This window comes from Neobacillus sp. 19, from assembly GCF_049463095.1.
GTDB lineage: Bacteria > Bacillota > Bacilli > Bacillales > Cytobacillaceae > Neobacillus.
On record NZ_JBMPZU010000070.1, the window covers coordinates 115,343 to 170,311 of the forward strand.

At 42.4% G+C, this 54,969-nt stretch carries 46 protein-coding genes and 1 riboswitch; of the genes, 21 read left to right on the forward strand and 25 right to left on the reverse strand.

Going from position 1 to position 54,969, the window contains the following annotated elements:
* Positions 1-352: 352 nt before the first annotated feature.
* From ACO1D1_RS22575 to ACO1D1_RS22585, 3 genes are read right to left on the reverse strand one after another with little or no spacing between them, the layout of a single operon-like run.
* The gene (locus tag ACO1D1_RS22575) at positions 353-790 is read right to left on the reverse strand and encodes a flavodoxin domain-containing protein (protein WP_423337197.1); all 438 of its coding nucleotides are present in this window, start codon (positions 788-790) and stop codon (positions 353-355) included.
* Positions 787-1,833, reverse strand: a complete 1,047-nt coding sequence (locus tag ACO1D1_RS22580; RefSeq protein WP_423337198.1) for a ribonucleotide-diphosphate reductase subunit beta — start codon at positions 1,831-1,833, stop codon at positions 787-789. Before ACO1D1_RS22580 ends, ACO1D1_RS22575 begins: the two co-directional genes overlap by 4 nt.
* A gap of 40 nt (positions 1,834-1,873) precedes the next feature.
* Complete coding sequence (locus tag ACO1D1_RS22585) at positions 1,874-4,159, reverse strand: ribonucleoside-diphosphate reductase subunit alpha (RefSeq protein ID WP_423337199.1); 2,286 nt, start codon at positions 4,157-4,159, stop codon at positions 1,874-1,876.
* A 127-nt stretch (positions 4,160-4,286) separates the two neighbouring features.
* A riboswitch (cobalamin riboswitch) is annotated at positions 4,287-4,486 on the reverse strand.
* A 295-nt stretch (positions 4,487-4,781) separates the two neighbouring features.
* On the opposite strand from ACO1D1_RS22585, the gene ACO1D1_RS22590 reads away from it, so the two are divergent.
* The 3 genes from ACO1D1_RS22590 (at position 4,782) to ACO1D1_RS22600 (ending at position 7,652) form a co-directional block, all read left to right on the forward strand.
* Positions 4,782-5,585 (forward strand): LysM peptidoglycan-binding domain-containing protein, encoded by an 804-nt coding sequence (locus ACO1D1_RS22590; protein ID WP_423337200.1) that lies wholly within the window; start codon positions 4,782-4,784, stop codon positions 5,583-5,585.
* Positions 5,586-5,761: 176 nt separating this feature from the next.
* Positions 5,762-6,187, forward strand: a complete 426-nt coding sequence (locus tag ACO1D1_RS22595) for an OsmC family protein (protein WP_423337243.1) — start codon at positions 5,762-5,764, stop codon at positions 6,185-6,187.
* A 223-nt stretch (positions 6,188-6,410) separates the two neighbouring features.
* Positions 6,411-7,652, forward strand: coding sequence for an ATP-binding protein (locus ACO1D1_RS22600; protein ID WP_423337201.1), 1,242 nt, complete (start codon positions 6,411-6,413; stop codon positions 7,650-7,652).
* 37 nt (positions 7,653-7,689) lie between these two features.
* Here ACO1D1_RS22600 and guaD read toward each other — a convergent pair whose 3' ends face one another.
* Positions 7,690-9,054: a guanine deaminase gene (guaD, locus tag ACO1D1_RS22605; RefSeq protein WP_423337202.1), complete on the reverse strand. Its 1,365-nt coding sequence runs from the start codon at positions 9,052-9,054 to the stop codon at positions 7,690-7,692.
* Positions 9,055-9,170: 116 nt separating this feature from the next.
* Positions 9,171-9,314, reverse strand: coding sequence for a hypothetical protein (locus ACO1D1_RS22610; RefSeq protein ID WP_423337203.1), 144 nt, complete (start codon positions 9,312-9,314; stop codon positions 9,171-9,173).
* Positions 9,315-9,484: 170 nt separating this feature from the next.
* Here ACO1D1_RS22610 and ACO1D1_RS22615 point away from each other — a divergent pair, with 170 nt between their 5' ends.
* The 3 genes from ACO1D1_RS22615 (at position 9,485) to ACO1D1_RS22625 (ending at position 12,767) form a co-directional block, all read left to right on the forward strand.
* Positions 9,485-10,471, forward strand: coding sequence for a hypothetical protein (locus tag ACO1D1_RS22615; RefSeq protein ID WP_423337204.1), 987 nt, complete (start codon positions 9,485-9,487; stop codon positions 10,469-10,471).
* A gap of 39 nt (positions 10,472-10,510) precedes the next feature.
* Positions 10,511-11,935, forward strand: coding sequence for a hypothetical protein (locus ACO1D1_RS22620; protein ID WP_423337205.1), 1,425 nt, complete (start codon positions 10,511-10,513; stop codon positions 11,933-11,935).
* A gap of 199 nt (positions 11,936-12,134) precedes the next feature.
* Positions 12,135-12,767, forward strand: a complete 633-nt coding sequence (locus ACO1D1_RS22625; protein ID WP_423337206.1) for an FMN-dependent NADH-azoreductase — start codon at positions 12,135-12,137, stop codon at positions 12,765-12,767.
* Between the two features lie 186 nt (positions 12,768-12,953).
* Here ACO1D1_RS22625 and ACO1D1_RS22630 read toward each other — a convergent pair whose 3' ends face one another.
* Positions 12,954-14,276: a cytosine permease gene (locus ACO1D1_RS22630; protein ID WP_423337207.1), complete on the reverse strand. Its 1,323-nt coding sequence runs from the start codon at positions 14,274-14,276 to the stop codon at positions 12,954-12,956.
* A gap of 320 nt (positions 14,277-14,596) precedes the next feature.
* On the opposite strand from ACO1D1_RS22630, the gene ACO1D1_RS22635 reads away from it, so the two are divergent.
* The 4 genes from ACO1D1_RS22635 to ACO1D1_RS22650 all read left to right on the forward strand — a co-directional run bounded on the left by ACO1D1_RS22635 (position 14,597) and on the right by ACO1D1_RS22650 (position 17,319).
* Entirely contained in the window at positions 14,597-15,223 is a 627-nt protein-coding gene (locus ACO1D1_RS22635; protein ID WP_149871776.1) for a metal-dependent hydrolase, read from the forward strand.
* A gap of 136 nt (positions 15,224-15,359) precedes the next feature.
* Positions 15,360-15,791 carry a MarR family winged helix-turn-helix transcriptional regulator gene (locus ACO1D1_RS22640; protein ID WP_423337208.1) on the forward strand — a complete coding sequence of 144 codons (432 nt, stop codon included), beginning with the start codon at positions 15,360-15,362 and terminating at the stop codon, positions 15,789-15,791.
* 61 nt (positions 15,792-15,852) lie between these two features.
* On the forward strand, positions 15,853-16,395 hold the full coding sequence (locus ACO1D1_RS22645; RefSeq protein ID WP_423337209.1) for an NADPH-dependent FMN reductase: 543 nt from the start codon (positions 15,853-15,855) through the stop codon (positions 16,393-16,395).
* Between the two features lie 291 nt (positions 16,396-16,686).
* The gene (locus ACO1D1_RS22650; RefSeq protein ID WP_423337210.1) at positions 16,687-17,319 is read left to right on the forward strand and encodes an AmiS/UreI family transporter; all 633 of its coding nucleotides are present in this window, start codon (positions 16,687-16,689) and stop codon (positions 17,317-17,319) included.
* A 414-nt stretch (positions 17,320-17,733) separates the two neighbouring features.
* Here the strand turns inward: ACO1D1_RS22650 and ACO1D1_RS22655 are convergent, their stop codons facing one another.
* The 9 genes from ACO1D1_RS22655 to ACO1D1_RS22695 form a co-directional block, all read right to left on the reverse strand.
* Entirely contained in the window at positions 17,734-18,657 is a 924-nt protein-coding gene (locus ACO1D1_RS22655) for a LytR family transcriptional regulator (RefSeq protein WP_423337211.1), read from the reverse strand.
* Positions 18,658-18,763: 106 nt separating this feature from the next.
* On the reverse strand, positions 18,764-19,414 hold the full coding sequence (locus ACO1D1_RS22660; protein WP_423337212.1) for a GGDEF domain-containing protein: 651 nt from the start codon (positions 19,412-19,414) through the stop codon (positions 18,764-18,766).
* Between the two features lie 16 nt (positions 19,415-19,430).
* On the reverse strand, positions 19,431-20,393 hold the full coding sequence (locus ACO1D1_RS22665; RefSeq protein WP_423337213.1) for an HD-GYP domain-containing protein: 963 nt from the start codon (positions 20,391-20,393) through the stop codon (positions 19,431-19,433).
* A 204-nt stretch (positions 20,394-20,597) separates the two neighbouring features.
* Positions 20,598-21,035 (reverse strand): DUF5085 family protein, encoded by a 438-nt coding sequence (locus ACO1D1_RS22670; protein WP_149871756.1) that lies wholly within the window; start codon positions 21,033-21,035, stop codon positions 20,598-20,600.
* Positions 21,032-21,487: a DUF5085 family protein gene (locus tag ACO1D1_RS22675; protein ID WP_423337214.1), complete on the reverse strand. Its 456-nt coding sequence runs from the start codon at positions 21,485-21,487 to the stop codon at positions 21,032-21,034. The genes ACO1D1_RS22670 and ACO1D1_RS22675 overlap by 4 nt, the downstream gene beginning before the upstream one ends.
* The gene (locus tag ACO1D1_RS22680; RefSeq protein WP_149871754.1) at positions 21,484-22,236 is read right to left on the reverse strand and encodes a hypothetical protein; all 753 of its coding nucleotides are present in this window, start codon (positions 22,234-22,236) and stop codon (positions 21,484-21,486) included. Before ACO1D1_RS22680 ends, ACO1D1_RS22675 begins: the two co-directional genes overlap by 4 nt.
* 9 nt (positions 22,237-22,245) lie before the next feature.
* Entirely contained in the window at positions 22,246-23,373 is a 1,128-nt protein-coding gene (locus ACO1D1_RS22685) for a hypothetical protein (RefSeq protein ID WP_149871753.1), read from the reverse strand.
* 33 nt (positions 23,374-23,406) lie between these two features.
* Positions 23,407-23,757 carry a hypothetical protein gene (locus ACO1D1_RS22690; protein ID WP_423337215.1) on the reverse strand — a complete coding sequence of 117 codons (351 nt, stop codon included), beginning with the start codon at positions 23,755-23,757 and terminating at the stop codon, positions 23,407-23,409.
* A gap of 136 nt (positions 23,758-23,893) precedes the next feature.
* The gene (locus ACO1D1_RS22695) at positions 23,894-24,802 is read right to left on the reverse strand and encodes a DMT family transporter (protein WP_423337216.1); all 909 of its coding nucleotides are present in this window, start codon (positions 24,800-24,802) and stop codon (positions 23,894-23,896) included.
* A 252-nt stretch (positions 24,803-25,054) separates the two neighbouring features.
* Here ACO1D1_RS22695 and ACO1D1_RS22700 point away from each other — a divergent pair, with 252 nt between their 5' ends.
* On the forward strand, positions 25,055-25,564 hold the full coding sequence (locus ACO1D1_RS22700) for a VanZ family protein (protein ID WP_423337217.1): 510 nt from the start codon (positions 25,055-25,057) through the stop codon (positions 25,562-25,564).
* A gap of 78 nt (positions 25,565-25,642) precedes the next feature.
* On the opposite strand, the gene ACO1D1_RS22705 is transcribed toward ACO1D1_RS22700, so the two are convergent.
* Together ACO1D1_RS22705 and ACO1D1_RS22710 are read right to left on the reverse strand one after the other, a co-directional pair.
* On the reverse strand, positions 25,643-26,125 hold the full coding sequence (locus ACO1D1_RS22705) for a hypothetical protein (RefSeq protein WP_423337218.1): 483 nt from the start codon (positions 26,123-26,125) through the stop codon (positions 25,643-25,645).
* Positions 26,125-26,595 carry a hypothetical protein gene (locus ACO1D1_RS22710; RefSeq protein ID WP_423337219.1) on the reverse strand — a complete coding sequence of 157 codons (471 nt, stop codon included), beginning with the start codon at positions 26,593-26,595 and terminating at the stop codon, positions 26,125-26,127. Before ACO1D1_RS22710 ends, ACO1D1_RS22705 begins: the two co-directional genes overlap by 1 nt.
* A 190-nt stretch (positions 26,596-26,785) precedes the next feature.
* Between ACO1D1_RS22710 and galE the strand changes: the two genes are divergently transcribed.
* Entirely contained in the window at positions 26,786-27,799 is a 1,014-nt protein-coding gene (gene galE, locus ACO1D1_RS22715; protein WP_423337220.1) for a UDP-glucose 4-epimerase GalE, read from the forward strand.
* A gap of 30 nt (positions 27,800-27,829) precedes the next feature.
* Positions 27,830-28,519 (forward strand): hypothetical protein, encoded by a 690-nt coding sequence (locus ACO1D1_RS22720; RefSeq protein ID WP_423337221.1) that lies wholly within the window; start codon positions 27,830-27,832, stop codon positions 28,517-28,519.
* A gap of 74 nt (positions 28,520-28,593) precedes the next feature.
* Here the strand turns inward: ACO1D1_RS22720 and ACO1D1_RS22725 are convergent, their stop codons facing one another.
* From ACO1D1_RS22725 to glcD, 5 genes are all read right to left on the reverse strand, one after another.
* Complete coding sequence (locus ACO1D1_RS22725) at positions 28,594-29,088, reverse strand: protease inhibitor I9 family protein (protein ID WP_423337222.1); 495 nt, start codon at positions 29,086-29,088, stop codon at positions 28,594-28,596.
* A gap of 126 nt (positions 29,089-29,214) precedes the next feature.
* A complete protein-coding gene (locus ACO1D1_RS22730) occupies positions 29,215-30,426 on the reverse strand; it encodes an aminotransferase (protein ID WP_423337223.1) in 1,212 nt (403 codons plus the stop codon).
* On the reverse strand, positions 30,423-30,929 hold the full coding sequence (locus ACO1D1_RS22735) for an Lrp/AsnC family transcriptional regulator (protein WP_423337224.1): 507 nt from the start codon (positions 30,927-30,929) through the stop codon (positions 30,423-30,425). The genes ACO1D1_RS22730 and ACO1D1_RS22735 overlap by 4 nt, the downstream gene beginning before the upstream one ends.
* A gap of 370 nt (positions 30,930-31,299) precedes the next feature.
* The gene (locus tag ACO1D1_RS22740) at positions 31,300-32,622 is read right to left on the reverse strand and encodes a (Fe-S)-binding protein (protein WP_423337225.1); all 1,323 of its coding nucleotides are present in this window, start codon (positions 32,620-32,622) and stop codon (positions 31,300-31,302) included.
* Complete coding sequence (gene glcD / locus ACO1D1_RS22745; RefSeq protein ID WP_423337226.1) at positions 32,619-34,031, reverse strand: glycolate oxidase subunit GlcD; 1,413 nt, start codon at positions 34,029-34,031, stop codon at positions 32,619-32,621. Before glcD ends, ACO1D1_RS22740 begins: the two co-directional genes overlap by 4 nt.
* A gap of 110 nt (positions 34,032-34,141) precedes the next feature.
* Between glcD and ACO1D1_RS22750 the strand changes: the two genes are divergently transcribed.
* From ACO1D1_RS22750 to ACO1D1_RS22775, 6 genes are all read left to right on the forward strand, one after another.
* Positions 34,142-35,008, forward strand: coding sequence for a Cof-type HAD-IIB family hydrolase (locus ACO1D1_RS22750; protein ID WP_423337227.1), 867 nt, complete (start codon positions 34,142-34,144; stop codon positions 35,006-35,008).
* Positions 35,009-35,143: 135 nt separating this feature from the next.
* Complete coding sequence (murQ, locus tag ACO1D1_RS22755; protein WP_423337228.1) at positions 35,144-36,052, forward strand: N-acetylmuramic acid 6-phosphate etherase; 909 nt, start codon at positions 35,144-35,146, stop codon at positions 36,050-36,052.
* A gap of 25 nt (positions 36,053-36,077) precedes the next feature.
* Positions 36,078-36,932 (forward strand): MurR/RpiR family transcriptional regulator, encoded by an 855-nt coding sequence (locus ACO1D1_RS22760; protein ID WP_149872807.1) that lies wholly within the window; start codon positions 36,078-36,080, stop codon positions 36,930-36,932.
* Positions 36,933-37,009: 77 nt separating this feature from the next.
* Positions 37,010-38,371: a PTS transporter subunit EIIC gene (locus ACO1D1_RS22765; protein ID WP_423337229.1), complete on the forward strand. Its 1,362-nt coding sequence runs from the start codon at positions 37,010-37,012 to the stop codon at positions 38,369-38,371.
* A complete protein-coding gene (locus ACO1D1_RS22770) occupies positions 38,368-39,375 on the forward strand; it encodes a MupG family TIM beta-alpha barrel fold protein (RefSeq protein WP_423337230.1) in 1,008 nt (335 codons plus the stop codon). The genes ACO1D1_RS22765 and ACO1D1_RS22770 overlap by 4 nt, the downstream gene beginning before the upstream one ends.
* Before the next feature lie 139 nt (positions 39,376-39,514).
* Positions 39,515-41,497 (forward strand): S9 family peptidase, encoded by a 1,983-nt coding sequence (locus tag ACO1D1_RS22775; RefSeq protein WP_423337231.1) that lies wholly within the window; start codon positions 39,515-39,517, stop codon positions 41,495-41,497.
* 85 nt (positions 41,498-41,582) lie between these two features.
* Here ACO1D1_RS22775 and ilvB read toward each other — a convergent pair whose 3' ends face one another.
* The gene (gene ilvB / locus ACO1D1_RS22780; RefSeq protein WP_423337232.1) at positions 41,583-43,268 is read right to left on the reverse strand and encodes a biosynthetic-type acetolactate synthase large subunit; all 1,686 of its coding nucleotides are present in this window, start codon (positions 43,266-43,268) and stop codon (positions 41,583-41,585) included.
* A 431-nt stretch (positions 43,269-43,699) separates the two neighbouring features.
* On the opposite strand from ilvB, the gene ACO1D1_RS22785 reads away from it, so the two are divergent.
* Positions 43,700-48,670 (forward strand): 5'-nucleotidase C-terminal domain-containing protein, encoded by a 4,971-nt coding sequence (locus tag ACO1D1_RS22785; protein WP_423337233.1) that lies wholly within the window; start codon positions 43,700-43,702, stop codon positions 48,668-48,670.
* Between the two features lie 93 nt (positions 48,671-48,763).
* Positions 48,764-53,509: a chitobiase/beta-hexosaminidase C-terminal domain-containing protein gene (locus tag ACO1D1_RS22790; protein WP_423337234.1), complete on the forward strand. Its 4,746-nt coding sequence runs from the start codon at positions 48,764-48,766 to the stop codon at positions 53,507-53,509.
* 59 nt (positions 53,510-53,568) lie between these two features.
* On the opposite strand, the gene ACO1D1_RS22795 is transcribed toward ACO1D1_RS22790, so the two are convergent.
* Both ACO1D1_RS22795 and ACO1D1_RS22800 read right to left on the reverse strand, forming a co-directional pair.
* The gene (locus ACO1D1_RS22795) at positions 53,569-54,525 is read right to left on the reverse strand and encodes an IS3 family transposase (protein WP_423337244.1); all 957 of its coding nucleotides are present in this window, start codon (positions 54,523-54,525) and stop codon (positions 53,569-53,571) included.
* Positions 54,408-54,920, reverse strand: a complete 513-nt coding sequence (locus ACO1D1_RS22800) for a helix-turn-helix domain-containing protein (protein ID WP_423337235.1) — start codon at positions 54,918-54,920, stop codon at positions 54,408-54,410. The genes ACO1D1_RS22795 and ACO1D1_RS22800 overlap by 118 nt, the downstream gene beginning before the upstream one ends.
* Between the last annotated feature and the right edge of the window lie 49 nt (positions 54,921-54,969).

Genomic DNA, 54,969 nt, shown 5'->3' on the forward strand with positions numbered 1-54,969 from the left:
GATTTTTATCAAAAATGAATCCAATAGCCCTTATTGGATGCATTTCGTTCAGGACTTTTATCAAAAATGAATCCAATAGCCCTTATTGGATGCATTTTGTTCAGGATTTTTATCAAAAATGAATCCAATAGCCCTTATTGGATGCATTTCGTTCAGGACTTTTATCAAAAATGAATCCAATCCCCCTTATTGGATGCATTTTGTTCAGGACTTTTATCAAAAATGAATCCAATCCCCCTTATTGGATGCATTTCGTTCAGGACTTTTATCAAAAATGAATCCAAACCCAATTATGGTTGCATACTTTCGCACTTCCCTCCCAATTCGTCAAGTTGCCATCAAAAGGGTAATACTATTTATTTAAGCTTTTCCACAATTTATCCACAAATCCCCGGCAGCGTTCATAGTCTTTCGATTGCAGTGCGACTTCAATCTTCAGTGTGGCGGATAAATGACTCTGAACGTAAAGCATGTCCCGAAAACCGTCTACTGCGCCGCAAAAGTGAGGGTAACAGCTGTCACCTGTACCTACAACACCGGTGACAATATGCTTGACATCCGCGGTTTCGAAAGCGCGATACAGCGCGAGCATTTCAACTGGAATCTCCCCATCTCTCCATGTGTACGTACCGATAATGACCGCATCAAATGCGGGTAAATCCTGCAAGGGGAACTGTTCGACCCTGAACAGACAAACCTCTATTTTTTTCCTCAAAAATAAATCTCTTAAAACAAAAACGAGCTCTTCCGTATTCCCCGTTTTTGAGGTATAGATGATGGCAACCTTCATAGTTCATCGAAACCATTCGATTGCGACACCTTCGCATAGGTCCGCGACTTTTGTTCAAAGAAGTCGGATTTCGTGCCGTTCATCATTTCATCGCTGAACACATGGATCCATGGCATCGGATTGCTGCGGTCCTCATATAGATTTGCTAAGCCCAACTGGCGAAAGCGTTTATTGGCCAGGTATTCCGTGTAGCCATCGTACTCGTCCAAATCAATTCCTGTAATATCTCTAAGGATGTAGCCGGCCCATTCCTTTTCCAACTGGACGGCTTGATCAATCGTTTGATAAACATACTCGATATTTCCCTGATGATTCAATTCGGGATGTTCGGTTAACAGAATCCGAATAAACTGGGCGATAAAATAAGCGTGCTGCATTTCATCTCGTTGGATATAGCTAATCATCGTGCTCGTTTTGAGCATTTTTTGCTGGCGGGCCAAGTGATAGAAGAAAGCAAATCCTGCATAAAAATAAATTCCCTCAAGATTGATCGAGTTCACTGCTAATTGAAATAAATGCTGCGGCGTCGGGTTCTCACGAAAGCACTCATAAGCATCTAAAATCAGCTGGTTCCGTTTTTGGACGATGGGGTCGCTTTTTGCCTGATTGAACCGGGCATTCTGCTCGCTTAACGGGACAAGTGAACTCAAAATATATGAATACGATTCAGTATGAACCGCTTCCTGCTGGGCAATGACGGCATAGATTGACTTAAAACTGGAATCGGTCACATAATCCATTACCTGCGTCATTGTCGGTGTCTGAAGGCTATCGAGCGAGGCCAGCTGGGTATTGATCCGCAAGAAAACATCCTTCTCAACGTCGCTGAGCATGTCCCACTGTTTAATATCATCCTGCATATTGATTTCCTGTGCTTTCCAAAAGTTCCCCAATAAGGTCTGATACAAATCATACATCTGCGGGTAGGCGATATCATTCCAGTTCAACAGGCCGGAAGACTGGCCGTTAATGATCCCAGTGGATTTATTAGGAAACTCTGGGTTTAATAGTTTTATTTTTGCCAATGGGGCATGAATATCCATTTTAAAAAACCTCCTGCTCTATTAAATGGCAAATCCCGTGCTAGCTCTGGCAAGCTTCACATTCGGCTATTTCTGCCTGAGATGTACTTCTGACGTAATACGTCGTTTTTAGTCCGTGCTCCCATGCTTCCATATGGAGGTTTAACAAATCCTTCGCCTTAATATCATGTCGGACGTATAGGTTAAAGCTAATCCCTTGATCAATATGGCGCTGGCGGGCTGCGTTTTGCTTAATACTCCAAACTTGATCCAATTCATGTCGTGCCCGGCGGTAATAGGGATAGGTATGATGGGTTAAATTCGGCGCTGTGACCTTAAATTTAAAATTTTTCTTCTCCTCGGCATATTCAATGGAATAGATCGGATCAATCCCATCCGTCGAGCCGCCAATTTTCGCTGTTGACGAGTTGGGCGCAACCGCCATTAACCAGCCGTTACGGATACCGTGTTCCACGATCTCCGCCGCTAGATCCAGCCATCGATCAGAGCGGTAATTTTTCCGCTTGAAATATGTGCCCGTTTGCCACTCAGAACCTTGAAACTCAAGATACGCTCCTTTTTCGTTGGCCAATTCTTTAGAGGTACGGATGGTGTAGTAAGCAATGTCCTCATACAGCTGGTCGGCCCATTCCACCGCGGCTTCTGATTCCCAGTGTATGCCTTTCAAGGCAAGGAGATGATGCCAGCCGAACGTTCCCAGTCCGATCGCGCGGAACTTCTGATTAGTGATCTGAGCCTGCCCCACCGATATCGTATTTAAATCTATCACGTTATCCAACATTCTTACTTGTATGCGGATCAACCGCTCCAGTACCCCAGCCGGCACCGCTTTTGCAAGATTAATAGAGGATAAGTTACAAACCACGAAATCACCAGGTTTGCGAATGATGATGATGTTTCCGTCCTCATCCTGATATTCATTGACGATCGTGGTCGCCGACATATTTTGCGCAATTTCCGTGCATAGGTTGCTGCAATAAATCGAGGTCCGCCCCGCTCCAGCCAGATGCTTATTCGGATTTTGCCTGTTCACCTCGTCACGATAGAACATGTAAGGGGTGCCCGTTTCCAACTGCGACACCATGATCCGCGCCATGATATCCATTGCCCGGTACGTTTTCCTTGGCAGCAGCGGATGGTGGACGGCTTCTTGATATTTTTTTGAAAAATAAGGCTGATCAATTTCATCATAAAAATCCTCGAGTCCAAGCGGGTTTCCGTTTGCATCCTTCCAGCCCATAATTTGCTTTACTTGATGGGGGCAAAACGTATGCCACTCCCCGATGCTTCTGCCGTTCTCATCGGTTTCTTGCAACTTTTTCATAAACAAATCGGGAATGGTCACACCGGTAAAAATATCATGAGCTTTTCGGCGTTCGTCGCCATTGTTGGTTTTCAAATCGAGAAAGCCGTTCATAATATCTTTATGGAACACATCTAGGTAGACGGCAATCGCACCCTGCCGCTGTCCTAACTGATCGACACTGACGGCCGTATCATTGACCAGCTTGATCCAAGGCACAACCCCGGACGAGTTGCCTTTGAATTTTTTAATATCGGAGCCGAGGGCACGGACTTTTCCATAATAAAGTCCAATCCCGCCGCCATCTTTACTTAGCCGTGCGATGTCCCAATTATTTAAATAAATGCCGTCCAGTGAATCGTCGACGGTATCGATAAAGCAAGAGGAAAGCTGGCCGAAGCTCTTTCCGGCATTCGCGAGTGTCGGTGTGGCAACGGTCATGTAAAGATGACTTAGTGCCCAATAAGCCTCTTTAACAAGGGTGAGGCGATTTGCAGCAGGGCTCTCATTCTGCATCAGCGTCATGGCAATAATCATGAATCGCTCTTGCGGCAATTCATAGACATTTCGCTCATGATCCTGCGCGAGATAGCGGTCCGCTAGTAAAAATAAACCGATATATGTAAATAAAGTATCTCGGACCGGCTCAATTTCCTTTGCTAGTTCTTCGATTTCGTCTTTCGTATAGGAAGTAAGTAGATTGCTAGAGTAAATGCCGATTTCGGTTAATTCTTTTATAAGGAGGTAAAAATCTCCGTACTTTATGGAGAGGTCATAGCTGCGGTTTATTGATGCCTTTTGATACAGTTCATTCAGATACAGCCTTGCTGCAACAAAAGTCCAATCAGGCTGATCCATCGCAATTTGGTTAACGGCATAGAGGAGCGCTTGCCGGCCAGCCTCAGCCACGTATAATTCTTTAATCTGTTTTTCAAGCATTGCAGTATCCAGCTGGTATGTTTCCGAAGCTTGTTTGATTGTCTCTAATACTAATTGAATTTCATCGTTTACTTTTGTGGTCATGGTCATATCCCCTTTAATAAAAAAATCCGCTCAAGGTAATTGAGCGGATGAAACGGTTTACTACAAAAAGGAAGTACAAATTTCTGCCTTTCGCTGCCACCGTTCATCTCCTCAATCCCCGAAGAAGTGAAACTACTTAAGAAAGACAGGTCTCCTGACTTATGCGTCACCCTACTTTGAGCCCTTCCCATATCAGCGTCTATCTTCATAAACTCTCTGATACAGTGGATTGCTCAGTTCGTCAGCACTTACAGTTGCGGGGGCAGTTCCGGATTCACCGGATTCCCTATTAAGCCGTTATTCGGCATCTAACTTAAGGTAAATACAATATATAGTTATGTTTTTTAGAAATAAAACAATATGTAGATAAGAAACTAAAGTTAATCATAGTATAAATGGTTTCCAATTTCAAGTATTTTAAAAGAATTGATGAGAGGACAGATGATTGGATTTAGCGAAAAGATACAACAGCTCACGCAGAAATTGATCCTTTACGAAGCGCTAATACAGTGGGATATTTTTGGCATTAGAGGAAAGTTATTTAAAAATACAGTCAAAAAATGATGACATTTGTCGTACTACTATAGGGGTATTTTAATATTTTTTATGGGGGAATAGTTCTTTGTATATAAAGAGAAAAGAAAGATTATCAGAACTGAGTAAGAAAAAGATGAAAGCGCGTAATCAAAAGCTGGCAGCAGCAGCCATTGCTGGGACTGTTGCAGCACTTGTATTTATGAACACCGATGTTGGAGCATGCAGCACGGTATACACTGTAAAAAAGAAAGATACTCTTTACAGCCTATCTAAAAAGTATCAAGTCACTGAAAAACAGCTAATGAGGGCTAATGGGTTAACGTCCGAAAAAATCTATATTGGACAACAACTTTTGGTACCTGATTATATAAAAAAAGGGCATTCAAAAGGGACCGGCAGTCAATATACTGTCCAAAAAGGGGATACCATTTACTCCCTTGCAAAAAAATTCGCTGTCAGTATGGATGAATTAAAAAAGGTCAATCATCTGCAAACAGAGAAAATTTACGTTGGTCAAACAATAACTCTTCCTTTTGAAATTCAAGCAAATAACATCAATCCAGTTTATGAGGTGGTTCCCGGGGACACTTTATGGGGAATTGCTAAACGCTTTGGAGTAAATGCAGACGAACTGAAAAAAGAAAATAAGCTCCGCCATGATATGGTTCTGATTGGACAACAGCTGACGATTCCAGGCAAAGCTATCTATACAAAAGCAATAGTCGTAGGAGCCGCTGATAATTTCACTGTTGAATTTAAGCATATGGATGAATCATTCGTCTTAACTGTTCCTTACTGCTCAGGTCCAGATTATGAAAAAATAGCGGGGCAGAAAGTAACAGTTATACATAAAAATAAAGCCGTCATTTCGGTATTTAAATCTAAATAAGACGTTTCAGCAAATAACAATGAAAAACCGATAAAAGGCGCTTTCCTGTAGTAAGGATTAGCGCTTATTTCCATTTTAGGGGCCATACCAACTAGTCCTTGTCTCATTATTTAAAGTATTTTAAAAGTAAGGAACGAGTCGATTGGTTAGAATAAAAAAATGAAAGGGGTATGATGATGGATTTTACAATTAACTGGAAAGGGAAAATGGCATTTGGGGGGATCACTCCTTCCGGACATGAATTTATAATGGATGCGGATCCACAAGTAGGCGGTGAGAACGGTGGCCAAAGACCGACGGAACTACTTTTGCAGGCCGTTGCGGGCTGCACAGGAATGGATATTATCTCCATCTTGCATAAAATGCGCCTGGAGCCTTCGTCCTTCCAAATGGATGTAACAGGTGTACGGGCCGAAGAACATCCCAAGCGGTTCACTGCAATTACCATTCACTATGCATTTGATGGAGACTTGCCGGAAGACAAGGTCACCCGGGCGATTCAACTATCAAAAGACAGATATTGTTCCGTTTCCCATTCCTTAAATGCAGAAATTAGCGTAAGCTACTCCATCAATGGCGTGAAAGGTGAAAAAAGCATATAACTTTAGGATGTATAACTGAAAGGATTTATACACAAAGCAATTGCGAACTAGATGAAGCCGAGTTCTTGTACACGTAAGGGATCGGCTTTTAATTATCTCTTTCAAAAATTTACATATTTCTAATAAATTTATATAATAGATAGATAGATAGAATAAATTAACAGCCTTTTTCCTTGCAAGCTGTGCCTTAGTTGGGAGGAAAATCCAGTCAAGGAGTTACTCTATGAATTTAGAAGTGGAAGTCATTTTATATCAAGTCGTCGCTGTACTCTTGCCAATCTCTGTTTATCATATATTTTTTAATGAAAAAGACAGCGAGCGGAGGAAGCCTCATTCGAAACTTTCCTTCATTTTGATCCTCATCCTAGTTCTTGCCATGTCATTCCCGGAGAAGTTTTCTGAGGGGTATGTGTATGATTTTAGAATAGTGCCTTTTATCATTGCCTTTGTTTATGGAGGAACCAGGCCAGGCTTACTAACTGCGGCAGTGCTGTTAGGGTACCGCTATTTCATTGGCGGAGAAGGCTTTTATGTCGTTTTAATCAATTATCTACTCACATGTGCGGTATTTATTTGGATGCGGAATCGATATGAATTTTTCAAAAAGAAACATAAGCTGATGTTTATTAGTTTGGTGTTTTGGGTTAACACGTTGATTGTGATGGTGACCCTTTTTAGTAAAAATCAAATAGAGCAAATTCCTTTTATGTTTATGTTTTATTTTATTACCTGGGTTTGCTTATTAATGGTTGTCTTTATTATGGAAAATGTCAATCAGCAGCAACAAATGCGGGAGAAATTACAAAGGGATGAAAGGTTAAATGTGATTAGTCAGCTGGCTGCTTCTGTTGCCCATGAAGTCAGAAATCCATTAACATCCGTTCGCGGCTTTTTACAGTTAATTCGGGATGATGAAGATTTAAAAAGTGCGCAGAAACATTATATTGATATTGCGCTTACGGAGCTCAAACATGCACAATCGATTATTAATGATTACCTATCCTTAGCGAAACCAAATACGGAGGGCTTGACGACTGTCAATATTTCGGAGGAGGTTAGAAAGACCGTCGCACTGATGACCTCTTTTTCTAATATCCAGAATATTTCCATTCAAATGCAAATACAGGCTTCCCTGTATATAAAAGGAAATAAAAGTGAAATAAAGCAGGTGCTGGTCAATATCATGAAAAATGGCATTGAAGCCATGGAGACAGGCGGCATGCTGCATGTTCTTACGTATGAGAAGGATGGGGAAATTATCATCCAAATCATTGACAGCGGCAAAGGAATGACGAATAGCCAGCTGGCGAAACTGGGAACACCTTTTTATACGACGAAGGAAAAAGGAACCGGCATCGGCCTAACCATCTCGTTTCAATATATTCAAGCCATGAAAGGAACGATTACAGTAGAAAGCGAGCTGGGGAAGGGAACCACGTTCACTATTCGCTTCCCTTGCCTGTAAAAGAAAACAAGACCTTCCCAAGAAGGTCTTGTTTTGCTTAGATTCGTGAATGCACCTTTTCCCCTTGAACCCAGACTTCCCGAATGTTTTCCGGCCGCGCCAGATACATGATTTTTTGAAAAACATCATGTAAATTTTCCTTAAGGTTATAAAGAGGCAGTCTGGCAGTCTCGACGCTGGTATCAATGATTTGTACATCCCAAGCATAGTTTTCTGCGATCCGGCCAATCGGCAGGCTTACACTTTCGCCGCCGCCTGCAGTTGCGAAATAAAATGCTTCATTCAGTGTAATGCGGGAATTGGGCACCCCTCTTTTTTCAGCTGGAAGGGAGGTGTTAACGCCATCCTCTAACATCCTCGATGAGATCACCGCTTGCCGCACATTATCGAAAAGACTCGGTGAAAAACCGCCGGAAATATCGGATCCCAGACCAATCTCCACGCCTTTTTCCTGCAAACGGGCGATGGGAATGACGCTGTTGGCAAAATAGGCATTGGATATCGGACAATGGCAAACAGCAGTCCCGGTTTCTGCAAATAAAGCTGCGTCATGGTCATCTAAGAAATTACAATGCGCCATGACCGACTTTTCACGTAATAGGCCAAAATCATGTAGGGCAAAGGCATCATTTTTCTTGAACCGCCCCTGCACATAGCCATGCTCCCAATCACTTTCGCTGCAATGGGATTGGACATAAGTGTCATACTTCGCCGCTAATTCCCCTAATCCTTTTAATGCCTCGTCGGTACAGCTTGGAATGAAGCGCGGCGTTACGACAGGAAAAACGCCCTGTTTCGTCCGCTTTGCTAATTCTTTAACAGCTACAATAAATTCCTCCGTATCGGCTAGTGCCGTTTGTGTATCCGCATCCCGATAATAGTCCGGTGTTTGATCAGGGTTGTCCATCACGACTTTTCCAATTAATCCGCGCTGTCCTTTTTCGGCGCAAATTTCAGCGAGCACTAAACTAGCTTCTTTATGTACCGTGGCAAAGTAAAGCGCAGTCGTTGTTCCGTTTGCGATTAGAGTACTGACGACATCATGATAGACCTTTTTTGCAAAAGCTGGATCGGAAAACTTCGACTCAATCGGAAAGGTATAGGTGTTTAACCAATCGTAGAGCGGGATATCCAATGCTGTTCCGGCTTGTGCCCACTGCGGGGCATGAACGTGTAAATCGACAAAGCCCGGTAAAAAATACTGGCCATCAGCTAATCGATGGAAATGTTCATCTCCTTGATAGTCATCCAGTAATGCTTGATAGTCGGTATCTTCAGGAGCGACGATTTTTTCAATCATCCCATCCGCATTGATAAAGAAAAGATGATCCTTTAGAATCTGTACCTCCTTTGGTGATTCGCTAGAAAAAGCAGTCCCCTGGAAAATATGCGTATGTTTCATATGTACCACCTAAATATTGAATTTTTAAAAACATATTTGTTATTATAGGGGATTCAAAATAGTAAGTCTATTTTTGGCGAATTGCATAAAAAAGGCCATTACACAGGTAACGGTCTTTATGCTACTATTTGTACTTCTGATTCATGAACTAATTCGACATGAAATTTATTGTCCTTTTCCCGTATTTCCCAATAGCCGGAAGTATACTTGTAAATCACCGTGTAAAGCTTGCCATCGTATAGCACTTCTTCTATTTCCATTTTCATACCACCCTATCTAATGCAATTTGAGTGATACTATATATATTTTTGTTCTAGCTTTTTATTCCGAAAAAATGGCGTGGGGGTCTAGAAATTTTTCTAAGAAGTACCAAGATTACGGGCAATTTGATTCATTGCACATGGGTGAAAAGAATCGTTTCTCATGATTGATGGAGAAAACGGTCAAAAATTGTTTAATTGGCTCGAATGCTGTTCATGAAAGTGACGTTAAGAGGAAAGGGGGTGAGATGTTGCACTTCCGCCATTTTCTTATACCGACTCTTATGGTTGGAGCAGCCCTGTTTTTACCAGTAAATGCCTTCGCCGAGAAGAGTGAGCAAAATGGACAGGCAAATTCCCAAAAGGAAATTGTACAAACGATTCATCCTACAGAAAAAACTGAGAATGCAGCTAAACAGGCTAACGGACCGGCAAAGGCTAAAAATGCAAATTCGATTGAAAAAACTGTGACGTTGCCTGAACCCGCAGCCAAAAATCAGAGTGCAGTAAAGCAGCCGTCCGCCAATCGTGCTCTTAAGCAAGCAGCTTCCCAAAAGCCAGCTGTGGCACAACCAAAAACTTTGCCCGATCAAGCAAATGGGAACGGATATGGGCTGTCTGCGGTGAAAAAGACGGAGAATGCCATTAAGGATCCCGGCCAACCAAAACCTGCTGCTAAACAGGAAAACGAAACAGGGTTAGGGAATAAACAGCCAGCTGCTCAAGATGAGGCCGAACTTTATCCAGAAATAACTGTAAAAGATCAAGGCAGCCAGACGAAATTGGTTCCTAGAATTGAGCCTAAAAAGGTCGATTCAAATGTATCGGACAAAAAAACAATTGAACCCCAATTGCCGGAACCGGTGCAAAAGGGAAAGCCCCCTGTCAGTAAGGAAGAAATACCGAACGCCGATCGGGCGGTAAACCCAACCCAGCGGTCAAACCAAACAGGCGGCCAATCAAATGATCGAATCAGCTCAGGATTAAGCACTATTAGTTTTTTAGATAAGTGGTTTGAATGGAATAAGTACTACGAAATCCAACTTGTCCAGCCTTACCTTTCTCGTTATACGTTAATGAATAATCAATGGGTGAATGCTCCGCCTTCACCACCGCCGGAAGAAGCTCCTTTTTTTAAAACCGTTTACCGCAGCTAATCGCCACGGAACACGAAAATAAAAGGAGCGAATATAAACATGAAACATTATCTAAACCCTAATAAAGTTGTAAAATCTTTTGTATTAGCTGGAGCAGTATCATTTGGCGTTTTTGCCGGAGCTCATTTTACTGAAGCTGCCGGTCCTAACAATGGAAAAGCGGAGCACAGCGTACATGTAAAAGCTGAAAACGCGGTAAAAGTGAATGTGAAAGAAAAGCAAGTACCGGCCGCAAAACCAGCAGCAGCTGCGAACCCAGCGGCACCAGCGGTTAAGGAACAGCCAAAGGCGGGACAAGCAGCTAAATCTCAAGCGAGTGTGCATGCCAGCGAAACAGCAAAAATGCATGCTAATCCAAACTCTGCCGTTCTAAACAAGGTTGGAAAAGTAGAAGAGGCAGTAAAGGAAGAAGCTCCGGTTCAGGAACCTGCAGCAGAGGATTCTGCAAGTAAAGCACAAGAACCTGTAGTACAAGAGAACGTTGACGTTAACACAGACGTTACAACTGAAGACCAAGGTATTGAAACCGAAATTGATGCTGATGATGCAGAAAAAGCTGAAGATGAAGCAGCAGTTAAAGAAGATGAAAAAGCTGAAGATGAAGCGTCTGTGGAAGAGGATGAAAAAGCAGCAGATGTCGATGCTGATTCACAAGCAGGTATTGAGGATGAGAAAGATGCTGACCAAAAGTCTAATTCTAAGAAATTCGTTCGTGATCGTGAAGGTATCGTGAACACGAAAGATGATGAAGATACAGAGTCAGATGAAGAAGATACAGATACTGACAAGGATGCAAAGGTTAATCCTTCAGCTGCTAACAAAATAAAGTCTCAAGCGTTCGAACATGCAAGTGACACAGCTAAGGCCCATGCTGCAGCAAACGCAGCAGTCCATGCGGAAGGTGAAGCAGTTACAACAGAAGAAACAACAGTTGACACAGAAGAAGTAGCAACAGAAGAAACAACAGTTGAAGCAGAAGAAGTAGCAACAGAAGAAACAACAGTTGAAGCAGAAGAAGTTACAACAGAAGAAACAACAGTTGACGCAGAAGAAGCTACAACAGAAGAAACAACAGTTGACGCAGAAGAAGCTACAACAGAAGAAACAACAGTTGACACAGAAGAAGCTACAACAGAAGAAACAACAGTTGACGCAGAAGAAGCTACAACAGAAGAAACAACAGTTGACACAGAAGAAGCTACAACAGAAGAAACAACAGTTGACACAGAAGAAGCTACAACAGAAGAAACAACAGTTGACACAGAAGAAGTAAGCCCATCTGTAGCAAACAAAGCAAAGGCTCAGGCTAGCGTAAAAGCAAGCGCTCAGGCAAAAGCCCATGCAGCAGAAAACTCCGCCGTACTTGCAGGTACTGTAGATACGGATGCAGTTGCAGCCTCTGAAGAAACAACAGAGGAAGCAGATGCTGTCGACACTACTATTGAAGCTGCTTCAAAAGAGTAAGAGGACAGCACCAGCTCGGCTCCCGGTTATCCCGGGCAGCACATTAGTGGGCAGAGGGAGAAATCTCTCTGCCCATTCCATATAACGGGGATAAGTTTCCATCCTTTCCAATTCATTTCGCTTGCTGAATTTTTTTAAATCATATATTATGAATCCGAGATAAGTAAAACTATGATAAAAAAGGAGACTTTTTAATATAATGAACATATTAGTAGTAAAAGCAAATAATCGTCCAGCTTCCGAAGCTGTTTCAAGTAAAATGTATGAAACTTTCATGGAGAATTTAGAAGGCGTCAATGTAACAACTTACGATGTCTTCGCGGAAGATATGCCATACTTTGGCCAAGATTTATTCAACGCATTTGGTAAAATGCAATCAGGCGAAGAATTGACAGATGTTGAACAACGTATTGTAGCGGCAAAACAAAAAGCAATGGATGCATTATCAGCAGCTGACGTTGTTGTATTTGCGTTCCCATTATGGAACCTAACAATCCCTGCTAAATTACAAACATTCATCGACTATGTGTACGCAGCAGGTTTCACCTTCAAATATAACGAAAATGGCCAACTAGTCAGCCTAATGACGGACAAAAAAGCGGTCATTCTTAGCGCGCGCGGCGGCATTTACTCCACTCCAGAAGCAGCACCAATGGAAATGGCGGCTACCTACATTAAAAATGTTGTTGGCGGCGTATTCGGTATGCAAATCGTTGATGAAGTCATTATTGAAGGACACAATGCTGCGCCAGACCAAGCGCAAGAAATTATTGCTGAAGGATTAGCAAAAGTGGCAGAAGTCGCAAAAAGCTTTTCTGCAGTAACGGCATAAATCCCGGCCAAACCCAGACCAAGAGGGAATAACCTCGAGTAAAAGGTATTAAAGACAAAAAGCACCTCTCTTCTTACCAAGAGAGGTGCTTTCTACAATTTATTACCATAAACATATTGGCAGAAGTATAAAGGGTGTCAGGCACCATTTATACTACACTGATGTTGCTTATGCTGCTTAGTTGTGTTAACCTACATGGCTGATTTTGGTGTTTGCTCCAGGCCCCTTTTTTATTAATCGGTTGCCGATATAATAGAAAATTGCGGATGAAACGATTCCGGAAAAGGCAACTGAAAATTCCGGTGCAAAGAAATTCACAAACAATGCGACTGTCGAAGCTAATCCCCAAGCAATAAAGGCAAGTGGTTTCCATTTCATGGAGTCGCTTGCTTGGTTATCAGCTGACTTTTTCTTCAGAACCAATTGATCCATAATAATGATTGTCGCGATTGGCGGAACAATTAAACCAAGAAGCTCAAGCCAGCTTTGGAAAGCACTCCAAATACCGGATAGAGCTGCTATGATGCCAATGATTCCAAGAATGACGGTTAGTGATCTCATTTTTTTACCCGTCATATGTGACCAGCCCACCGCACCATTATACAAACAGTGTGTACATCCAACCCCAAGATTGATAAATACAAACACAATCGCCAAGGTGGTTAAAAGCGGACCTTGTCCTGAAAGTATGGGCATAAAATCTCCGCCATTAGCAGCAGGGTTTTGGATGACACCGGTGGCAACGATGAGTGCGCCAATTACCTCAGCGATGAATTTTCCGAATGGAAAAGCCGAAATAGCCGCTAACAGTCCTTCTCGGCCATTCTTCGACCATCTTGTAAAGTCTGCTGTCATTGTTCCGGAATCTGCGAACGTGGCAAATACCAATGTAACTGCTGCTCCAAAAGACATGATTCCCACCCCGGCAGCTGGTTCGTAATTTATGAAATCGGAACTGCCGGTTTTCATCGCAATCACTACAGCAATTATTCCTAATATCAGGTACAAAGGTGCGGCAATCCAGCCTAAAAAGGTTAGGGCCTTAATCCCGATAAAGGTTGCGGCAACGTAGAGGACGCCGCCTAATAACGTCATCCATAACAAATTTGCTCCAAATGAACGAGCCATTGTATCCCCGGTTAGACCTACCATAAGGGCAAACCAGCCTACTACTACAGTGGAAAGTAATCCTGACACGGCAAAATACCCAAACCGTCCAAATGTCCTTTGGGTCGTCATAGCAAAATTCTCTCCAGTTTTCCCCGCAAGGTAGCTTAGCGCACCCACTATGAGACACAACAGCAAATTACCCGCCAGTATGGCTGCAACTCCTGCCTTGAATCCCAGCATTGCTGTGATAACTCCGCCAATGACCGCACTTGTCAAAACCATAGGGAAGCCAAACCATACCGCTGCTACCGAAGATAAGGATTTTCGGTATTCCAGAGGTACCGGAGTCGTTTCAAACTCTGGATCTAATAGCTTTTTATCAACATTGTTGGTTGACATAAATTTTCCTCCTTTTGTGTTTTTTTGAAGCATTACCAATCTAAGGCTTCACGTTTATTCTAGGAGGGATTCTTTTCACCGTCATCGTATAGTAACACTAATATTTACCAATGCTTCTTAGGCAATCTATACAAAGGTTTGTGAAAATTGTGTGTAATATTCAATTAAAGAAATGAAGCTTCTTATGCCCCTTAAATGGTCGTGCCATATCTTTATATATTTCTCACTAAACAGAACAAGTGTTTTGGTGTAGAATAAATAAAGTGTGGTGGTGCTTAGGTAAAATACTCACAACAAATTAATTAAAGGTGGACATACAATTGAACGGTACAGCACATGCAGCATTAGGAGCGGCGACAGGATTTATCGTTGCCAACACGTTTCAAGCTTCTCCCTCTACGACGCTCTTATTCGTAGGTTTAGGAGCAGTATCTGGGTTAATGCCTGATCTTGACATTGATGGCAGTCTTCGCGGCAAAATCACCTTATCTCATAAGGTAATTCAAACGGTTGCCCAGCTAATTGGAGCCCTGATGATCTTTTATAGTTTTTTTGAGGGCGGAGCTACAGAGAAGTGGTTTGGGATCGTCATTGGATTGAGTATGATGATTGCAGCCTCAAAGCTCAAGCAAAAACATATGCTAACAATCACAGGTGTCGGTGTACTTGTGGGGGGTGTCTCTTTACAAGAACCATGGTTGATCCTGCTTGGGATTTATATTTTAATTGCTTCATTTGTATCGCACCGCAGTTATACCCATTCGATAGTGGGAGTCATTTACTTCGGAGTCATCGCTGCCAAATTAGAAGAGTCACTTGGAATTGACGGAGTATTCTATACCTGTCTTGCAGGATACATCAGTCATTTGATGGCCGATCTAAAAATCCTGCCATTTAATAAACGCGGGATTAAACTGTTTTTGCCCGTTTCCTCGAAAGAAATTTAGTGGCCTGCTCTCGTCTCATAAAATGTATGAAATTGGCGAAACTAAGCTTAAGAAGCAATTATTTTGACAACAATTTTTGCCTTCAGTAAAATAAGTTTTATGAACTGTTGATATATCAACTAATAGGGTGCTGGCTATGAAATACGAACCATTAAACAATATCGGCGTTATGATTCACGCAGTTGATTTAGATATTACGAAGTTTGTAAATGATAAATTAAAGGCAATTCAGTTAACAAATGAGCAAAATTTATTAATGGCTCTTCTTTGGGAGCGAGAAGGAATCTCCCAAAATGAAATGGCTGCGAAATTGAATAAAGATAAAGCCGGTATTGCTCGAATGATTTCAACACTTGAAAAAAAAGGCTATATCCGCAGAAAATCATGTCCAAACGATAAGCGTTCTGTTGAAGTTTATCTCACAGAAGAGGGGAGAAAACTTGGCGATGATGTGATTCCAATCAATAAAAACATCATGCAAGCACTCAATAACGGAATGACAGAAGAAGAGATAGGGGAACTTCGGAGACTGCTTATGAAAATTCGAGGGAATGTAAATATTTTATAGTCAGACCATACAAAATAGTGATATATTGACCAATTTACAATATCATTGGAGGCCATGAATTATGAAAGTCGTTGCAATCGTTGGAAGCATACGTAAGGAATCATATAACCTAAAACTGGCGAAGTATGTGCAAAAAAGGTATCAAGAGCACATGGATATTGAAATACTAAGTATTCGCGACCTGCCACATTATGATCAGGATACCGAATTAAACCCGCCACAAGTAGTGACTGAATTTAAAAGCAAAGTAGCGAATGCAGACGCTGTTCTTTGGGTAACTCCGGAGTATAATTATTCCATCCCTGGCGTATTAAAGAATGCAATGGACTGGTTATCCCGTGTGGATAAGGTAATGAATGGTAAGCCTTCTTGGATCATGGGCGCAACAATGGGAGCACTGGGAACGGTCCGTGCTCAACAGCACTTACGGGATATTTTGTTTTGCCCGGGGATTGGTTCTCCACTTCTACCTGGAAATGAAGTATATGTAGGAGCTGTTCATGAAAAAATCGATGAAGCAGGAAACCTTACCCATGAACCTACGATTAAATTTATCGATTTGGTAGTTGATAACTTTATTAATTGGTATAACAGCATCAGATAATCAATTAAAAAACAAAAGTGCCGGGCATCGTCCAAAAAATGGATAGTGCCTGGCACTTTTTCTTTAGACAATGGACCGGCTAAATTGGAAATATTTAAATTTAACATTTTTTCAAATGGTGCTTAACAAATGTTCATCACCTGTGCTATAGTTACTTTGAAATATAAATATACAAATTAGATGAACATGACGAAATGATTCATGAATTAATAAAAATTTGTTTGAAAAGGCAATTCCTTTTCTTCATCAAGAGGGGAGCTGCCTTTTCCTTTTTAAAAGGAGAGGAATAGTGTGGGCTTTGTCGGTTTATTTCTTTCTGGGGCCGCCTTATTTTTAAACAGTCTTATGACGGTAGGAAAGGCTGATGGGAAGAGTGTTGGAGTTTTTAATATTTTTATAGGAAGTATTCAAATCATCATTCCATTTTATTTATTGATTGTTTCTGATCAAAATAATTGGGACCTTTATAATAATGCAGCGACTTTTTTATTTGGTTTAACCTTCTTATATTTGGGAATCACGGTATTGAAGGGTCTCGAGGGCAACGGTCTTGGCTGGTTTAGCTTATGGGTTTCCATTATTGCCATCGTTTATACTATTACATCTGTGGTGCACTTTCACGATGTAGTAAATGCATTAACATGGGGAATGTGGTCATTTCTATGGTTTCTATTCTTTTTAGCTAACACGCTTAAAAAGAAATTTGAAAAATACCTTGGATTTGTTGCTTTCGTACAGTCATGGGTAACCTTAACCATCCCATCGATGCTTTACTTCCTAGGTATTTGGAATACGCCAACTGTTGCACAAATTTGGACGTACGTGTTACTTCTATCGATAGTCGCCTTTATTGCTGCCAGCCTTTTCAAATTAAAAATCGCCTTCAAAAAGGAAAATGATGCGAACGAGGTGCAAGCCATTTAGGCGCAAGTACAGCACTACGACGTGGTGTACTCTTTTTTTTGCAAAAAAAAAAGTTCGTCCCACCTATTTTTTTTCGGTGTTAGGACGAACTGGTTCTACTAGATGAAATGGAAGATATTCATGGTTTTGTTCGATTTTTTCAACGATGTTTAATAACAGCTTTTTCATTTGAAATTACCTCCTCTTGATTTGATACCTTTATTATCAAGGTAATGGGGGATTTACACAATCTCGCTGAAAACGGAAACAATTGTCTTGAAAACGAAAACATCGGTAATGTAAGCGATAATTCCCACTGTTACCTTAGTAATTCTTCGTTTTTCGCTGTTTTTGAGCGAAAAAAAGTCCCTTCTTGATGTAAGTCATGAAGGGACTTTTTCAATATAATAAAAGAATTTGACCGGGCGCTTGCGCTTATAACTCCAATTGTGTCTTTAATTCGTTTTGCACGCGTTGCTTTTCTTCTGGTGATACCATGCCGTAATAGATGTGGTTGATCATTTTTCCTTGTTCTTTTAATTCCATTTGCTGAATGGATGTTCCGGCACCTTTATAGCCTTTTTGAATGGTGGCAATTTGCTCAAACGTCAGGTTCGTTTTTACGTTATTACCAAGGACGGTAAAAATATCGGAAAACTTCGTTAAGCTTGAAAGGCTTGCCCCTTCTTTCACCACACCCTCAATGATTTGGCGCTGTCTTGTCTGGCGGCCAAAGTCGCCGCGAGGATCTTCTTTTCTCATTCTTGTATAGCTTAAGGCTTGAGCACCATCCAGTGTCAGCTCTCCTTTTGCAAAATGAATGCCATCCTGGGTGAAATCTAAATCATTCTGAACAGTCACACCGCCAACGGCATCGACCATTTCTGTGAATCCTTCCATGTTCACCTGGATATAATAATCGATAGGAATATCAAGAAAGTTCTCCACCGTGTCCATTGCCATTGGAACGCCTCCAAACGCATAGGCATGGTTGATCTTATCCTCTTTTCCTTTGCCGATAATTTCAGTTCTGGTGTCTCTTGGAATGCTGAGCATTTTCACTGAATTGTTGTTCGGGTTAACCGTTAAGACAATCATCGTGTCGGAACGGCCTTTGTCACCTTCACGCTCGTCCACACCCAGCATTAAGACGGAAAACGGATCCTTTGCTTTGAGCGATACAGCGTCTTCCCGTTTATCTGATTGCTTGCGCTCAATAGGCTGATGCATCGCGTCAACCGCTTTATTCAATGATTTATATACAGTGTACCCGTACACGCCTCCGCCAATTACCATTAGCGAAAGAATCACAGCGGTCACCTTCATCCATTTTTTACTTTTCTTTTTTTGAGATCTCATGTTGAAAAAACCTCCTAATAACTTACAAAATGATATGCAATTGCTCTCCAGTGTATCAAAATTATAAGTGGAGTGAAATGTAAAAAATATGGTAAAGGTGAATCCTTTATGCTTTATGCCGGATTTTCATATTATACATTTTTTTATCTGCTACTCGTAATAACTCATCGAGTGTTGCGCCTTCAGCAGGGTACAAAGCGGTGCCGACTGAAACGCTGATTTCTGAATGAGTGGACGAGATCATTTTAAGATGATGATTCATTCGTTCCATCAATTCATGGGTGGTATCCTTTTTCATGATGCAGGGGGAGAGGATGATGAATTCATCTCCACCCCAACGGGCAACAATGTCTGTGTTTTGGACACTTCTCTCTAATTGGCCGGAAATCACCCTTAACAGCTTATCCCCCTCCTTGTGTCCGAAATAATCATTAATGGTTTTAAAGTTATTGATGTCGATGAAGAGAATGGCAACGCCATGATTCTTCCGATCAGCCGCCATTTTTATTTTTAAAAAAATGGTTTCAATAAATCTGCGATTATAGATCCCGGTCAGGGCGTCTTTTTCTGAGTAAAACTTTGCCCGATCATATTGCTTGCCAAACCACCAGGAAAGGCTGAGCAAAACAGGTAATCCGAGATACTCCATCCAGCTGATGAAACCATCGCGAATAAAGTAATAGGCCATGTAAATAGAATTAATCCCTAATACAAAAAAGAATGTCACAATCCTGCCTTTAAAATTCACTTTCCTCACACACCCTTTTAAGTATTTAAGATAATTGCCGACCCACGGAATGTTCCAACGTGCTGTCCTCATAAGTGGAAATTCCATGTTCCTGTTTATTGTCAAAAAGACTGAGGAACACATCGGTAATAAAAGGGTCAAATTGTGTTCCACTATTTTTTTTAATTTCTTGAAGCGCTTGTTCTAAACTAAGTGCATTTCGATAGACCCGGTTCGATGTCATCGCATCAAAGGTATCGGCAATCGCCATGATGCGGGCAGCTAATGGAATCTCATTACCCATTAATCCTTTTGGATACCCTGTGCCATCATATCTTTCATGATGGTATAGAACAAGATCAAGCACACCGTTTTCGTTAAAGCATGTCACGTGTTTAATGATTTCATGGCCGATGACGGGATGCTGTTTTATAATGGAATACTCTTTGGCCGTTAGTTTGTCCGGCTTCACAAGAATATGTTCAGGGATTCCGATTTTGCCAATATCGTGTAATAGTCCGCCTTGATGGACGGCAACAATGACATGATTAGGCAAATTCATCTTTTTAGCAATTTCCACTGCGTACCAAGCGGCATTTTGTGAATGATCGGATGTGTAGGTGTCTTTTGAATCCAGCGTCTTGGATAAGGCAAAAATTAATTCCAGGCTGTCATCGTTAATTTTTTGATTACGCTTCATTATGCCAACTGAAATCATCATGATTAATAGATAGGTAAATTCGAGAATAAGAAAAGACAGAATGCTAATTGGTTCCGGGCCGCTTAATAGCCGGCAAACGACTACTGCTGTCGTTAAAACGAATAAAAACCATGTGTTTGTTTGGTAAAAACCAATCCCTAAAAATACGGAGGCAAGGATATAAAATACATATAAATGATTCGGTTCGATTTGAAATAAATAGAGAACAGAACTTACGAGCAATAAAATAAAAAATCCCCAGCGAAAATAGACAGGATTATTGAGCCAATTATTGATTTTTCGATCCATTCTTTTTTCCCCCTATTCCCCTGGATGCACCTGTAAAGGCATACAATACAAAAGAATTTTACTATAAACAGCGGGGGAATCTGTCAATTTTCTACAAAAGTCAAAAAGTTGACAAAAAATAAAGGATGGACGAGGCCAAATGGTGCCAATTCGGCCAACATATAAGAAAAAGAGAAAAAACCACTCCCGTATTGGTGAGAGTGGTCAGATGACTCCAATCTTGATAAATGAATATTGAAAGTTCTCATCCCCGGATATAACGTGGAAAATTGGAGTTGCCTGCTCTAAGCTATACTCTTTCATGTACTCAAATAACAGCTTATAAGCGGCTTCCGTTTTGACCTCAAGGTTTTCGGCGATGCATAGCGATATCATGTTTTCAATACTATAGAAACTATGGAAACGCATATCGGCCATAGGCTCAATCCAATCTTCCTCCATGGGCATATAAAACTCGGCATTGATCACTTCATCGGACGGAATATTATGAATCGAGTAGAAGAGCGGACCGCGCACCGTCCCCTTGTGGGAACCGATATCGTGTAAGAAATCTTCAAGTGCCTCATTCATATCGAGATAATGAAAGCGATATTTCCGTGAAAGAACATTGGCGAATCGGATGGAGTCGTTTGGATTAATCATCTAACCGCTCCTCCCGAGATCGGTGCATATATATCAATGATTCCGCCGCCATAGACATCTAAATAAATATGGTAAAAGGGTTCCTGCAGTTCCAAACGAAATTCATCTGCACATGCCCGGAGCACCTCATAGGATTCCTCTAGGTCCTCCTCCAAATCAGCGTGGCGGACCACCAATCCATCCGCAAACTTCCATTCCGGGAAAAACTGTAATTTTGCATTTTCCGTTAGCTGAATCGGGGCATTTACCGGCAAGTAAAACGTATAATCGGCCATATCGGTCTTTGGGTCATAACCCGCAAATTGATAGATAATCGGGCCAGTCCCATATAAACCGCTTTTAATCACTGCATTTCTTAATTCAACGGCGCTCGCAAACCATTCTTCCGATTTGCAGGTGGCTGCAGCACGAATAACATTATGAAACACTACTGGTTTTCGTTTAATATTCATCGTTTCACTCCTCTATCTGTTAGTACTGTCGGCGGCTTTTTCAAAAAGGAGTCGAAGCGGAATTTACAATAGGCGATAAGGAAAAACTCAGGCCAGGCCATGGCAAAGAGATATTGCACCAGGGCAAATGCCCCCAGCAGCACGTATACTTCCATCAAACCATTGCCGCCCGCAGAAACGGCTTTGATAATCGACCCTCCTAATATAGTGGCTCCAATGACAAATGACAGACTGATATGTCCTTTAGAGGTTTGAAAATCATAGAGTAATTTACCGCCTTTGCGGAACGCCCCTTTTTTCACCCTGCTTATTGCTCTTAAGGTCGAAAGAACTAAATAGATTAGACCGCCGCCAATCAGAACAAAGCCAGTCGTCCACATATACCCGGGAGCAAGACGGTCTTCACACGCGAGAAAGTAGACCTTATAAAAATCAAGTGACATTTTTAAACTGAAAATCGTTAATAAAATAGCTTGCAACTTTTGAAACTTGTATGCATTTTTAGTAAATGAGAAAAAAATGGCTATAAAGAGATGTATTAATAATGCATAGATATCCATTCTAATAAATTGAAGCCATGCATCACTAATAAACATCATGGAACCGGATCCGACAGTTACCACCAAAGTGGAAATGCCGCTTATGATAAACGATACCCAAAAAAAGGAAGAGATGCGAGTAGGGCTTAAGCGTCCATAGGCCACGCTCTTAAGTTCATAGAAGTCTGTTTCATTACTGTTTTTTAACATATGATTCTCCTACCAGAAGATTTTTTTTATTGATTTGGAAATCGTACTACCCACTGCTTGCGCTGTTTTAATTGGATGGTTGGCCATTTCCTTTACCCGGTCTGTAATACTTTCAGCAGGCGGTCCGCCAAATTTGAAGTTCATTGCTGCATTGACGGTAAAGCCAACAGCACCTCCGACAACGGTACCAAGAGGAGGGAGGAGGAAAGAACCTGCGGCAGCCCCTATCGCGACAGCGCCAGCGCCCATTCCGATATCAACACCAAGATTGACACCAAATTCTTTTAGCTTCCCTGAGCTGTAGCTCCACTTGCCTGTATGCTTATCAAGGAAACTATCCTCAATATCACTCCAAACGGTAAAGCCAGTGCCAATAATCCCCAGTGCCTTTCCGGTGTTGGCTAAACTTTGGGTATTCTTCCAGCCCTTAAAATCATCCCAAACCTTTATTTCATCGATAAAACTATCTTTAACCGCTCTGCCCATCACCTTCACTTGGTCATCACCTATGTCATGAATGACCTTATTTAAGGCATCAAATTGGGTGTTCGCAAATTTATTTCGATTATTAAAATAGCGGCCCCTCATTTCATCATAGATCGGAACGCCTTCATTCACTAATCTTGTGACAAAACTCCGGCTCCATTTTGCTGTTCCGCTGAGGTTTTCCTTCAATAGGTTATAATATTTCGTAAAGTCTTGGTGGCTGCTTACTTTTCCTCTGGCGACCTTTATCAAGATATGGCCGTTCTTGCGAAACAGCTTAAAGGAAAGGCCTTTGCCCGCGCGAAGGAAGGTTTTTGGATCAGCTGCCAACGCTGCAGCTCCCATTAAAGAATCGCGGGCAAGCTGTCCAAAGTTATTTGCCCCTTTAATTTTTTTTTCTGCCTCGTCATAATAATTGGCTGATTGTTTTAGAAAGCTTTCTAATTCCTGCATCTGTTTCGTTATTTTTCCAAGCGATGTGTTCGCCGCTTGAAGCCGGCCGCTAATGTTCTTCCTTGCTAAGATGCGGCTGTCGATTTGATAGATAGTGGATTGCAGGCTGGTTTTAGCTGTGGTACATTTCCCGGCTTGATGCCGGACTTGGCTGCTAATCTGTTCAACACTGTCAGTATGTATCTTGATTTGGGACATATCTTTACCTCCAGAGTCCGCTAGTGCTTTATGTTAGGGATTGGCTTTGGCTTTTGCAGCGGCTTCAGCTTCAGCTTTCGCTTTGGCCTCAGCTTCAGCCTTCGCCTTTGCTTCCGCCGCTTTTTTTGCTTCTATTTCTTTATGTATTTCATTTGCTGTACTTTGGATGTCGTGTCCGATTGACTCTAGTTCACTTGCTAACTGGGAAAGCTCTGTGGCCAATTTGTCAAAATGATTATTGATATAATTCATTTCAGTAGCCTTCCAGCTGCCACCCAGACTGCCTTTCACAACATGTAAACTATTTTTACTGCTTCTAATATCTGCCGCAAGATCATTGATCCGTCTGCCCTGATTAAGAGCCCCGCTTAGATTAAATTCCATATTTTCATCACCTCATCCTATTGTATTATTTCTAGCTTGATTATTTTGGAAAAAAATTAAAAATGAATACTTTTTCCTATAAGCAAAGGAAAAACGTCCTATAAAAACAGTCGCAAAAAAACCCCTTAGATTTGTTCTAGGGGGTTAGTGTCGATTCTTTTATTACTTTTGGTATAGGTTTGTGCTGCTGGCTTAGGAAGAAGAAGACGCCGAGCAGGACGAGGAGGCCGCCGGCAATCTGCCAGCTGACGAGACGCTCGTTAAGTAATAGAAAGGCTAGTATCGTTGAGCCGACGGGTTCACCTAAAATACTCATCGAAATGGTTGTCGCATTGACGTAGTTTAATAGCCAGTTATTGATCACGTGGCTGACGGTTGGAACGGTAGCGAGTAACAGGAAGATGCCCCATTCCTTGCCGGGATAGCCGACAAGCTCAACCCCTGTTCCTACGTTATAGATGGTTAGTACAATAGAAGCAAAGAAAAAGACACAAAAGCTATAAAGCCAGTGCGATACTTTTTTCACAATGGTTTGCCCGATTAATAAGTAGCCAACCACCGCGATGACACTGAAAAACGAGAGCAAATCGCCCAAAATAGCATCTCTGCTCAACCCAAAATCGCCCCAGCCAATCATCATCGCTCCGATGATGGCGATGCCCATCGTCATCAATGCGGAAAGGGTGGTTCGTTCTTTAAAAAGTAAAAAGCCGCCAACCAGTGAGACAATCGGCTGCAAAGCTAGAATAATCGTGGAACTTGCGACCGTCGTTAACTTCAACGAGCCGAACCAAAGAACAAAGTGCAGCGCTAAAAAGAAACCGGAAAAAAATAAAAAGCCCCAATCCTTTTTACTTATTTTTTTGAATTCCAAACGATTTTTCCATACGATTGGTATCATTAAAATGCTGGCAAACCACATCCTGTACATACTCAAAATGGAGGCCGGTGCATCCGACCATTTGACAAAAATTGCTGAAAAGGAAATGGCAATAATGGAGATGGTAAGTGGCATTACAATGGATTTTGAACCTTCCTGTTTCATCTTTTCCCCCTATCATGATGTCTCGAAACAGATCTTTTTCAATAAATAAAGATTTCGCCCTCGACTGTGATACTAATTATCTATTAAGTAGTATACTAGTTTATTTTGGGTGTCTCAATAAGATTAAATCGGTAACCAGTAATTGTTAGCCATGTTTATAAAAAAATAATACCATTCGGCGGCAGGGAAATTTGTGGTAAAATTTAAGAGTGAATTTTCCGGCTTGGTGCTGGATTAGGAAGGATCTATATCATGTCATTATTTAAAAAAATTGGTGCTATTTTGCCATGGATCATTGTCGCCCTTTGGATGGTTCTCATCTTTTATCTTTCAGCGCAGCCGGCAGTCCATTCCAATAAGCTTAGTAAGGGAGTAACAGAGGTTGTTGTTGAAACCGTGAAACGCGTAACACCTCACTCGGATGTAAGCTTGGAGCGGTTCAATCATATTGTCAGGAAAAATGCCCATTTCTTCATTTATTTAATGCTTGCGATGTGGGTCTTTCATGCCTTGATAAAAAGTAAGATTTCCGGATTAAAGGGGTGGCTGCTTGCACTGGGAATCTGTATCCTTTACGCAATTACAGATGAGATTCATCAAATCTTTGTACCGGGCAGGGGTCCGCAGGCAAAGGACGTTTTCATAGACAGCGCGGGCGTAGTGGTTGGGCTCAGTCTCTATCAAGCTAGTTCCATGGTCTTAAAAAAATTAAAGCGTAAACGATTGTATCCAAAGATTTTCAGAATAAGAACAGAAAAATAGCCGAGATCAATACCAAAAAGGCGGGAAATAAGTGTGAGCCAGTCTTTTCACTCTTGAGCTTGTTGATTTTTATATTTTTCAAACGTGCCTTTTATATATAGGAAGAAAAAGCAGATAAATACTTAAGGTAATAAAATAAACAGGAATGGAATAAGAAAGCTTCCATCCGGTATAAGTAAAGATGTTAAACTTCAAGCTGAGGGCTTCTTCTCCAATGGCAATCAATACCCAGAGGAATATGTACCAAAATACCCCGGTCCTGCGAACGGACCACTTATCAAAGAAGTATACAAAGAAATAACCAAAAGGCGGGTAGAGAAACCAGGTGATGAGATCGAACCATTCGTATGTTTCAACATCGTTGATATCATATAAATTAAAGCTTAAGCCGGCTAAAATATGATCAAGAACCTGGACATACGTCATGCTAAACAAAAGCATGATTAAGGTGACCGTATGCGGGAATCTCTTCGGAAGCAAAAATATCAAGGTATACATGACGATTAGCGAAATGATGATAAACCATTCATTCCTATCGAATTGATCTGGGGATGGCAACATTACTGCTTCAACTCTTTCAAAACTAATTTTTGGAACAGCTTATGGACCGAATAGGTAACAAGCCAAATCGAGAGCCACTGAACAAGGTCCATCCGCCAATTCCAGCTGCTATATTTCACTATCTTTAAATAATTGGTTAACCCTTCAAATGCTGTGATCGACAAAATAGTAAGGAGAGAGAACACTATTTTAACTGATTTTAAGCGAATCGTATGAATATGGTCTATATTCCAAGCAATCATCAGCGGGTATAATAGGATAAATGTGCAATAAAAGGAAAACTGGTCAGACAGATTCTTAGATAAATGAATGCGCTCAAGGTTTAACATGGCAATATCCATAATATTGCTGTCCAGATAAATCACAAGGATAATCAACATCGCCAGCTCAAGTGTAGTCAAATGTTTGGGCTTCACGGTAAAATATATGACGGCGATTAAACTAATGGTGGAAAAAATCATTAACGGCATTGGTTAACTCCTTTTAACGAGGGTCATTGTTTCGACTTGTGAAATAGTATGTCCAATAATGCACAAATATTTAAACAGATCACTATTTTAACGGAACCCGGGTGTGGTGTATAATGGTAGTCAAACAGTCAATTATTGCAAAAATAATAGGTAATTGTGCTCGGAAGAATGATAAATGAAGGAGATAAATATGTCTATATTAGTTACAGGCGGGGCCGGTTATATTGGCAGTCATACATGTATTGAATTGTTAGAGGCCGGATATGAAATAATCGTGCTTGATAATTATTCAAATAGTAAGGCGGAATCACTGCAACGGGTAAAAGAGATTACGGGTAAGGACTTTCCGTTTTATGAAGTAGATTTGCTCGATAGGAATGAAGTGCAGAAGGTATTTTCCGAAAATGAAATTGAGGCAGTGATTCATTTTGCCGGTTTAAAGGCGGTCGGTGAATCCGTATCGATTCCTCTTCATTATTATCATAACAACATTACAGGGACGCTCATTCTTTGTGAAGTGATGAAACAATACGGTGTCAAAAACCTTGTCTTTAGTTCATCTGCAACCGTATATGGGATGCCGGAACGGGTACCGATTTCAGAGGATTTCCCGTTGAGCGCCACCAATCCGTATGGACGGACAAAGCTGATGATTGAGGAAATTCTGCGGGATCTATATGTGGCAGATCACGGCTGGAGCATTGCCTTGCTCCGGTACTTTAACCCAATTGGCGCCCATGAAAGCGGGAGGATTGGCGAGGATCCAAACGGGATTCCAAATAATTTAATGCCATTTATTACTCAAGTAGCTGTGGGGAAATTGCCAGAATTACAAGTGTTCGGCAGTGATTACCCAACCGTAGATGGATCAGGTGTGAGAGACTATATTCATGTTGTCGACCTTGCCCTTGGTCATTTAAAAGCCCTTGAAAAAGTCATGTCTGCAAATGGAGTAGAGGCTTATAATCTGGGAACTGGTACAGGCTATAGCGTATTAGAGATTGTGTCAGCGTTTGAAAAGGCGTCAGAAGAAAAGATTCCGCATAAAATTGTCGACAGAAGGCCAGGAGATGTGGCCGTCTGCTATGCTGACCCGGAAAAAGCAAAAAAGGAACTTGGCTGGACTGCATCACGGGGAATTGAAGACATGTGCCGCGATTCCTGGAAGTGGCAGAAACACAATCCGAATGGGTACAGCAGCTGACCCGCACCTAACTAACAAGGAGAAACAGAAATGCCGAAAATGAAAGAAGTCACCACACCATTTAGATTTATTGGAATTAAATATTTTAAAGATGAAACGGGTCTTTATTATAAAAAAGTAGGGGCAGCTCACCGTCAACAGGTAAGGCCTTTCTGGAAAATGAAAAGAACGAAATTAGGGATTCCATTGGTTATCATTCTAATCCTGGGTTTTGCAGGCTACAGGATTGGAATGAACCTGGCTTCGGAAAAAGTAGTCAAAGAATTAGCCACGCAAATTCCGGAAAAGGATATCCAGGAATTATTAGAGGATCCAACCGTTCAGAAAGAGATTGAAGATGAAGTAGGTTCTGAGAAAAAGGAAGAAATCCTGACTAAATATGCCGTTGTGTCTACCGCACCTGCCACACCAAAGGAATCAACTGTGCCTGCAACAACGGAAGCAAGTCAAACAACCCCAGCCGAAACAAAAGTGAGCACGCCAGCTCCTGTTAAAAATAAGCCGGGTCTAAACTTCAAATCGAGAGAAGATGTTCTAAAGTTCTTATTGTCCAAGTTTACTATGGGCGAGCTCAAAGATTTAGCGAAAAAGGCTGACGGCGGCATCACCCCTGAAGAGAAATCCGAGATTAAAGGGGTTGTTTTGCAGCGACTTTCAACAGAAGAATACAACGCTGTGAAGGTTTTTGCCATTATAGAATTAGGAAAACAGTCCCAATAATGGTTAAGAAGAACCAAGGCGATGCCTTGGTTCTTCTGATTTAATCAAGTAATTAACGGTCGTTGTATTTAACATTAAGACGGCTGCACTGGCGGGATATTCTTGATTTCCTTATTCGCGTAGATGGCTTCAATTTCAGCTGATTTCAGTAATGCTTGAATGGCATTGGCAGGCAGCTTTATGGCCACGCCGTTAAAAGCAGCAGTATAGGTGTGCTTGATTGTATAGGAAATTTGCCCGCCGTCTAAATATTTTTTTACATCGGCTTGAAATCGTTGATGGCTCTCCTTTACATCTCGTTCAGCCTGTTCTAGAGTTAGTGGCACACCTTGCATTTTTGCCAGCTCAACAGCTTCTCTCGCAGGTTTTGTTTTAAAATGAATGAGGACAGTTATTTCATCGTTACTATTCAAATCAATCTCCGGGTCAATATGGATATTTGTGGTCATAGCCTCTTCCCCCTTCGTTGGTATTTCTTTTTCCTTATGGTCTTGTAGAAAATTAACCAAGGCGCCTGCCGTTACTGCCAGCAGACAGCCTGCCAGTATAAGCCTCCCTTTTTTCAGCATAACGCACCACCATTCCTTACATTAAAGATTCAGACCTAGTATTACTTCTTTAACCATATTCCAAAATCCTTTTTGTAGAGAAAATGAAAAGCCCCAGGTGAGCAATCATCACTTGGGGCCAATTTTTCAGCGAGTTTTCACTTTTTCGGACTGGCTTTCATAAGAAACGCCCTTTGATTCAATAAATCGTTTGATTCGTTTCATTGCCTCTTGCAGCTGCTCCATCGAGGTTGCGTAGGAGCAGCGGATATAGCCTTCCCCGCTGTCGCCGAATACATGGCCTGGCACGACGGCGACTTTTTCCTGCATTAACAGTTCCTCAGCAAATTGTTCGGAGCTTAGGCCGGTAGAGCGAATGGATGGAAAGACGTAAAAGGCGCCGCCGGGGGTATGACAGTCAAGGCCCATTTGATTGAGCGTCTGAACCACATAGTTCCGTCTCCGGCGATAACTGTTCCGCATTGATTCCACTTCATCATACGTATTACGAAGCGCCTCGATGGCACCGCGCTGGAGCATATTCGGCGCACACATCGTTGTATATTGGTGAATTTTAAGCATCACCTCGTAAAATTCCTTCGGTGCTGCCAGGAAACCAAGCCGCCAGCCCGTCATCGCAAAGCCTTTGGAAAAACCATTAACCAATATCGTCCGCTCGTACATGCCTTCAATTGAGGCGAAACTGCAAAACTCCTCATCATAGGACAGTTCCGCGTAAATTTCATCGGAGACGACAAGTAAATCGTACCTTTGAATGACTTCGGCAATTTCGATTAGGTCCGTTTTCGTCAACATACTGCCAGTCGGATTATTAGGCGAACACAACAAAATGGCTTTTGTTTTATCGGTAATGGCGGCCTCGATTTGTTGTGCTGTTACCTTAAATCCATTTGCCGGTGAAGTGGATACAGCAACTGGCTTTCCGCCGGCCATTGCTACCAATGGAGCGTATGAGACGAAGGCAGGTTCGACGATCAGCACTTCATCGCCTTGATTCAAAGTGGCGCGAAAGGCAAGATCAATTGCCTGGCTCGCTCCGATTGTCACAATAATTTGATTATTTGGGTCGTACTGAACGCCAAATCTTGTTACCAGGTAGTTCGTAATTTCTTCGCGTAATTCAAGTAAGCCAGGATTAGCGGTATAAGCGGTCATGCCTTGCTCCAACGATAAGATTGTTGCTTCGCGAATACTCCATGGTGTAATGAAATCTGGTTCGCCGACACCTAAGGAAATTACGCCCTCCATGCTGGCTGCTAAATCGAAAAACTTCCTGATTCCGGAAGGCTGCAAATCTTTGGCTGTTTGGGAAAGATAGTGTTCGTATGGGTGTTTCATGGTGAAACCACCATTCTGCGGTCTTTATCATCATTGCCACTATAAAAATTGACGCCATCATGCTTGTACTTCTTCAACATGAAATGGGTGGTCGTGGACACAACATTTTCAATGGTTGATAATTTTTCTGAAACAAAAGCGGCGATTTGATTCATCGTTTTTCCTTCCACAGTAATTGACAAATCGTAAGCACCGGACATGAGATAAAGGGAAGTTACTTCGGGAAAACGGGAGATTCTCTCGGCCACTTCATCGAATCCAACGCCGCGTTTCGGTGTAACCTTCACATCGATCATGGCTATAACGTTTTCCTGCCCCTCGACTTTGCTCCAGTTAATCAAAGTCGGGTAACTCATGATAATTTTTTCGTACTCTAATTTTTCAATCGTCTTTCTGACGGTTTCTTCGCTGCATAAAGCCATTAAGGCGATGGATTCTACCGGCAGTTTATGGTTCTCTTCAATAATTTTTAAAATCTCAATTTCTACGCTGCTAAGCTGCATAATGTGTTGCGGCCTCCTCAAACTTTCTTTATACGATAAGAATAAAATTTTCGACTTTGAGAAATGTCTAGCTCCAGCGCCCTAGCGGCTAGTGTCCTTCGCTCTCCGCCCTACGATAAGTCAACATCTGAACGCTTGCGCTCACCGTGTTTCCTTTATCTCAGTTGGAGCGCTCCAGGCCATACGCCGCTGACCAGGGCGCCTGCGCTTTTCTTATTGCATATTGATGATTTTAATCCTATTTTAAGTGTCTGTCACGCTCTCTGCAAAAATTATTGAATTTTTTTGAAAACAGGTCGCCTTGCCCCGTAGTACTCCCTCAATAAAAAAGACTACCTAATAAAAGGCAGCCTCCAATCATAGTTTAGTCTTATTTCACCGCTTCTGCCAATAGATCGACGATATGCACAGCGCGCATTTTCCCAGACAAGCCCTCGCGTTCAATCCCAAGCTGCATTTGTAACAAACACCCGGGATTAGCAGTCACAATGGTCACCGCATGCGTTGCCTTTGCCTGCTCCATTTTATAATCCAACATGACCATCGACATTTCAGATTCGACGATATTGTAGATTCCGGCAGAACCGCAGCAGCGATCGGCCTCCTTCATTTCGACGTATTCCGCCCCTTTCATCGCACCCAGCAGTACCCGTGGCGCCGACGCCGTCTTCATCACATTCCGTAAATGACAGGAATCCTGATAGGTGATCACTTGCGCCGGAAGCTCAAGCCGTATCTTTTTATGAAAATCAACCGCTGCTAATACTTCGGAAATGTCCTTTATTTTCCCCTTAAATGCCCACGCCCGCTCGCGCCAATCCGGATCATCCTTGAGCAAATGATCGTAATCGACTAAAAACGCGCCGCAGCCTCCGGCGTTGGTTATGATAAAGTCAACGTCCAGCTCTTCGAAGGCAATAATATTTCGTTTGGCCAGCTTCTTCGCTTCTGCTTTTTCACCGCTGTGACCATGCAAAGCACCGCAGCAGGTTTGATTCTTTGGAATCACAATCTCGCACCCCGCTAACTGGAGCAGCTTCATCGTGGCATCGTTTGTCTTCATGAACATCGTATCCATTAAACAGCCGCTGAAAAACGCAACTCGATGGACCTTTTCTGTAAGCGCTGGCAGCTGTTCAGGGCGATGTTTCATTTCTTTCATCGTCGGCACCGTCGGCAGGATTTTTTCCATTGTCGCTAAGCTTTCAGGCAATAGGCCTAAAAAGCCAATTTTTCTGGCAAGTGTCTGAATCCCGGAGCGCTGATAGAAGCCAAGCATCCCAACCGTCCAGCGCATCCGTTCAGGGTGGGGAAATAGTCCCTCAAAAACGGTTTTTCTAACGACCCTAACCGGTAAGGAATGCTTCTTATTTTGATTTATAATGTCCCGTGCATCCTCTAATAAATGACCGTAATTGACTCCGGAAGGGCAAACAGGTTCACAGGCCCGGCAGCCGAGGCATAATTCAAGCGAGCGCTCAAAATCCTCATCCGGCTCAATCATTCCGTCGACTACTGCTTTCATAAGCGCAATTCTTCCCCGGGGAGAATGCGATTCCTTATAACCCGATTCAATATAAGTAGGGCAGGTGGGCAGACAAAAGCCGCAGCGCATACAGTTTAACAATTCATCCTCGTTCATCCGTAATTTAAATTGTTCCTGGATTTTCTCTTGTTCTTGTACCGTTGTCATCTTGTCACCACCACACGTTTCTTGCTGTCTTTGGCAAAAACTTTCCCCGGATTCATGATGTTATTCGGATCAAAGGCCTGTTTAATCGCTTTCATTGCCGCGATGCCCTCTGCCTTCAGCTTCCACTCAAGATACGGGGCCTTCATAGCACCGACGCCGTGTTCCCCGGTAATGGTTCCGCCTAACTCAATGGCCTTTTCAAAAATTTCCGCAAATGCCTTTTCAACGCGTTCCATTTCTTCATGATTTCTGGCATCCGTTGCACACGTTGGGTGGAGGTTTCCGTCCCCAGCGTGGCCAAAGGTACAAATCGTCAGTTGATATTTTTCGGTAATCTCATTAATCGCTTTCACCATATTGGCAATTTCCGACCTTGGCACGGTTGCATCCTCCAATATTGTTGTCGGTTTCAAACGGGCGACGGCAGAAAGAGCAGCGCGCCGGGCGGTTCTTAACGCATCGGCTTCTTCCTCTGTAGCAGCTACTTGAATGGATACGGCATTTTCCTGTTTGCACACGTCAGCGATTTTCTTCATATCGCTTTCGACAACTTCCACAGGACCATCCTGCTCGATTAGCAGCACCGCTTGAACATTGGTCGGCAGACCGATTTGCGCAAAATCTTCGACCACCTGTAGTGTCGGCTGATCTAGGAACTCAAGGGTGGTCGGAATGATTTTATTGGCAATAATCTTGGAAACGGATTTTGCCGCTGCGTTAAGGTCCTGATAGAGTGCAAGCATGGTCTTTCGTGTTTCCGGCATCGGAATCAGTTTCAAAGTCGCTTCTGTAATGATGCCAAGTGTTCCTTCTGAACCGACAAACAGCCTTGTCAAATCATAACCGGCAACATCCTTTGCCAGCTTTCCGCCGGTGCGGATAATATCGCCGTTTGGCATAACCGCCTCGAGGCCAATCACATAATCGCGTGTCACGCCATATTTGAGACCACGCAAACCGCCGGAATTCTCATTAATGTTGCCGCCAATGGTCGAGATCTTCATCGAGCTTGGATCAGGAGGATAAAACAGCCCCTTTTCCTCGATCGCATGAATCATATCAAGCGTGATGACACCTGGCTGAACAGTGATTGTCAAGTTTTCTTCGTCAATTTCTAGGATGTTGTTCATATGCTTAAAAAGAAGGACAATTCCACCTTCCGTCGGGCATGTACCGGCACAAAGGTTGGTGCCGGAGCCGCGTGGTACAATCGGCACCTTATATTCGTTACAAACCTTCAGGATTTCGGAAACTTCCTGAGTATTGCGCGGGCTGACGACAGCATCAGGCATTGATTGAAAGTTTGGCGTCGCATCATAGGAGTAAACTAACCGTTCTGTTTTGGAATCAGCGAAATTTTCCTTGGTTACAATAGATAGCAGTTTTTCTTTTATTTCAGGTGAAAGCATTGCAGTTCCCCCTCTTCATTTTTTTCTAACGTGTGTATAGTAAGTTTTGAAATATTATTTCAGTAAATATATAATTATTATAAAATATTAATTCAAAAGGGGCAATACTATTGAAATACTCACTTTTAGCGACTGATTTAGACGGCACCTTATTAAACGATGAAAAAGAGATTGATGTGGAAACGATTGAAGCGATTCAAGAGTACCGCAGCCAAGGAGGGAAGGTGGTGATTTGCAGCGGCCGATCCCCACTTTCAACAAAATGGATTGCGCGGACGATCGGCCTGGAGGGAGAGCCGATCATTGCCTACAATGGCGCCATTCTACTAGATGAGACAGGAGAAATCAGCGAGCAGGCTATTTTTCAGCACGAACCCCTGTTACTTTTCTGGGAATTATGTGAAGCGGAAGGGATCTACGCCCATTTTTATGAAGGAGATACCTTGCTTGTACCGTTTGTAAATAAATGGAATGAGGACTGGATTGTAAATAATATTCCGGCACTTGAAAAATCAGGCGCTAGTCCCGAATCTTGTGAAACGGTTCGAAAATACTGCCAGGTCAAGGTCATCGATCATTTTTATCAATATATGAAAGAACAGCAACCGAAAATTACGAAAATTGCGGTCTTTGATGACGGTGATCGACTTGCTGAATTTTCAAAACGGATTGCCGAACAGGTAGGAGGGGACATGGAAATCAGCAGCAGTTTCAATTTCCTTAATTTAGAGATTTCTCCGAGTGGGATCACTAAGGCATCTGCGCTGTTAAAACTGATCGAACAGCATGGAATTCCTATCACGCAAACCGCCGCTATTGGTGACAATTATAATGATTCACTTATGCTTTCGATGGCAGGCCTCGGGATTGCGATGGGAAATGCACCGGAAAAGGTGAAACTGCTGGCGGATCATGTGACAGGGAATAATAATGAAGCAGGGGTGGCGGCGGCCATTCGCCGTTATTTGCTTGATTGATGTAAAAAATAATCCCCGTGAAATATAATTTTAATTTTTTTACAAAAATATTGAATTATCATTTCAGTCGTCATATAATAAAACTACAGAAATCGCTTACAGCTAAGAAATGATCAACAGGAGGGCAACAAACCAATGGAAGAAAACCTGGAATTATTAACAACGGAATCCCGCAACGAACATTCGATGCAAATTGATACAGCAACTCCAAGCGACATTTTACGGATTATGAATGAGCAGGATCAAATGGTGGCATTAGCCGTAAAGGAAGTATTACCGGATATTGAGGCAGCAGTGCAATTTGTCTTTACTTCCTTTCAAAACGGAGGGCGTCTGATTTATTTAGGGGCAGGCACGAGCGGCCGTTTAGGAGTACTGGACGCCGTTGAATGTCCACCGACCTTCAGCACGGACCCTGAAATGGTTCAAGGCCTTATGGCCGGGGGCGAAGGGGCCTTCATTAAAGCAGTCGAGGGTGCGGAAGACAATCCGGAGCTCGGTATCAGCGATTTGAAGGCATTGGAATTGACAAAAAATGATACCGTCATCGGCATCGCTGCCAGCGGCCGGACGCCTTATGTGATTGGGGCTCTCCGCTATGCACGCAGCATTGGCGCGAAAACAGTAGCACTTTCTTGCAATAAGAATGCGGCAATTAGTAAGGAAGCAGATCAAGCAATCGAGGTAATTGTCGGTCCTGAAGTGCTAACCGGCTCGACTCGCTTGAAATCAGGTACCGCCCATAAAATGATTTTGAATATGATTTCCACTTCATCCATGATTCTGTTAGGAAAAGCCTACGATAATTTAATGGTGGATGTCCGTGTGAGCAATCAAAAATTGAAGGAGCGGGCGATTGGCATCATCCGCAAAGTCACCGAAGTTTCGTATGAAAACGCACTGGAAACACTAGAAAATGCGGATCTGCAAGTGAAAACGGCGATTGTCATGATCAAGACGAATACATCGAAGCAAGAAGCAGAACGATTATTAACAGAGGCAAATGGTTATGTGAAAAAGGCAATCCAAAAAGTTGAAAAATGAGTCAGATGAAAAGGTGGTTTTGGGCGTGGCAGCAGGCGGTTTAAAAATGATTCAAAATATGCTGGAACAGCTTCCGGCTTCTGAACGGAAAATTGCGGAGTTTATTCTTGAATATCCGCAATCGATTTTAAACAGTACAGTCAATGACATCGGGGTTCAAGCAGGTACAAGTGGAGCGGCCGTTATCCGGCTGTGCAAATCCTTGGGCTTAACCGGATTTCAAGATTTAAAAGTGAGAATTGCCGGGGATTTAGTGAAGCCTGTCGAGCAAGGCTATCGTGACATTGAACCGGGTGAATCCTTTTTCTCAATCGTTCAGAAGACAACAAGCAACAGTATCCAAAGTATCCGGGATTCGGAAGAAATCATCAATTATGATGAGTTGCAGCGTGCTGTTCAAACCTTGCTGCCCGCGCAAAATGTCCATTTTTTTGGCATTGGCGCTTCTAATATTATCGCGAAGGATGCCCAGCAGAAATTCCTTCGCATTCATAAAAATGCAACCGCTTTTACAGATACGCATCTTGTCGCAACGCTGATTGCGAATGCGAATCAGGATGATGTCGTGTTCGGCATTTCGCACTCCGGGGAAACAGAGGAGATAATTAAGGTGATGACGTTAGCGAAAGAGCGGGGCGTCAAAACGATTAGTTTAACAAAATACGGGCAATCCACTGTCTCATCCCTTGCGGATATTAAGCTGTTTACCGCTTATTCCGGGGAGGCGCCGTTTCGCAGTGCAGCCACTTCATCGCGTCTTGCGCAGTTATATATTATTGATATTTTATTTTTATCGATGGCCACTGTTCAATATGACAAAACGATTCACTCGATTGACAAAACACGGGAAGCCATCCGATTTATCAAAGAAGGTAAGTAATTGCAGGGGGTGATGCGGACACCATTCCGTTTCATTTTTTTAAAAAATAAATTACATCAGAGAGAAGGGGAAATAGCATGGCTGGAGAGAATAAACAATTAGCCGAAAAGATTCTGGAACAATTAGGCGGGGCTGCGAATATTGGCAATTACACACATTGTATGACAAGACTTCGTGTGACACCGAATGATGAGTCGAAGGTTAACAAGGCGGCTATTAAGAAAATTGATGGGGTACTTGGGGTTGTAGAGGAAGAGACGCTGCAAATTATTATTGGCCCAGGAAAGGTTAATAAAGTAACAGAAGAGTTTGGGAAATTAATAGACGCTGCCGGCGGGATTGATTTAAAAGCGAAAGCAGCAAGCACCAAGGCTGGAATCAACAAAAAGAATGCGACACCATTTAAGCTGTTTTTACGAAAAATCTCTAGTATTTTCATTCCGTTAATCCCTGCCCTTGTGGCATCCGGATTGATTACCGGGATCACAAAAGCAATTATTCAAGCTGGATGGCTGGCAGGAGATTCTCAGTTAGCGACGATTTTATCGGTTATTGGCGGCGGGTTATTCGGTTATCTCGGTATTTTAGTTGGTATGAATGCGGCGAAGGAGTTTGGCGGTTCGCCGGCACTTGGGGCGATTGCTGGTATTTTGATCATTAACCCGGCCGTTGCAGGCATCCATTTGTTTGGTGCAGATTTACTTCCTGGACGCGGTGGTTTAATTGGCGTATTGTTTGCTGCCATCTTTATCGCTCTTGTAGAAAAACGAGTACGCAAATTTGTTCCAACGTCTCTTGATCTTTTCGTCACACCAACGGTTGCTTTATTGGTTACTGGTATTGTTACTTATCTTGTATTTATGCCGCTTGGTGGTTTCGTTTCAGATATTATCACAAAAGGATTAACTTCTTTACTTGATATGGGCGGTGTTGTGGCAGGATTTGTTCTCGGAGCAACCTTCCTTCCGCTTGTTGTAACTGGATTACATCAAGGTCTAACACCTATCCACTTAGAATTAATTAATACAATTGGTGATGACCCGCTTCTGCCAATCTTAGCAATGGGCGGCGCAGGTCAAGTAGGTGCAGCGTTTGCCATCTATCTTAAAACAAAGAAAACGCGTTTAAAAAGAGCCATTGGCGGTGGTCTGCCAGCAGGAATTCTTGGAATTGGTGAGCCGTTAATTTTCGGTGTTACCCTTCCCCTCGGTCGTCCGTTCTTAACAGCATGTTTAGGTGCTGGTGTCGGTGGTGCGTTCCAAGCTGCATTTGGAATCGCAACGGTCGCAATCGGCGTATCTGGATTACCACTTGCGTTCCTTGTGGTAACAGGTCAAGTTCTCCTTTATTTAGTAGGGGTATTAATTGCCTATGGAGCAGGATTCTTATTCACTTATTTATTCGGTTTCAAAGATGAGATGGCCGGTGAATTTGATTGATCGGGATTTCATTCTATCTAAATGATCCGTTAGCAGAAGAACGAATTGCACTGGCAGGAAAAATGGGTGTGAAGCGGGCGTTTACCTCGCTTCACATTCCCGAAGAGTCCGGGGATTTAGCAGCTCGAGCGAAAAAACTGCTGCAAACGGCAAAGGAAACTGGAATAGAAGTGTACGCGGATGTATCGCTGCGAACACCTGCCCATTTGGGATTGGATAGCTTGTTTGAGCTAAAAGCTTTAGGGGTAATGGGTTTGCGGTTGGATGATTTTTTTGCCCATGAAACGATTTTGTCCCTTTCGAAGGATTTCAAGCTAGCTTTGAATGCCAGTATTTTATTTGAAGAGGATATACGCGCCTTGATTGATGGCGGTTTGGAGGCAGGTCAGCTGCTGGCCTGGCATAATTTCTATCCCCGGATTGAAACCGGATTAGCTGAACTCTTTTTTCAAACGCAGAATGACCTTTTTGCACGTTTTGGTATTCCGGTTTGTGCCTATATTCCAGGTGACGGAGAGAAACGCGGCCCGCTGTTCGAAGGTCTGCCGACGCTGGAGAGCCATCGTGGTGTTGATCCATATAGAGCGGCACTGGAACTGTTCTCGGCGGGAGTTGAAGATGTATATATCGGCGACCCGGAAGCAAGTGCAGCTCTTTTTGAAAAATTAATTGATTTTGACCGTCATCGGCGGGTTGTCCTTCGAGTGGAAGGATTCGAAGAGGGGGAGTTCCGGCTTCGTCCTGATTTTTCCCGTGACGTTCTTCGGCTGATGGATACGAGAAGTGCTGGGGCGGTGGTTCCTGAGAATACTTGGGCACGTCCTTTTGGCACGATTACGAGAGACAATGACCGCTATGGCAGGTATCGCGGTGAAGTGCAGATTACGATTCGTGATCTAGCTGCCGATGAACGAGTGAATGTGGTCGGAAGGGTTGCAGAGGAGGATCTGCCGCTGCTTGCCCTCCTTCAGCCAGGTCAAAAAGTAAAACTCATACAGGTCTAAAACAGGCAAACTGCCCTTATCATATTGAGGGGGCAGTTTTTTTATTGCAGCGTGCCGCTTAGATTAAAAAATGAAAGGAAAAATCCTTCTAGTGTCGAAATACTTTAGTGTAGGAGTTTTTGAATAGGGGGCCAGCAAGATGGAAGTAACTAGAGGAGTCGTGTCAGAAGATTTATATCAATTCACATCAGTGGTCAACCCGTTGTTTGCACCTGATGGACAGTCATTTGTGTACATGCGGACAACGATTGACAAAGAGTCAGATGAGTATCAAGCGCATTTATTTTTCCAAAAGGCTGAAAAAGGAGCTGAACCGGTTCAATGGACGTTCGGCAAAGGGAAGAATCATTCGCCGCGATGGTCACCGAATGGGAAAGAGCTTGCGTTTGTTTCCAACCGAAGGGGAAAGAATCAAATTTATGTTTTAAGTGTAAACGGAGGTGAAGCTAGGCAGTTAACGTTTCTTGCAAGCGGGGTAAGCAGCCCTGTCTGGTCACCAGATGGAAAGAAGTTGGCTTTCACTACTTCATTGAAATCCAGTCAAACTATTTTTGATGAAGAAGAGGAGAAAAAAGAGGAGAAGCCGGTACCGCTGGAAGTAACAAAGATGCGATATAAATCGGACTCCGCCGGATTTTGGCAGGGGCATTTCAAGCAGGTTGCCGTGGTGGATGTGAAAAGCGGGGAGCTGACACAGCTTACGGCTGAAGGCTATGATGTGAACCTATATGATTGGTCACCGGACGGGAAATATCTCGCTGTTGGTGCAAATCCAACAGAAGATGCCGATTTATCATTTACATATGATGTCTTTCTTTTGGAGATGGCCAAAAAAGAATTAATCCCTTTGACGGATGGGCAAGGTGTTTTTTATCATGCCGGATTTTCACCGGACGGTAAGCATCTTGGATTAATTGGACATAAACGGGAATTTGAAAATGCAACCCATCCAGAGATTTGGCTTTACCAGCTTGCAGATGGTAAAATGTCTTGTTTGACCTCCGGCTGGGACGTTGCTGTGGGCGACTTCTTGTCCGGCGACTTCCATCAGGGAGCGGTCACCCCAGGGTTAATTTGGAAGGACGATAGTCAAGGTGTTTACTTTATTGCCACAGAGCAAGGGAATACCAATCTTTATTTTGTAGATGCAGCTGGCGGCGGAATTCAGCCGGTGCTTGCCGGGGAGCAGGATGTGTATGGTTTAACAATTCACTCTGCTTCGGATAAGGCGATTGCTGCCATCAGTACGCCAACAGATATTGGCGACTTGTACTTGTTTTCATTAACGGATGCATCGAAGCGGGAAAAGCTAACGACGTGCAATGTGCTTAAAGAAATGGAATTTTCCAAACCTGAATCCATTGAATTTGAAGGCGCAAACGGCTGGAAGGTTCATGGCTGGCTGATGAAGCCGGTTGGGTTTGAAGAAGGGAAAAAATACCCGCTAATCCTTGAAATTCACGGCGGCCCGCATATGATGTACGGCAATACCTATATGAATGAGTTTCAAATTCTAGCGAGGCAAGGGTTTGCTGTTTTGTACGTGAACCCCAGGGGCAGTCATGGATATGGCCAGGAGTTTGTTGATGCGGTTCGCGGTGATTACGGCGGCGGCGACTATCAGGATGTGATGCTGGCGGTTGATTATGTGCTGAACCAGTATGATTTTATAGATGAAAAGCGGCTAGGGGTAACAGGTGGAAGCTATGGCGGCTTCATGACAAACTGGATTGTCGGCCATACAAATCGCTTTAAAGCAGCAGTTACACAGCGCTCAATCTCTAACTGGATTAGTTTTTACGGGGTCAGTGATATCGGCTATTATTTCACGGAATGGCAGATTGCGGCTGACTTGAATGATGTGCCAACCCTTTGGAAGCATTCTCCGCTTGCTTATGTGGAAAATGTAGAGACACCACTGCTGATTCTACATAGTGAGAAGGATTACCGCTGCCCTATTGAACAGGCCGAGCAATTGTTTATCGCGTTAAAGCGGTTAGGGAAGAAGACGAAATTCATTCGATTCCCGGAAGAAAACCACGAACTCTCAAGAAGCGGAAAGCCAAGCCTGCGCAAAAGCCGGCTCGACTACATCGTAAACTGGTTCCTCGAACAGCTATAAATGGAAAACGGTGCCTGACACCATTCTGGTGTCAGGCACCGTTTTTAACGTGGCAATAGGATATGAGGAGCTTCTGATATTTTTCTTACCGCGATAAGATGATTTGATGATTGCTGTGGTTGGGCGGGACGATTGGGTAGACGTTTTCTTCTTCGACGACGTCAAATTCCAACAGGGCAGGTCCGGTGTGATGAAATGCCTTTGCAATTACTTTCCGAGCTTCTTCTTCAGATCCCGCTCTATATCCCGCCACTCCATAGGCCTCCGCTAACTGGGCGAAATTTGGCGACGACATTTTAACCGATGAATACCGGCCATTATAAAATAGCTCCTGCCATTGGCGCACCATCCCAAGATAGCCATTATTCAAGATGATTATTTTAATAGGCAGCTGGTACTTTACGGCCGTCATCAATTCTTGCAGATTCATTTGAAAGCTGCCATCCCCTGAAACACAAATGACCGGTTTTCCCGGGCACGTTGCAGCGGCACCAATCGCCGCCGGCAGACCATACCCCATTGTCCCTAAACCACCGGATGTCAGCAGTGTTCTCGGATTGGAAAAGGCATAATAATGGGCGGTCCAAATTTGATGCTGGCCGACATCTGTGACGACAATTGTTTCCTCATCGGCATGTTTATTCAGCATTTGAATGACTGACTGTGGGCTTAATGCACTTTTAGACTTGTCAAAGCGCGGGACAGTCCGCTTCCAATCTATGGCCTCATTTGTCCAAATTTCTGTGTTCTCCTTAATTAGCTGGTAGTCCAATTGAATCTTTAACTCGCTGAGAAACTCCCTTGCATCACTGACAATCGGCAGATCAATCGGAATGATTTTGTTGATTTCCGCAGGGTCAATGTCGATATGAATTTTTTTCGATTTAGGCGAGAAACCGCTGATTTTCCCTGTTACCCGGTCACTGAATCGTGCCCCGATACAAACTAATAAATCACAATGATGGACAGCTTTATTAGCGGCAAAGGTCCCGTGCATACCAAGCATACCCAAGTATAAAGGATTGGCGGCATCCATCGCACCAATCCCCAGCAAGGAACTGACGACAGGAATGCGTGACTGTTCCACCAACTCTTTTAAATGCCCGGATCCACCTGATGAAATGACACCGCCGCCAATCAATAAAACTGGTTTTCTGGCAGTTTCGATATACTCTTTTGCAAGCTGAAGTGATTTTTCTTGTTTCCTTGCATTTACCGTTGTTTGCTTGGATGTGTGGTGCCCCTGTCCCTCTTTCCGATTTACCGTGAGTTTAGAATCTGCAGTCAATTCAACTAACACAGGGCCAGGTCTTCCATTTGCGGCAATCGATAATGCATCTTGAAGAATGACGGAAAGATCATCAAAGTCGCTGAGTGCAAAGGCATGCTTCGTAATCGGCATCGTGAGTCCTGAAATATTTAATTCTTGCCATGCCTGCGATTTGAGGGAGCTTTGATTCCGCAGCCCAGCGATAATGACGAGTGGTACAGAATCGCTATAGGCAGTCGCGATTCCGGTAATGCCGTTGGTGATACCTGATGCAGTTTGGATTAGTACAACCCCCGGTTTTCCTGTTGCCCGGGCATAACCATCCGCAGCGTGGACAGCTGCTTGTTCATGCCTTAATTGAAAGTAACGAATATTTTCATTTTCTGTGAGAGTCATTGTTTCTTGGCAGAGATTGCTGCTGCCAAACACAACATCCACTCCAAGCAATTTTAGCGAATCAAACAACCCTTCCATATCTGTATTTTCTTGTATCCAATTCATATGTTCACCTGATTTCCAATTTTCTAATATTTTAAATTATCAGAAATGGTTTGTATGTGTAATATATCACAACCACGAAATATTTTGATTCTTTGCAAGAGTGGACAATTTTTAGGGTGCCTGACACCGTTGCTATGTCAGACACTGTACTTAATATGAAGACGTTGTGATATATTGCTATTTTATATAGGAAAAAATACCCACTTTCACTTAAAGTGATAGATGTAGAGTGTGAAAATATTAAATTGGTGTAAAGTTTGGGATATTCATAGATTTATGTAGAATTTTGACAGAATAAATTATAAACTAGTAGTAGTTATATATACCCAATGGAAAGTGAGGGAAGGTTTGGAAGAAAAAGATTCGACAACTAGAATTGGGGCTATTGATTTCAAACATATTATATTTTTTGATTTGGAGGGAAATTATCTGTGAATCGACAATTCAACAGGTCAAAAAAGTGGGTTAGCATACTATTAACAGCGATCATGCTGTTAGCTATGGTAGTACCGCTTAATGTAAGCGCAGACACAACGCCCGTATCATTGGCGAAATGGGATTTTAGTAAGGGGAACAACTTAGTAGCAACATCAGGAACAGCTGCTAATGCGGACAAAAGATTATCCGCAACAGGTGCGGCAATTACTGGATATAACGCTGGACCTACAACAGGAATCTCAGTTCCAAATGCAAACACATGGACAGCAAATCCTTCATTTTGGAAGGTGTCCGTATCAACAAAAGGCTATCAAAATATTACTCTATCTTCAAAACAATATGGGTCTAGTACAGGACCGAAAGATTTCAAGGTTCAATATAGTCTGGACGATTCTACATGGGTAGATGTTCCAAATGCTTCAGTAACAGTGGCAGCAAACTGGACAAGTGGAGTCTTAACAAATGTTGCATTACCAAAAGAGGTAAATGATAAAGATGTACTCCATATTAGATGGCTAAAAAGCTCTGATACATCGATTGGCGGTGGAACAGTTGCAGCAACTGGTACAAGCCGTATCGGTGAAATCGAGTTTAAAGGTGAAGTCGTAACAGCTCAAGAACCACAGCCAGATCCTGGTGCAGTAGCTGGAGAAGGAAAGGTAGTTTTGGGGGACGAGCCTCAAGCAAATCTCACATTCAGCTTAAAAGATACAACAACCAATCAATGGCATGACTTTACAACCAACGCAAACGGAGAATTTACTTTCAATCTAGCTGATGGAACATATAAGATTGAAGGTCTTTGGGTTTCACCGACATGGTATCCAATTGGCAAAACGATCACGATTAAAAATGGTTTAGTAGACGGATTACATGCATTAGTAATCGATGGGCTAAATCCAGTTGAAGGAACTTGGAATGTAACTGGAACTGTTAAAAATGGTTCGAAAACATTGAACCACCTTACATTCAGTCTCCATAGCACAGATGGAAAATGGTATGACGCAACTACAGATAAAGACGGTAAATTTAACTTTAAGTTACCGGATGGCAGCTACCAAGTTGATGGTATTTGGGACAGCGCTGCGAAAAAGTGGTTTGAACTCAATCAAACATTCAACATGAAGGACGGAAAACTTGAAGGAGCAACAGAATTAACGATTAATCTTGCTGGTGTCTTCAATGTAACTGGAACACTTACAAAAGGAACAACCGCATTAGGGAATACCGTTTTCAGTCTTCATACAACAACTGGTGATATCATTTGGTATGACACCAAAACAGATGCAAATGGTACCTTTGAATTGAAACTACCAAATGGGTCTTATACGATTGACGGAATTTGGGACAGTGCCGCAGGTAAATGGTACGAACTCAAGAAAGAATTCACGGTTAATGGCTTACTACAATTAAACATTGACGTGCTTAAAGATGGAACTGGCGTGGTTTCACCGAACGTAACAGGTGTATTAAAGAAAGGTAAAGAAGTATTACCGAACGTAACCTTCAGTGTACACACTGCTTCCGGTGAAGAAAAATGGTATGACATGACAACAGATGCAAATGGAACCTACAGCACAACATTACCGAACGGCAGCTATGTGCTGGATGGAATCTGGCTGAACACTGAAAAACATTGGTATGAACTGAAAAAGGAATTCACAGTCAATGGTACAACTGAATTCAATATCGATGTTTTAGCCGGCCAGCCAAACGAGAAATTCACATTGAATGTGATGCATACGAATGACACACACGCAAACATTGACAATGTCGCTAAAAAAATGACCGCGATTAAGTCAGTTCGTGCAGAAAAGCCTAATGCATTATTACTTGATGCAGGGGATGTGTTCTCCGGAACATTGTATTTCAATGAGTATAAAGGTTTAGCAGATTTAGAGTTTATGGAATTAGCGGGCTATGATGCCATGACATTCGGTAACCACGAATTTGACATGGGAACTGAAGTATTAGGTAACTTTGTCAAAGAGGCCGACTTCCCATTTGTCAGCTCAAACGTAAACTTTACAAATGATGCTAATTTAAAATCTCGTTTCCATAATGACTTAGTTACAGACAACCCTACAGGTGGTAACATTTACGACGGAATCATTAAAGTTGTAAATGGTGAAAAGGTGGGTATTTTTGGTTTAACAACAGCTGAAACTCCAACCATTTCAAGTCCTGGTGCAGGCGTTGATTTCGAAAATTACGTAAATGAAGCAAAAGAATCTGTTGCAGCTCTTAAAGCACAAGGTGTAAACAAAATTATTGCCTTAACACATCTTGGCTATGATGATTCTGTTGTTTGGGACAATGACTTAGAATTAGCCAAACAAGTTGAAGGAATCGACGTCATCGTTGGCGGTCACTCACATACGAAACTTGATGCTCCTGTATTTGATACAACTGGTGAAGAACCAACAGTGATCGTGCAAGCAAATGAATACAACAAGTTCTTAGGAACATTGGATGTAACATTTGATAAGGACGGTAAAGTAATTGTTCCAGAAACAACTGGTAAATTGCTTGATGTTAACACATATGCAGAAGATGCAGAAACAGCTCAAATTCTTAATACAAAATACAAGCCGGCTGTCGATGAAAAGAAAGCGACAGTGGTTGGTAAAGCAGCGGTTGATTTAGTCGGCGGAAACCCTGCCGCACGTACAGTAGAAACAAACCTTGGTAACTTTATTACTGACGGCATGCTGGCAAAAGCACAAACCATCAATCCTGATACGCTGATCGCTGTTCAAAATGGCGGCGGAATCCGGGTAACACTTCCTGCAGGCAATATTACTGTAGCGGATGTTTTAAGAGTCCTGCCATTCGGAAACACTTTAGGAATTATGGACTTAAAAGGTGAGGAAATTAAAGCAGCCCTTGAGTATAGCGTGAAGGATGCTCCATCCACTGCATTTGGCGGTTTCTTACAAGTATCCGGTTTGAAAGTTAAATATGACAGCACAAAACCGGCTGGACAAAAGATTCAAAGCATTGATGTAAAAGGCAAAGACGGAAAGTACACTGCACTAGATAATACAAAACACTACTTCGTTGCAACAAATGTTTTTACAGCTAAAGGCGGCGACGGCTTCACGATGTTTGGTAAAGCTTACGCAGAAGGACGTGTAAGTGAACCAGGATTTGTGGATTGGGAAATGTTCAATGACTACATTGCGGCACAACCGGACAAAACGGTTAATCCACAAGTGGAAGGTCGTATCGTAGACACCGTTGGACAATATACATTAAACATCATGCACACAAATGACACACACGCAAACATTGACAATGTCGCTAAAAAAATGACCGCGATTAAGTCAGTTCGTGCAGAAAAGCCTAATGCATTATTACTTGATGCAGGGGATGTGTTCTCTGGAACATTGTATTTCAATGAGTATAAAGGTTTAGCAGATTTAGAGTTTATGGAATTAGCGGGTTATGATGCCATGACATTCGGTAACCATGAATTTGATATGGGAACTGAAATATTGGGGAACTTTGTCAAAGAAGCCGACTTCCCATTTGTCAGCTCAAACGTAAACTTTACAAATGATGCTAATTTAAAATCTCGTTTCCATAATGACTTAGTTACAGACAACCCTACAGGCGGTGACATTTACGACGGAATCATTAAAGTCGTGAATGGTGAGAAAGTGGGTATCTTTGGCTTAACAACAGCTGAAACACCAACCATTTCAAGTCCTGGAGCAGGCGTTGATTTCGAAAATTATGTAAATGAAGCAAAAGAATCTGTTGCAGCTCTTAAAGCACAAGGTGTAAACAAAATTATTGCCTTAACACATCTTGGCTATGATGATTCTGTTGTTTGGGACAATGACTTAGAATTAGCCAAACAAGTTGAAGGAATCGACGTCATCGTTGGCGGTCACTCACATACGAAACTTGATGCTCCGGTATTTGATACAACTGGTGAAGAACCAACAGTGATCGTGCAAGCAAATGAATACAACAAGTTCCTAGGAACATTGGATGTAACGTTTGATAAGGACGGTAAAGTAATCGTTCCTGAAACAAAAGGAAAACTTCTTGATATTAGCACATATGCAGATGATGCAGAAACAGCTCAAATTCTTAATACAAAATACAAGCCGGCTGTTGATGAAAAGAAAGCGACTGTAGTTGGTAAAACAACTCTTGATTTAATCGGCGGAAACCCTGCAGCACGTACAGGGGAAACAAACCTTGGTAACTTTATCACTGACGGTATGCTGGCAAAAGCACAAACCATCAATCCTGATACATTAATCGCTGTTCAAAATGGCGGCGGAATCCGGGTAACACTTCCTGCGGGTAACATTACTGTTGCGGATGTCTTAAGAGTCCTGCCATTCGGAAATACTTTAGGTATCATGGATCTAAAAGGCAGTGAATTAAGAGAGGCTCTTGAATACAGTGTGAAGGATTCACCAACCACTGCATTTGGCGGTTTCTTACAAGTATCCGGTTTGAAAGTTAAGTACGACAGCACGAAACCGACTGGTCAAAAGATTCAAAGCATTGAGGTAAAAGGCAAAGACGGAAGCTACACAACATTAGATGATGCGAAACACTACTTCGTTGCAACAAACGTCTTTACAGCTAAAGGCGGCGACGGATTTACTATGTTTGGTAAAGCTTACGCAGAAGGCCGTGTAAGTGAGCCAGGATTTGTAGATTGGGAAATGTTCAATGACTTTATTGCCGCACAACCAAATAAAACGGTTAATGCACAAATTGAAGGTCGTATCGTAAACATCGCTCCACAGGTAGTTCCAGCTGCATCTTTCAGCGGTACTGCCGAAAATCCAAAGGTATATAACGGTAACGTGATTGTTGATGTAACAGGCGTTGACAAATTAGAAAACGCCATTGTAAAAGGCAACCTTACAATAAAAGGCGGCATGGTTGAGCTTAATAACGTAACGGTTGAAGGCGAAACCTTTTTTGAAGATTAAATAAAAAATGAATAAATTCTCCTAGCTTCCTAGTTAGGAGAATTTATCACCTAATTGAAAAAATCGAAACATATGCTACCAGGAGGTGCAGTTTTGACTAAAAATCGTAAAAAGCAATTAAACATGTTACTTGTAGCGATTATGGTAATCAGTATGATCTTACCCAATTTCTACATCAAGCCTGTAATCGCTGCGACAACTGCTTCTGATCTATTTATCTCTGAATATATCGAAGGCTCAAGCTTTAACAAAGCGATTGAAGTTTATAACGGAACAGGGGCAGACGTAAAGCTAAGTGAATACACACTTGAGCATTACGCTAATGGTGCTGCTACAACAACACTTAAATTAGCTCTATCAACTGATCCATCCGCAACTCTAGCGACCGGAAAAACTTTTGTCATTTCACGCAGCGATGCTGATGCGGCAATCGTCGCTAAAACAGACTTACTTGATACAGCCAAGACCGTTATTAACTTTAACGGTGATGACGCGATTGTTTTAAAACATAACGGCAACATCATCGATGTCATCGGAAAAGTTGGCGAACGAATCAATTGGGGATCGACTGTTAAAACAATCGACCAGACGTTAGTCCGCAAAAGCTCCATTACACAAGGCGACAAAAACCCAGATGACGCTTTTGACCCAGCTATTGAATGGGAGAACATGGGTAAAGACGTATTTACCTATCTTGGTTCTCATACAATGGATGGCGGTTCTACACCTGTAGAAACAAAGGTTGCGAATGTAACCGTAACTCCGGCCGCAGGTGCTGTGGCAGCTGGAACCACAGTAACGCTTGCAACAGCAACCGCTGATGCGAAAATTTATTACACTACAGATGGCTCAGAGCCAACTGCAGCAAGCACAGAATACAAAGCTCCAATCAAAATTGATGCGGACACAACCATTAAAGCACTTGCCGTCAAGGATGGCTTAGATAACAGTGATGTCGCAACATTTGCTTACACGATTTTACAAGCACAAACTATTGCTGAAGTCAGAGCGATGGAATTACAATCAAATGTGCAAACAAGCGGTGTGGTTACAGCTGTTTTAGGAAGAGCAATTTATTTCCAAGATGCAACAGCTGGAATTGTTGCCTACACACCAACTGATAGTACAACCATTAATCCAGGCGATAAAATTACGGTCTCAGGTAAGTTAACGGAGTATTCAACATTACTTGAAATCGAAGCCAATCATGAAAACATTGTCAAAACTGGCACAGAAGCCATTCCGGCTGCTGAGCTACTCAAAGCTGCTGACCTACAAGAAAGCAAAGAAGCGAAGCTGGTTAAAGTTAAAAATGTAACGGTAGGAGCATTCTCCGGCGGTAACTATACAGCAACCGACGCTGATGGGACAAGCTTCCAAATTCGCCCGCCAAGTTCAACAATGTTGACCACTGGAACAACTTATGAAGAAGTTACTGGAGTACTTAGTGCATTCAACGGAGTGTACCAATTAATTCCACGTAATGAAGCCGACATTATCCAAGATTCAAGCATTGTTCAACCAGTGATGGCAACACCAGGCGCTGGAATGGTGAAATCAGGTACTGAAGTAACATTAGCAACGGGTACTGAAGGTGCTACCATTCACTACACAGTAGATGGCAGTGATCCAACTACCGCAAGCCCGGCGTTTACACAGCCAATCGTGATTACGAAAGCAACAACGATTAAAGCTATTGCTGTGAAAGCAGGCATGACAAATAGTGCTGTCGCAACATTTGAATATCTCCTTCAAGATGGCGCAATTCACATCTATGATATACAAGGGAAAACACACAACTCGATTCTTGCCGGTAAAACGGTAACAGATGTCGAAGGTGTTGTTACCTATATTGATGGAACAAGCCGCTTCTTCATCCAGGATCTTGTGGGTGACGGGGATCCTAACACTTCTGATGGAATTCTAGTCTTTAAATCTTCTCACGGAGTATCCATTGGGGACCGCGTAAAGGTAACTGGTAAAGTAACAGAATTCTATGGCGAAGGTTATGCGGAAAAAACTTCAACCGATTTAACAATTACAGAAATTGAAGCTACTACAATTACGAAAAATGGCACAGCGCCACTTCCGGCACCAATCAAGCTTGGCGTTGACCGAATTGCGCCACCGGAAATTATTGATAATGACCAATTTGGAACATTTGATCCAAACGAAGATGCGATTGATTTCTGGGAAAGTCTTGAAGGTATGTATGTACAAGTCGATGACGCTAAGGTCATTGCCCTGCAAAAAGATGGACTCGTTTGGGTGGTACCAAAAGATTACCAAACAAACGTCGATCCCGGCGGATTACGTATTACTGCAACGGACACGAATCCGGATCGTATTGGCGTCGATGTTAGAAATGGCTCAACAGCCAATAAATCTTACCGTGCTAAAATGGGTGACTATTTTACAGGTGCGATTAAGGGTGTTGTGAACTACGGTTACAGCAACTTTAAAGTAATGACTCAAGAACCAACGCTACCGAAATTAACAGAAACACCAATCGTCCGCGCTGCAACAAAAATTACACCGGCAGCAGACAAATTAACAATTGGTACGTATAACGTTGAGAACTTCTCAACTGTTACTCCAGATGATAAAGTAACAAAAATTGGCGATGCAATTGTCAATAAAATGAAGAGTCCTGACATTATTGGATTAAACGAAGTGCAGGATAACAACGGAGAAACAGATAATGGCACGGTAGATGGAACACAAAGTGCGCAAAAAATTATTGATAAAGTTAAGGCACTTGGCGGACCGACTTATGCTTACACAGAAATCGCACCGGCCAACAACCAAGATGGCGGAGCACCAGGCGGAAACATTCGTGTGGCCTTCCTGTATAACAAAGATCGTGTTTCGTTAACAGCAGGAGCACCAAAAGGGACAGCTACACAGGCTGTTGGTTTTGACAATGGCAAGCTGACATTAAACCCGGGGCGGATTGATCCAACAAATTCTGCGTTTAATTCAAGCCGTAAGCCGCTGGCAGCTCAATTTGAGTTCCAAGGACAAAGTATCATCGTAGTAGCTAATCATTTTAACTCTAAAGGCGGAGATCAACCGTTAATGGGGAAAAATCAGCCGCCAGTATTAAGCAGTGAAATTCAGCGTCATAAAATTGCAGCGATTGTGAATAACTTCGTGAAAAATGTGAAGGCAAAGGATGCAAACGCAAATGTTGTCTTACTAGGGGACTTCAATGACTTCGAATTCACGAAAACGTTAGAAATCGCTAAAGGGAACGAATTAACCAACATGATTGATAAGGTTCCTGCAAATGAGCGTTACAACTACTCTTACCAAGGTAACGCCCAAGTACTTGACCAAGTATTAGTTACGAACAATATGGCCGCAGATACAACTGTTGATATTTTACACATCAACTCTGGTTTCATGGATGTGCATGGCCGTGCAAGTGACCATGACCCGGTTCTGATCCAAACAAAATTAAAAGCAGCAGGAGAAATCTTGCCGCCTGTTACACCACCGGCAGGAACAAAGGTTTACAATCTAAAGAATTTCAAAACGAAGAAGTTAACAGTGAGCAATGAAGCTGCCGACATTACCATGGATGCTGCTTCTGTGATTACAGAAGGAATTGTGGTAAAAAGCACTTACGCTAAATTAAGTGGAGAAGGCTTGAAGAACACAGTCATCACGCTAAGCCCAACAGCACCAGGTGCGATCATCGACCTTGGCGGCAATGAGGTGAAGGAAGTCGTCATCGACAATGCGAATATCAGTCAAATCAGAGGCGTTGAAAAGGTTCAGAAGTGGACAGTGAAAGACGGGGTAGACACGTCTAACATTAAATTCACCAAGGTAAGCGGAGAAGTGATTCCTGCTCCTATAGCACCACCAAAGGTGAATCAAGCGCCAGTGGTATCGAAAGCATTATCAAATGTTTCAGTACAGGTAGGCTCACCCGTTTCGATTAATTTAAATGATCATTTTTCTGACCCAGATGGTGATGTTCTAACGTACACAGCAACTGCAGGTACCATCCAAGGTTCAACCTTAACCATTCCTACCGCAACGGAAGGAACTGTAAATGTGACGGTCACAGCAAATGATGGTAAGAAAACAGTGAGTGCCTCTTTTACTGTAACGGTAACGGCTGCATCAACTCCAGGGGACGAAGTCGAGGCTTATTACAAGGATGCAGCTGGAAAATCAGGTGCTGACCTGAAGGCGGCATTACACAATATCATTAAAACACAAACAAAATTAACTTATGCGCAAGTAACCGAAGCATTAAAGAAAACAGATGAAGACCCTAACAATCCAAATAATGTGATTCTGCTTTACACAGGCCGCTCACAAGCAAAAACAACATTTGGTTCTGGGGTAAATGACTGGAATCGTGAGCATGTTTGGGCGAAATCACATGGGAACTTTGGTACTAGTGTAGGACCGGGTACAGATATCCACCATTTACGTCCAACTGATGCATCGGTAAACAGTACACGCGGTCATTTAGATTTTGATAACGGCGGCAAATCTCAAGGTGAATGTGCGGACTGTTACTATGATGGTGATTCTTTTGAGCCGCCAAACCGTGTAAAAGGCGACGTTGCCAGAATGCTTATGTATATGGCTGTACGTTATGAAGGCGGCGGTGAGATTGATCTTGAGCTGGCTGACAAGGTTAATACGTATCCGACACCATTCCATGGCAAGCAATCTGTCCTTCTTCAATGGAGCAAAATGGATCCGCCTGATGCCTTTGAGAAGCACAGAAACGATGTCATTCAATCGATTCAAGGAAATCGCAATCCATTCATCGATCACCCTGAATGGGCAGACTCGATTTGGCCTGCTAGCTAATTCAACAAGTAAAAAAGCACCTGATTTTTGATCTGACCCAATAAAGTTAGACAAATATTTTAAGCAACTTTTAAGACTTGAGTTCGGTAATCCACAGGACTCAAGTCTTTTAATTTTGCCTTCATTCGTTTGTGATTGTAATAGTAGATATAGTCGGCTAATTCCCGTTCAAAATGCTCCATACTATCAAATTCCTGCAGATAAAGAAGTTCAGACTTTAATAAGCCAAAGAAGTTTTCCATGACGGCATTATCCAAACAGTTACCCTTTCGGGACATACTCTGCGTAATTTGGTGCTTAACTAGCGTTTTTTGATATTGTTTCATTTGATAATGCCAGCCTTGATCTGAATGTAGCGTCACTTGGTCTCCAGGCTGAAGACGCTCAATCGCTTGGTCCAACATATCTCCCACCAATTTATAAACAGGACGTTTCATGACGCTGTAAGCAATGATTTCGCCATTACACAAATCCAATACCGGAGAGAGGTAACGTTTCTCACCGAATAGGTGAAATTCTGTAACGTCAGTTACCCATTTTTGATTCATTTTCTCGGCAGAGAAATCACGATTTAAAATGTTTGGAGCGATTTTGCCCACATTTCCTTTATAAGAACGGTATTTCTTCATGCGTACCAAGCATTTTAAACCCATTTCATTCATTAACCGATTGATGGTTTTAGGATCGTGTTGGAACCCTCTTTTTTCTAGCTCTTTCGTGATCCGACGATATCCATAACGCCCTCTATGTTCATGATAAATCTCGTTGATAGCTTCTTTTACTTTCTCATATTTATCAGTTTGATTTAACCGTTTTTCCCAATAATAATACGTGCTGCGTGGAATGTCTGCGACTTCAACTAGATCCACAACCTCATACTGTTCCTTTAGTTCAAAAATTACTTGCGCTTTGATTTTGTTTGTAATTTTTCCTGCATTCGAACTAAAGCATTCAACTTTTTTAAGTATGCGTTCTCCATTCGTAAACGTTCGTTTTCTGCCTGTAAGGCTTCTAATGATCCTTCTACTGGTTGAGGAGATTTCTTTGTCTCTTTATTCATGGATGGACGCCCCTTTTTCTTCATTTTAAGGGCATCTAATCCGTCCGTTTCAAGTTTCAGCTTCCAATCTAAAATAGTACTAGGCGCTGGTATATTGAAAATGGCAGCTGTTTCATACAGAGACGTCCCTTGTTCGTTCATATAATTAAGTACGTCTAGTTTAAACTGAACTGTATAGCTTGTATAGCTTTTAGTAAGCCCTTCCTCACCATGGTATTGATACTGGAGGACCCACTTTTTTATTGTATTATGAGCTGTACCATAGATTTCACTAAGAAACCTATACCCTCCCTCATTATTTAAATATCTTTTTACAGCTTCTAACTTCTTTTCCACTGTAAATTTAGCCATAAAAAACACCCCGTAAATGTTAGTAGTCGTGTCTAACATTTACGGGGCA

What these genes read in the sequence shown, in the direction of transcription:
- ACO1D1_RS22575 (WP_423337197.1), bottom strand. Translation starts at nt 790, where the DNA reads ATGAAGGTTGCCATCATCTATACCTCAAAAACGGGGAATACGGAAGAG.
- ACO1D1_RS22580 (WP_423337198.1), bottom strand. Translation starts at nt 1,833, where the DNA reads ATGGATATTCATGCCCCATTGGCAAAAATAAAACTATTAAACCCAGAG.
- ACO1D1_RS22585 (WP_423337199.1), bottom strand. Translation starts at nt 4,159, where the DNA reads ATGACCACAAAAGTAAACGATGAAATTCAATTAGTATTAGAGACAATC.
- ACO1D1_RS22595 (WP_423337243.1), top strand. Translation starts at nt 5,762, where the DNA reads ATGGATTTTACAATTAACTGGAAAGGGAAAATGGCATTTGGGGGGATC.
- ACO1D1_RS22600 (WP_423337201.1), top strand. Translation starts at nt 6,411, where the DNA reads ATGAATTTAGAAGTGGAAGTCATTTTATATCAAGTCGTCGCTGTACTC.
- guaD (WP_423337202.1), bottom strand. Translation starts at nt 9,054, where the DNA reads ATGAAACATACGCATATTTTCCAGGGGACTGCTTTTTCTAGCGAATCA.
- ACO1D1_RS22610 (WP_423337203.1), bottom strand. Translation starts at nt 9,314, where the DNA reads ATGGAAATAGAAGAAGTGCTATACGATGGCAAGCTTTACACGGTGATT.
- ACO1D1_RS22615 (WP_423337204.1), top strand. Translation starts at nt 9,485, where the DNA reads ATGGAGAAAACGGTCAAAAATTGTTTAATTGGCTCGAATGCTGTTCAT.
- ACO1D1_RS22620 (WP_423337205.1), top strand. Translation starts at nt 10,511, where the DNA reads ATGAAACATTATCTAAACCCTAATAAAGTTGTAAAATCTTTTGTATTA.
- ACO1D1_RS22625 (WP_423337206.1), top strand. Translation starts at nt 12,135, where the DNA reads ATGAACATATTAGTAGTAAAAGCAAATAATCGTCCAGCTTCCGAAGCT.
- ACO1D1_RS22630 (WP_423337207.1), bottom strand. Translation starts at nt 14,276, where the DNA reads ATGTCAACCAACAATGTTGATAAAAAGCTATTAGATCCAGAGTTTGAA.
- ACO1D1_RS22640 (WP_423337208.1), top strand. Translation starts at nt 15,360, where the DNA reads ATGAAATACGAACCATTAAACAATATCGGCGTTATGATTCACGCAGTT.
- ACO1D1_RS22645 (WP_423337209.1), top strand. Translation starts at nt 15,853, where the DNA reads ATGAAAGTCGTTGCAATCGTTGGAAGCATACGTAAGGAATCATATAAC.
- ACO1D1_RS22655 (WP_423337211.1), bottom strand. Translation starts at nt 18,657, where the DNA reads ATGAGATCTCAAAAAAAGAAAAGTAAAAAATGGATGAAGGTGACCGCT.
- ACO1D1_RS22665 (WP_423337213.1), bottom strand. Translation starts at nt 20,393, where the DNA reads ATGGATCGAAAAATCAATAATTGGCTCAATAATCCTGTCTATTTTCGC.
- ACO1D1_RS22670 (WP_149871756.1), bottom strand. Translation starts at nt 21,035, where the DNA reads ATGATTAATCCAAACGACTCCATCCGATTCGCCAATGTTCTTTCACGG.
- ACO1D1_RS22675 (WP_423337214.1), bottom strand. Translation starts at nt 21,487, where the DNA reads ATGAATATTAAACGAAAACCAGTAGTGTTTCATAATGTTATTCGTGCT.
- ACO1D1_RS22680 (WP_149871754.1), bottom strand. Translation starts at nt 22,236, where the DNA reads ATGTTAAAAAACAGTAATGAAACAGACTTCTATGAACTTAAGAGCGTG.
- ACO1D1_RS22685 (WP_149871753.1), bottom strand. Translation starts at nt 23,373, where the DNA reads ATGTCCCAAATCAAGATACATACTGACAGTGTTGAACAGATTAGCAGC.
- ACO1D1_RS22690 (WP_423337215.1), bottom strand. Translation starts at nt 23,757, where the DNA reads ATGGAATTTAATCTAAGCGGGGCTCTTAATCAGGGCAGACGGATCAAT.
- ACO1D1_RS22695 (WP_423337216.1), bottom strand. Translation starts at nt 24,802, where the DNA reads ATGAAACAGGAAGGTTCAAAATCCATTGTAATGCCACTTACCATCTCC.
- ACO1D1_RS22700 (WP_423337217.1), top strand. Translation starts at nt 25,055, where the DNA reads ATGTCATTATTTAAAAAAATTGGTGCTATTTTGCCATGGATCATTGTC.
- ACO1D1_RS22705 (WP_423337218.1), bottom strand. Translation starts at nt 26,125, where the DNA reads ATGTTGCCATCCCCAGATCAATTCGATAGGAATGAATGGTTTATCATC.
- ACO1D1_RS22710 (WP_423337219.1), bottom strand. Translation starts at nt 26,595, where the DNA reads ATGCCGTTAATGATTTTTTCCACCATTAGTTTAATCGCCGTCATATAT.
- galE (WP_423337220.1), top strand. Translation starts at nt 26,786, where the DNA reads ATGTCTATATTAGTTACAGGCGGGGCCGGTTATATTGGCAGTCATACA.
- ACO1D1_RS22720 (WP_423337221.1), top strand. Translation starts at nt 27,830, where the DNA reads ATGCCGAAAATGAAAGAAGTCACCACACCATTTAGATTTATTGGAATT.
- ACO1D1_RS22725 (WP_423337222.1), bottom strand. Translation starts at nt 29,088, where the DNA reads ATGCTGAAAAAAGGGAGGCTTATACTGGCAGGCTGTCTGCTGGCAGTA.
- ACO1D1_RS22730 (WP_423337223.1), bottom strand. Translation starts at nt 30,426, where the DNA reads ATGAAACACCCATACGAACACTATCTTTCCCAAACAGCCAAAGATTTG.
- ACO1D1_RS22735 (WP_423337224.1), bottom strand. Translation starts at nt 30,929, where the DNA reads ATGCAGCTTAGCAGCGTAGAAATTGAGATTTTAAAAATTATTGAAGAG.
- ACO1D1_RS22740 (WP_423337225.1), bottom strand. Translation starts at nt 32,622, where the DNA reads ATGACAACGGTACAAGAACAAGAGAAAATCCAGGAACAATTTAAATTA.
- glcD (WP_423337226.1), bottom strand. Translation starts at nt 34,031, where the DNA reads ATGCTTTCACCTGAAATAAAAGAAAAACTGCTATCTATTGTAACCAAG.
- murQ (WP_423337228.1), top strand. Translation starts at nt 35,144, where the DNA reads ATGGAAGAAAACCTGGAATTATTAACAACGGAATCCCGCAACGAACAT.
- ACO1D1_RS22765 (WP_423337229.1), top strand. Translation starts at nt 37,010, where the DNA reads ATGGCTGGAGAGAATAAACAATTAGCCGAAAAGATTCTGGAACAATTA.
- ACO1D1_RS22775 (WP_423337231.1), top strand. Translation starts at nt 39,515, where the DNA reads ATGGAAGTAACTAGAGGAGTCGTGTCAGAAGATTTATATCAATTCACA.
- ilvB (WP_423337232.1), bottom strand. Translation starts at nt 43,268, where the DNA reads ATGAATTGGATACAAGAAAATACAGATATGGAAGGGTTGTTTGATTCG.
- ACO1D1_RS22800 (WP_423337235.1), bottom strand. Translation starts at nt 54,920, where the DNA reads ATGGCTAAATTTACAGTGGAAAAGAAGTTAGAAGCTGTAAAAAGATAT.